The sequence below is a fragment of the Brachybacterium sp. AOP3-A1-3 genome (genome assembly GCF_052378285.1).
Taxonomy (GTDB): Bacteria; Actinomycetota; Actinomycetes; order Actinomycetales; family Dermabacteraceae; genus Brachybacterium.
Genome location: NZ_JBQSXM010000003.1, coordinates 56,493 through 111,843, shown reverse-complemented (window position 1 = coordinate 111,843; position 55,351 = coordinate 56,493). Strand labels below are relative to the sequence as shown.

At 70.8% G+C, this 55,351-nt stretch carries 53 protein-coding genes (2 of these 53 only partly in view); 24 read left to right on the top strand and 29 right to left on the bottom strand.

The window, feature by feature from the left end; all coding sequences use genetic code 11:
• The 3 genes from ACT3T5_RS05845 to ACT3T5_RS05835 form a co-directional block, all read left to right on the top strand.
• Nucleotides 1-492, top strand: partial view of an NUDIX hydrolase gene (locus tag ACT3T5_RS05845; protein ID WP_444593835.1) — the 3' portion only. Its footprint begins 207 nt before the window's first position; 492 of the gene's 699 nt are visible here — the last part of the coding sequence; its start codon lies off the left edge, out of view; its stop codon occupies nt 490-492.
• Nucleotides 493-763: 271 nt separating this feature from the next.
• A complete protein-coding gene (locus ACT3T5_RS05840; RefSeq protein WP_193118235.1) occupies nt 764-1,150 on the top strand; it encodes a cold-shock protein in 387 nt (128 codons plus the stop codon).
• A 4-nt stretch (nt 1,151-1,154) separates the two neighbouring features.
• Nucleotides 1,155-2,336, top strand: coding sequence for a DUF3027 domain-containing protein (locus ACT3T5_RS05835; protein WP_444593834.1), 1,182 nt, complete (start codon nt 1,155-1,157; stop codon nt 2,334-2,336).
• A 266-nt stretch (nt 2,337-2,602) separates the two neighbouring features.
• Here ACT3T5_RS05835 and ACT3T5_RS05830 read toward each other — a convergent pair whose 3' ends face one another.
• The 9 genes from ACT3T5_RS05830 to ACT3T5_RS05790 form a co-directional block, all read right to left on the bottom strand.
• The gene (locus ACT3T5_RS05830; protein ID WP_444593833.1) at nt 2,603-3,844 is read right to left on the bottom strand and encodes a DNA polymerase III subunit delta'; all 1,242 of its coding nucleotides are present in this window, start codon (nt 3,842-3,844) and stop codon (nt 2,603-2,605) included.
• Entirely contained in the window at nt 3,841-4,557 is a 717-nt protein-coding gene (gene tmk, locus ACT3T5_RS05825; protein ID WP_444594014.1) for a dTMP kinase, read from the bottom strand. The genes ACT3T5_RS05830 and tmk overlap by 4 nt, the downstream gene beginning before the upstream one ends.
• An 11-nt stretch (nt 4,558-4,568) precedes the next feature.
• Complete coding sequence (locus tag ACT3T5_RS05820) at nt 4,569-5,645, bottom strand: Gfo/Idh/MocA family protein (protein ID WP_444593832.1); 1,077 nt, start codon at nt 5,643-5,645, stop codon at nt 4,569-4,571.
• 139 nt (nt 5,646-5,784) lie between these two features.
• The gene (locus ACT3T5_RS05815; RefSeq protein WP_444578196.1) at nt 5,785-6,639 is read right to left on the bottom strand and encodes a carbohydrate ABC transporter permease; all 855 of its coding nucleotides are present in this window, start codon (nt 6,637-6,639) and stop codon (nt 5,785-5,787) included.
• A complete protein-coding gene (locus ACT3T5_RS05810) occupies nt 6,636-7,799 on the bottom strand; it encodes a carbohydrate ABC transporter permease (protein ID WP_444593831.1) in 1,164 nt (387 codons plus the stop codon). Before ACT3T5_RS05810 ends, ACT3T5_RS05815 begins: the two co-directional genes overlap by 4 nt.
• Nucleotides 7,796-9,142, bottom strand: a complete 1,347-nt coding sequence (locus ACT3T5_RS05805; RefSeq protein ID WP_444593830.1) for an ABC transporter substrate-binding protein — start codon at nt 9,140-9,142, stop codon at nt 7,796-7,798. The genes ACT3T5_RS05810 and ACT3T5_RS05805 overlap by 4 nt, the downstream gene beginning before the upstream one ends.
• Before the next feature lie 411 nt (nt 9,143-9,553).
• A complete protein-coding gene (topA, locus tag ACT3T5_RS05800) occupies nt 9,554-12,274 on the bottom strand; it encodes a type I DNA topoisomerase (protein ID WP_444578199.1) in 2,721 nt (906 codons plus the stop codon).
• A 103-nt stretch (nt 12,275-12,377) separates the two neighbouring features.
• Nucleotides 12,378-13,448 carry a phosphatase PAP2 family protein gene (locus ACT3T5_RS05795; protein WP_444593829.1) on the bottom strand — a complete coding sequence of 357 codons (1,071 nt, stop codon included), beginning with the start codon at nt 13,446-13,448 and terminating at the stop codon, nt 12,378-12,380.
• The gene (locus ACT3T5_RS05790; RefSeq protein ID WP_444593828.1) at nt 13,445-15,190 is read right to left on the bottom strand and encodes a DUF7059 domain-containing protein; all 1,746 of its coding nucleotides are present in this window, start codon (nt 15,188-15,190) and stop codon (nt 13,445-13,447) included. Before ACT3T5_RS05790 ends, ACT3T5_RS05795 begins: the two co-directional genes overlap by 4 nt.
• A 76-nt stretch (nt 15,191-15,266) precedes the next feature.
• On the opposite strand from ACT3T5_RS05790, the gene ACT3T5_RS05785 reads away from it, so the two are divergent.
• Nucleotides 15,267-17,777, top strand: coding sequence for a DEAD/DEAH box helicase (locus tag ACT3T5_RS05785; protein WP_444593827.1), 2,511 nt, complete (start codon nt 15,267-15,269; stop codon nt 17,775-17,777).
• A gap of 11 nt (nt 17,778-17,788) precedes the next feature.
• Here the strand turns inward: ACT3T5_RS05785 and ACT3T5_RS05780 are convergent, their stop codons facing one another.
• The 7 genes from ACT3T5_RS05780 to ACT3T5_RS05750 all read right to left on the bottom strand — a co-directional run bounded on the left by ACT3T5_RS05780 (nt 17,789) and on the right by ACT3T5_RS05750 (nt 23,607).
• On the bottom strand, nt 17,789-18,157 hold the full coding sequence (locus ACT3T5_RS05780) for an Rv3654c family TadE-like protein (RefSeq protein ID WP_444578203.1): 369 nt from the start codon (nt 18,155-18,157) through the stop codon (nt 17,789-17,791).
• The gene (locus tag ACT3T5_RS05775; RefSeq protein WP_444578204.1) at nt 18,154-18,549 is read right to left on the bottom strand and encodes a TadE family type IV pilus minor pilin; all 396 of its coding nucleotides are present in this window, start codon (nt 18,547-18,549) and stop codon (nt 18,154-18,156) included. The genes ACT3T5_RS05780 and ACT3T5_RS05775 overlap by 4 nt, the downstream gene beginning before the upstream one ends.
• Complete coding sequence (locus ACT3T5_RS05770; RefSeq protein ID WP_444578205.1) at nt 18,549-18,749, bottom strand: DUF4244 domain-containing protein; 201 nt, start codon at nt 18,747-18,749, stop codon at nt 18,549-18,551. The genes ACT3T5_RS05775 and ACT3T5_RS05770 overlap by 1 nt, the downstream gene beginning before the upstream one ends.
• A gap of 202 nt (nt 18,750-18,951) precedes the next feature.
• On the bottom strand, nt 18,952-20,064 hold the full coding sequence (locus ACT3T5_RS05765) for a type II secretion system F family protein (RefSeq protein ID WP_444593826.1): 1,113 nt from the start codon (nt 20,062-20,064) through the stop codon (nt 18,952-18,954).
• Nucleotides 20,061-21,278, bottom strand: coding sequence for a TadA family conjugal transfer-associated ATPase (locus tag ACT3T5_RS05760; protein WP_444593825.1), 1,218 nt, complete (start codon nt 21,276-21,278; stop codon nt 20,061-20,063). The genes ACT3T5_RS05765 and ACT3T5_RS05760 overlap by 4 nt, the downstream gene beginning before the upstream one ends.
• Nucleotides 21,275-22,435, bottom strand: coding sequence for a hypothetical protein (locus tag ACT3T5_RS05755; RefSeq protein ID WP_444578208.1), 1,161 nt, complete (start codon nt 22,433-22,435; stop codon nt 21,275-21,277). Before ACT3T5_RS05755 ends, ACT3T5_RS05760 begins: the two co-directional genes overlap by 4 nt.
• A 371-nt stretch (nt 22,436-22,806) precedes the next feature.
• A complete protein-coding gene (locus ACT3T5_RS05750; RefSeq protein WP_444578209.1) occupies nt 22,807-23,607 on the bottom strand; it encodes an exodeoxyribonuclease III in 801 nt (266 codons plus the stop codon).
• A gap of 83 nt (nt 23,608-23,690) precedes the next feature.
• Between ACT3T5_RS05750 and ACT3T5_RS05745 the strand changes: the two genes are divergently transcribed.
• Together ACT3T5_RS05745 and ACT3T5_RS05740 are read left to right on the top strand one after the other, a co-directional pair.
• Entirely contained in the window at nt 23,691-24,539 is an 849-nt protein-coding gene (locus ACT3T5_RS05745; RefSeq protein ID WP_444578210.1) for an SDR family NAD(P)-dependent oxidoreductase, read from the top strand.
• A 73-nt stretch (nt 24,540-24,612) separates the two neighbouring features.
• On the top strand, nt 24,613-25,224 hold the full coding sequence (locus tag ACT3T5_RS05740) for an orotate phosphoribosyltransferase (RefSeq protein WP_444578211.1): 612 nt from the start codon (nt 24,613-24,615) through the stop codon (nt 25,222-25,224).
• 56 nt (nt 25,225-25,280) lie between these two features.
• On the opposite strand, the gene ypfJ is transcribed toward ACT3T5_RS05740, so the two are convergent.
• The gene (ypfJ, locus tag ACT3T5_RS05735; RefSeq protein ID WP_444578212.1) at nt 25,281-26,231 is read right to left on the bottom strand and encodes a KPN_02809 family neutral zinc metallopeptidase; all 951 of its coding nucleotides are present in this window, start codon (nt 26,229-26,231) and stop codon (nt 25,281-25,283) included.
• Nucleotides 26,232-26,503: 272 nt separating this feature from the next.
• On the opposite strand from ypfJ, the gene ACT3T5_RS05730 reads away from it, so the two are divergent.
• The 3 genes from ACT3T5_RS05730 (at nt 26,504) to fbaA (ending at nt 29,068) form a co-directional block, all read left to right on the top strand.
• Nucleotides 26,504-27,226 (top strand): DedA family protein, encoded by a 723-nt coding sequence (locus ACT3T5_RS05730; protein WP_444593824.1) that lies wholly within the window; start codon nt 26,504-26,506, stop codon nt 27,224-27,226.
• Nucleotides 27,226-27,906: a TrmH family RNA methyltransferase gene (locus tag ACT3T5_RS05725; protein ID WP_444594013.1), complete on the top strand. Its 681-nt coding sequence runs from the start codon at nt 27,226-27,228 to the stop codon at nt 27,904-27,906. The genes ACT3T5_RS05730 and ACT3T5_RS05725 overlap by 1 nt, the downstream gene beginning before the upstream one ends.
• A gap of 136 nt (nt 27,907-28,042) precedes the next feature.
• Entirely contained in the window at nt 28,043-29,068 is a 1,026-nt protein-coding gene (fbaA, locus tag ACT3T5_RS05720; RefSeq protein WP_096165264.1) for a class II fructose-bisphosphate aldolase, read from the top strand.
• A 202-nt stretch (nt 29,069-29,270) separates the two neighbouring features.
• On the opposite strand, the gene ACT3T5_RS05715 is transcribed toward fbaA, so the two are convergent.
• The 6 genes from ACT3T5_RS05715 to ACT3T5_RS05690 form a co-directional block, all read right to left on the bottom strand.
• Nucleotides 29,271-29,591, bottom strand: a complete 321-nt coding sequence (locus tag ACT3T5_RS05715) for a DUF2516 family protein (protein ID WP_444578214.1) — start codon at nt 29,589-29,591, stop codon at nt 29,271-29,273.
• 91 nt (nt 29,592-29,682) lie between these two features.
• On the bottom strand, nt 29,683-30,972 hold the full coding sequence (locus ACT3T5_RS05710; RefSeq protein ID WP_444578215.1) for an FUSC family protein: 1,290 nt from the start codon (nt 30,970-30,972) through the stop codon (nt 29,683-29,685).
• Entirely contained in the window at nt 30,969-31,403 is a 435-nt protein-coding gene (locus tag ACT3T5_RS05705; RefSeq protein WP_444593823.1) for a hypothetical protein, read from the bottom strand. Before ACT3T5_RS05705 ends, ACT3T5_RS05710 begins: the two co-directional genes overlap by 4 nt.
• 97 nt (nt 31,404-31,500) lie before the next feature.
• Nucleotides 31,501-32,640: a CAF17-like 4Fe-4S cluster assembly/insertion protein YgfZ gene (gene ygfZ, locus ACT3T5_RS05700; RefSeq protein WP_444578217.1), complete on the bottom strand. Its 1,140-nt coding sequence runs from the start codon at nt 32,638-32,640 to the stop codon at nt 31,501-31,503.
• A complete protein-coding gene (locus ACT3T5_RS05695; protein ID WP_444593822.1) occupies nt 32,633-33,265 on the bottom strand; it encodes an FABP family protein in 633 nt (210 codons plus the stop codon). The genes ygfZ and ACT3T5_RS05695 overlap by 8 nt, the downstream gene beginning before the upstream one ends.
• Before the next feature lie 185 nt (nt 33,266-33,450).
• Nucleotides 33,451-34,200 (bottom strand): hypothetical protein, encoded by a 750-nt coding sequence (locus tag ACT3T5_RS05690; protein WP_444593821.1) that lies wholly within the window; start codon nt 34,198-34,200, stop codon nt 33,451-33,453.
• A 138-nt stretch (nt 34,201-34,338) separates the two neighbouring features.
• Between ACT3T5_RS05690 and mshD the strand changes: the two genes are divergently transcribed.
• The 10 genes from mshD to ACT3T5_RS05640 all read left to right on the top strand — a co-directional run bounded on the left by mshD (nt 34,339) and on the right by ACT3T5_RS05640 (nt 44,354).
• A complete protein-coding gene (gene mshD / locus ACT3T5_RS05685) occupies nt 34,339-35,268 on the top strand; it encodes a mycothiol synthase (protein WP_444593820.1) in 930 nt (309 codons plus the stop codon).
• A gap of 3 nt (nt 35,269-35,271) precedes the next feature.
• Nucleotides 35,272-36,216 carry an NUDIX hydrolase gene (locus tag ACT3T5_RS05680; RefSeq protein ID WP_444593819.1) on the top strand — a complete coding sequence of 315 codons (945 nt, stop codon included), beginning with the start codon at nt 35,272-35,274 and terminating at the stop codon, nt 36,214-36,216.
• 43 nt (nt 36,217-36,259) lie between these two features.
• Entirely contained in the window at nt 36,260-36,904 is a 645-nt protein-coding gene (locus ACT3T5_RS05675; protein WP_444593818.1) for a DUF4190 domain-containing protein, read from the top strand.
• Nucleotides 36,905-37,130: 226 nt separating this feature from the next.
• Nucleotides 37,131-38,267 carry a phosphate ABC transporter substrate-binding protein PstS gene (gene pstS / locus ACT3T5_RS05670; protein WP_444578223.1) on the top strand — a complete coding sequence of 379 codons (1,137 nt, stop codon included), beginning with the start codon at nt 37,131-37,133 and terminating at the stop codon, nt 38,265-38,267.
• A 98-nt stretch (nt 38,268-38,365) separates the two neighbouring features.
• Complete coding sequence (gene pstC, locus ACT3T5_RS05665) at nt 38,366-39,379, top strand: phosphate ABC transporter permease subunit PstC (protein WP_444578224.1); 1,014 nt, start codon at nt 38,366-38,368, stop codon at nt 39,377-39,379.
• Nucleotides 39,380-39,386: 7 nt separating this feature from the next.
• Nucleotides 39,387-40,577 (top strand): phosphate ABC transporter permease PstA, encoded by a 1,191-nt coding sequence (pstA, locus tag ACT3T5_RS05660; RefSeq protein WP_444578225.1) that lies wholly within the window; start codon nt 39,387-39,389, stop codon nt 40,575-40,577.
• A gap of 28 nt (nt 40,578-40,605) precedes the next feature.
• Nucleotides 40,606-41,391, top strand: a complete 786-nt coding sequence (pstB, locus tag ACT3T5_RS05655; RefSeq protein WP_444578226.1) for a phosphate ABC transporter ATP-binding protein PstB — start codon at nt 40,606-40,608, stop codon at nt 41,389-41,391.
• A 128-nt stretch (nt 41,392-41,519) separates the two neighbouring features.
• Complete coding sequence (locus ACT3T5_RS05650; protein WP_444593817.1) at nt 41,520-42,446, top strand: ABC transporter ATP-binding protein; 927 nt, start codon at nt 41,520-41,522, stop codon at nt 42,444-42,446.
• Nucleotides 42,446-43,795, top strand: a complete 1,350-nt coding sequence (locus ACT3T5_RS05645; RefSeq protein WP_444578227.1) for an FtsX-like permease family protein — start codon at nt 42,446-42,448, stop codon at nt 43,793-43,795. Before ACT3T5_RS05650 ends, ACT3T5_RS05645 begins: the two co-directional genes overlap by 1 nt.
• A 232-nt stretch (nt 43,796-44,027) precedes the next feature.
• Complete coding sequence (locus tag ACT3T5_RS05640; RefSeq protein ID WP_443335986.1) at nt 44,028-44,354, top strand: rhodanese-like domain-containing protein; 327 nt, start codon at nt 44,028-44,030, stop codon at nt 44,352-44,354.
• A 276-nt stretch (nt 44,355-44,630) separates the two neighbouring features.
• On the opposite strand, the gene ACT3T5_RS05635 is transcribed toward ACT3T5_RS05640, so the two are convergent.
• Complete coding sequence (locus ACT3T5_RS05635; protein ID WP_444593816.1) at nt 44,631-45,401, bottom strand: CPBP family intramembrane glutamic endopeptidase; 771 nt, start codon at nt 45,399-45,401, stop codon at nt 44,631-44,633.
• 144 nt (nt 45,402-45,545) lie between these two features.
• Between ACT3T5_RS05635 and ACT3T5_RS05630 the strand changes: the two genes are divergently transcribed.
• The gene (locus ACT3T5_RS05630; protein WP_444578229.1) at nt 45,546-46,271 is read left to right on the top strand and encodes an SDR family oxidoreductase; all 726 of its coding nucleotides are present in this window, start codon (nt 45,546-45,548) and stop codon (nt 46,269-46,271) included.
• A gap of 44 nt (nt 46,272-46,315) precedes the next feature.
• Here the strand turns inward: ACT3T5_RS05630 and ACT3T5_RS05625 are convergent, their stop codons facing one another.
• The 4 genes from ACT3T5_RS05625 to ACT3T5_RS05610 form a co-directional block, all read right to left on the bottom strand.
• Entirely contained in the window at nt 46,316-47,089 is a 774-nt protein-coding gene (locus tag ACT3T5_RS05625) for a DNA-3-methyladenine glycosylase (RefSeq protein WP_444593815.1), read from the bottom strand.
• 20 nt (nt 47,090-47,109) lie between these two features.
• Nucleotides 47,110-47,526 (bottom strand): metal-sensitive transcriptional regulator, encoded by a 417-nt coding sequence (locus ACT3T5_RS05620; RefSeq protein ID WP_444578231.1) that lies wholly within the window; start codon nt 47,524-47,526, stop codon nt 47,110-47,112.
• On the bottom strand, nt 47,526-48,950 hold the full coding sequence (gene purB / locus ACT3T5_RS05615; RefSeq protein WP_444578232.1) for an adenylosuccinate lyase: 1,425 nt from the start codon (nt 48,948-48,950) through the stop codon (nt 47,526-47,528). The genes ACT3T5_RS05620 and purB overlap by 1 nt, the downstream gene beginning before the upstream one ends.
• Nucleotides 48,951-49,168: 218 nt before the next feature.
• The gene (locus ACT3T5_RS05610) at nt 49,169-49,576 is read right to left on the bottom strand and encodes a phage holin family protein (RefSeq protein ID WP_444578233.1); all 408 of its coding nucleotides are present in this window, start codon (nt 49,574-49,576) and stop codon (nt 49,169-49,171) included.
• 170 nt (nt 49,577-49,746) lie between these two features.
• Here ACT3T5_RS05610 and ACT3T5_RS05605 point away from each other — a divergent pair, with 170 nt between their 5' ends.
• A complete protein-coding gene (locus tag ACT3T5_RS05605; protein WP_444578234.1) occupies nt 49,747-50,619 on the top strand; it encodes an alpha/beta fold hydrolase in 873 nt (290 codons plus the stop codon).
• Between the two features lie 62 nt (nt 50,620-50,681).
• A complete protein-coding gene (locus ACT3T5_RS05600; protein ID WP_444578235.1) occupies nt 50,682-51,797 on the top strand; it encodes a histidinol-phosphate transaminase in 1,116 nt (371 codons plus the stop codon).
• Here the strand turns inward: ACT3T5_RS05600 and ACT3T5_RS05595 are convergent.
• Nucleotides 51,763-52,371 (bottom strand): RDD family protein, encoded by a 609-nt coding sequence (locus ACT3T5_RS05595; RefSeq protein ID WP_444593814.1) that lies wholly within the window; start codon nt 52,369-52,371, stop codon nt 51,763-51,765. The genes ACT3T5_RS05600 and ACT3T5_RS05595 overlap by 35 nt on opposite strands.
• Nucleotides 52,372-52,935: 564 nt before the next feature.
• Here ACT3T5_RS05595 and ACT3T5_RS05590 point away from each other — a divergent pair.
• The gene (locus ACT3T5_RS05590) at nt 52,936-54,288 is read left to right on the top strand and encodes an MFS transporter (protein WP_444593813.1); all 1,353 of its coding nucleotides are present in this window, start codon (nt 52,936-52,938) and stop codon (nt 54,286-54,288) included.
• A gap of 104 nt (nt 54,289-54,392) precedes the next feature.
• Nucleotides 54,393-55,351, top strand: the 5' portion of a protein-coding gene (locus ACT3T5_RS05585) for a Gfo/Idh/MocA family protein (RefSeq protein WP_444593812.1). The gene runs 334 nt beyond the window's last position; the window shows 959 of its 1,293 coding nt (coding positions 1-959); its start codon is at nt 54,393-54,395; the stop codon falls past the right edge of the window.

Below are 55,351 nucleotides of genomic sequence, written 5' to 3'. Positions count from 1 at the left end.
GAGGAGCGGGGTCATGTCCTGCGCTCCCAGCCCGGCCAGTTCTCCCTCCCCGGAGGCGGCGCCGATCCCGGCGACCTGGACGACGTGCACACGGCCCTGCGCGAGGCGCAGGAGGAGACGGGGCTGGCCCCTCGGGACGTCGAGGTGCTCGGCGCGTTCGCCCCGATCCCGATGCCGTGGCGCGCTCAGCGGGTCACGCCCGTCCTGGGTTGGTCCCCGACGCTCCCCGAGCTCGGGGTGCAGGACCCGGTCGAGGTCGAGCGCGTGGTGTGGGCGCCCCTGACGGGGGCAGGGTCTCTCGCCGACCCTGCCCACAGGTGGCGCGGACTGCTGCACGGCCAGGGCGTCGGCCCCGTGTTCGATCTGCCCGGGGACGCCTTCGTGTGGGGGTTCACCGCGACGATCCTCGAGCAGATGCTGGTGGGTCTCGGCCTGGACCCGGTGCCGCCGGATTCCGCGACCCGCGACATCCCGCCCGAGCGGCGGCGCTGAACGCGCACTCGCGATAGACGGGTCGCGGGGTCGATGGGTCGAGTGGTTGAGGGCCGAGCGCTCACCAGGAGGCCCCGCCCGTGGCCACGGTCACGTGCCCGGGAAACGTGCTCGCCCCGGGCCGAGCTGCGCACGCTAGACTGGATCGTTGCCGGACGGTCTCCGGCACGCCCGGGGAACGGACGGATTCCGTCGGATCCCCATCGGGTCCGTGATCGCCCGGGCACCTGAACCAGCAGACCGACATCAGCAGACAAGGAATGGGATCCACGTGCCACGCGGCAAGGTGAAGTTCTACGACGCCGAGAAGGGTTTCGGCTTCATCCTCGATGACGAGGATGGTCAGAGCGTGTACGTGCACGCCTCGAACCTGCCCGAGGGAGCCACCGCGCTCCGTCCCGGAGCCAGGGTCGAGTTCGATATGGTCGACGGCCGCCGTGGCCCGCAGGTGCTCTCGCTGCAGCTGATGGAGCCCGCTCCCTCGGTCAGCCGTGCGCGCCGGCTCAAGCCCGACGAGATGGCGGGGATGGTCGAGGACCTCATCCGTCTGCTGGACGATGCATCCAACGGCCTCCGTCAGGGCCGCTACCCCGATCGCGGGCATTCGCAGAAGATCTCCACCGTGCTCCGCGCCGTCGCCGATAATTTCGAGGCCTGAACCTATGACCCAGCCGACCACCGCCCCCCGTCGCCCCCGCACCGTCCGGCCCCGGCTGGACGCGGTGGCGGCTGACGCCGTCGAGCTCGCCCGCGAGGCGCTGCTCGAGGTCACCGAGCCCGGCCAGGTCGGCGAGCACCTGCGTGCCGAGGCCAGCGGGGACCGCATCGTCACGCATGTCTTCGAGTGCACGATGCCCGGATATCGCGGATGGTCCTGGGTCGTGGTGGTCACCCGTGCAGCACGGGCCAAGGCCGCCACGGTGGCGGAGACCGCGCTGCTCCCGGGCGAGGACGCCATCCTGGCTCCCGAGTGGGAGCCCTGGTCGGAGCGTCTGAAGCCCGAGGACATCGGCACCGACGACCTGCTGCCGTACCGCGACGAGGACCCCCGGCTCGAGCAGGGCTACGAGGCCACCGGCGATGACGACGCCGACAACGTCGCACTGTGGGAGCTCGGTCTGGGCCGCCCGCGCGTGCTGTCCCCGCAGGGACGCGCCGAAGCTGCTGAGCGGTGGATCGAGGGCGACTTCGGCCCGCGGGAGACCTCGGGCCGCGGCCGTCGCGGAACGATCTCGGCGAACTGCTCCAGCTGCGGGTTCCTCTCGAAGCTCTCCGGTTCGCTGCGCGGCGAGTTCGGCGTGTGCACCAACGAGTGGTCCCCGGCCGACGGCAAGGTCGTGCACCTGGGCTTCGGCTGCGGGTCGCACTCCGAGACCGGCCAGGAGGACGCCGATCGCGAGATCCCGCGTGCCAGCGGCGTCGTGGTCGATGAGCTCGACGTCGAGCTCCAGACGAGCTCCTCCGACGAAGCACCGGAGACGACCTCGGATGCGGCGCCGGACGCAGCGTCCGTGGATGCTGCCGAGAAGCCTGTCGACGCTGTCGTGACCGTCGGGCCCGCGACGGGTGAGGCCACGCCGGAGGTCCCTGCGACCGACGTGCCTGCGACCGACGTACCTGCGACGGACGCTCCGGCGAGCGTCGCCCCCGTGGCCGACGTGCCGGCTGCAGAGGTGCCCGAGGCGGATTCCGCCGAGGACGTGCAGGCCGCGGCGCCCGAGGTCCAGCAGACCGCGGCGGACGCTCCCTCCGTGGACGTCGCTCCGGTGGCAGAAGACGTCCCGGCGGCGGACGCTGCTCCCGCTGCCCCCGAGGACGACGACGCGGCTCCGACCGGAGCCTGACCCACCCCTCGACGCCTCTGTGCGCTGTGCTTCCGCGACGGGAAGCACAGCGCACAGTGGCGTGTCTGGGACATGTCGACGTCCGGAGCGGGATCAGGGCCTGGTTCGGGTTCACGGTCTGGGACGCGGTCAGGACCAAGGCTGCTTCAAGACCAGTGATGCTTCAGGGCCTGGGGATGCGTCCAGAGCCTGGGGCGGTGGCGGCACCGCGGTCGTGCGGGATGAGCTCGAGACGAGCTCGAGGTGAGCTCAGGGAGGAGCAGTCCTCAGCGCTGTGAGACCGCCAGGCGGGCGAGCAGCGCCTCGATCGCGAGCAGAGGGGGAACATTCCCGCTGATGCGCGCCCTGGCCTCCTGCACGGCCTCGAGCAGCCCGAGCGTGGTCTTCGCCGAGCCAGCGCCCGCGGACCGCTCGATCTCGTCGGCGACCTCGATGTTCACCAGCTCGCTGCCGCTGCCGAGCTGACGGCTGAGCACGTCGCGCAGCACCGAATGGACATCGAGCAGGTAGCGGTCCAGCACGTCGCGCACGAGGCGGGTCTGGCGACGTTTGGCGTCCTCCTCGAGCTGGCGCACCTGAGAGCGCAGCGAGGGCGGGACCTTGCCGTCGTCGATGCCGGCGGAGCGCAGGAAACGCTCCTTCTCCTCGATGGCGACCGTGTCGGCATGGGCCTTGGCCTCCGCCGTGGCACGGTCCACGAGCGCCTGGGCCGCGAGCACGGCCTCACCCGCCCCGCGCAGCCCCAGCAGCGCTCGCGCGGACTCCTCACGCGCGGCGAGCGCACCCTCCTGGGTGGCGTAGCGCAGCGCGAGGCCGATGTGCCCCTGGGCGGCGCGCGCCGACCGCATCGCGAGGTTCTCGTCCACCCCGTCCCGCCGCCGCAGCAGCTCGGCGACCACGTCGGAGGGCGGCACGGAGAGGGCCACCAGGCGGCACCGGGACTTGATGGTGGGCGCGAGATCCTCGGCCGACGGGGCGCAGAGCATCCACACGGTCGACGGGGGAGGCTCCTCGATGGACTTCAGCAGCACGTTGAAGGTGCCCGCGCTCATGCGGTCGGCGTCCTCGACGATCAGCACCCGGTAGCGTCCCGTCGCCGGGGCGCGCTGGGCGGTCATCACCAGCCCGCGCACCTCCTCCTTCGCGATGGAGAGCTTGTCGGTCGCGACCACCGTGACGTCCGGGTGGGTGTTCGCCAGCACCGTGCGGCAGCTGCGGCACTGCCCGCAGCCGGTGCCCGTCTCGCACTGCAGGGTCGCCGCGAAGGCGCGCGCCGCCGTGGACCGGCCGGAGCCCGGCGGTCCCGTGATCAGCCAGGCCTGCGCGAGGGAGCCCTGCGGGGAGGCCGCGCGCCGGAACTGGGCGACCGCGGCGTCCTGGCCGACCACGTCGGCCCACACCCCGGGCGCGGATCCCTCAGGAGCCGCTGGGCCGCCCGCACCGGGGGCGAGCGTCGTCGCAGTGTTCCCGGCCGTCCCGGCCGTCCCGGTCGTGCTGGGGTCGGTCACATCTCGTCCCGGTGCTTCGTGGGCGGTGCCGGCTCGAACGTCGGGTCGAAGATGCCCAGCACCTCGTTGACGGCCTCGAGCACCTGGGCGTGGACCTCTTCGCGCGCAAGGGTGCCGTCGATGACGGCGAAGCGCTCGGGATCAGCGGCGGCGAGATCCAGGAACTCCTGGCGCACGGTGGTATGGAAGTCCTGGCCCGCCTTCTCTAGACGGTCGTGGTTGGCGGACAGCCGGCGCTCGTCGAGGGCATCGGTGGGAACGTCCAGCAGGATCGTGCGGTGGGGCAGGAGCCCGTCGGCCGCCCACAGGGAAAGGGAACCGATCTCGTCGGGCTCGAGCGAACGACCCGCGCCCTGATAGGCGATCGACGAATCGAGATAGCGGTCGCCGAGCACCAGGCCGCCGCGCGCCAGATGGGGGCGCACGAGGGTGGCGATGTGGTGCGCACGGTCGGCGGCGTACAGGAGCGCTTCGGCGCGGGGGTCGACGTGCTCGCCGTGCAGCAGGAGCTCGCGAATGCTCTCGCCGAGCGTGGTGCCGCCGGGCTCGCGGGTGGTGAGGATGAGGTCCTCGGCGACGGAGCGCTGGGTGACCAGGTGGTCCCACAGCATCTGCATCTGCGTGGTCTTGCCGGCGGCCTCACCGCCCTCGAAGGAGATGAACACCCCCCGCTTGGGCGGATGCGGCGAGGGGATGCGCAGGCCACGGGACATCTCGAGGATGCTCACGGGTGCGCCTCCGAGGGGTAGACCACGCCGAGCTCGGCGCGTACGGCGTCCATCGTGTCCATGACACTGAGGGTATCCGCCCAGCTCATCAGGGGCGACTCGAGATCCCCGGCGGAGATCCGCCGAGCGCCCTCAGCGATCTCGTACGCCATGCCGTCGCCGGGCGCGCCGGGATGGGAGAAGGACGCGGACCGTCCGTCATGCAGGGTCACCGTGAGGGTTCCCGGGGCGAAGAAGGCCCCGGACAGTCGCGCCGATCCGGCGGTACCGCTGACCACGCCCTCGGTCGGGGTGCGGGCGAGCAAGGTGGCGGAGAGCCGGGCACGACCACCCTCGGACCCCGTCGCGAGCACGCCGAAGTAGGCGTCCACGGCGGTGTCCGTCAGGTCCCCGCGCACGGCGAGGTCGGAGAGGTCGCCCAGCACCATCTGTGCGAAGGAGACCGGGTACACCCCGAGGTCGAGCAGCGCGCCGCCGCCGAGATCGGGGTTGAACATGCGGTGGGACGGATCTGCCGGGAAGGTCTGCCCGTGGTCCGCCGCGACCTCGATGACGTCGCCGAGAACGCCGGAGGCGATCACCTGGCGAAGCACGTCGTACTGCGGCAGGAACCGTGCCCACATCGCCTCCATGGCGAACACACCGCGCTCACTCGCGAGGTCCAGCAGGTCACGGGCCTGGCCCGCGTTCAGCGTGAACGCCTTCTCGACGAGCACCGGGATGCCGGCCTCGAGAACAGGGCGCGCCAGCTCATGATGCTGAGCGTGCGGGGAGGCGATGTAGACGGCGTCGAGCCCGCCCGCGGCGAGCATCTCTGCGACGGAGTCGAAAGCGCTCTCGATGCCATGCTTCGCGGCGAAGTCCTCGGCGCGCTGCCGGGACCGGGAGACGACGGAGACCACGCGCGAGGCTGTCGCCCGGTGCGCCGTCGCCGTGAACTGGTCGCCGATGTGCCCCGGGGAGATCACGCCCCAGCGCAGGCCAGGTGCGGCGGCCGGATCGGGGACGGTGGAGGCAGGGAGGGCCAGGGTGGGCGCTGCGTCGCTGCCTCGGGATGCGTCGGACTCGCTCATGGGTCCAATCTACCCAGCGACCCCGACACCGCGGTGGTGTCGGGGTCGCTGTGGAGAAAGGTCCGCCGTCGGCGCAATACGTCGGTCAGCCCTTGACTTCCGGCTGATCTCCTATCGCTCGTTCCTCGCGATACGTCGGTCAGCCCTTGACAGAGCCTGCTGTCATGCCGCGCACCAGGAACCGCTGGAGCCCGAAGAAGACGAGCATCGGGATCACCATGGAGACGAAGGCACCGGCGGTCAGGAGCTCGGCGCCCTGGCCCTGGGTGCCCAGCATCTGCTGCAGGCTCACGATGACCGTCTTGTTCTCCCCGCCGCCCAGGAACAGCTTGGCGATGAGCAGGTCGTTCCACACCCACAGGAACTGCAGGGTGGCGAAGGCGGCGATCGCCGGGGAGGACATCGGAGCGACCAGACGCCAGAACGTCTGGAAGTGCGAGGCCCCGTCGATCTTGGCGCTCTCCACCACCGAGTTGGGGAGAGTGGCCATGTAGTTGCGCAGGATGTACACGGCCAGCGGCATGCCGAAGCCGGTGTGCAGCATCCACACCGCCACGAACTGTCCGTTGATCCCGAGACCCCGCGGGCCCAGCAGGTCCAGCATCGGCTGGAACGCCACCTGGATCGGGACCACCATCAGCGCGACGATCACGATGAACAGCACGTCCTTGGCGGGGAAGTTGATGAACGTGAACGCGTACGCGGCGAAGGCCGCGAACATGATCGGCAGCACCGTGGCGGGAACCGCGACCACGATGGAGTTGATCAGGGAACCGGAGATCGAGGGGTCGCCGAGCACCTGGGCATAGTTGTCCAGCGTCCAGCCGCCCTCCCATAGACTCGTCCACCAGCCGGTCGACGCCGCGGCCTCCCGCGAGCGGAAGCTCGTCACGAGCAGCCCGACCGTGGGGATCGTCCACAGCAGTGCCAGGAGCGGCATCGCGATGGTGGCAAAGATCGAACGCTTGCGTCCGTCCTTCATCGTCATGCTCATCGGTTCGCCTCCTGGTCCCTGAAGCTCTTGACCTGGTAGATGAGGATCGGGATCACCAGGATCAGCAGCACGACCACGATGGCCGAGGCCTGCCCTGCCTGCTGATCGGTGAACAGCTTCCGGAAGAAGAGGTTCGCGATCACATCGGAGTTGTACAGACCGTTGGTGGTGACGTAGATGAGGTCGAAGACCTTCAGCACCAGGATCAGCACCGTGATCAGCACGGCGAGCAGCGTGGCCCGTACCTGGGGGAACACGATCTGCCAGAAGATCCGGATCTCGCCGGCACCGTCCATGCGGCCCGCTTCGATGGTGTCCTCGGGGACGCCCTTGATGGCGGAGCTGATCAGGACCATCGCGAAGCCCGTCTGCAGCCAGATCAGGATCACCATGAGCGCGAGCGAGTTCAGACGTGCGGTGTCGATCTGGTACCAGGGCTGCGGATCGCCGCCGAGGGCGGTGACGATCGCGTTGAGCAGGCCCGTCTGGGCCTCGCCGGGGGAGTTGAAGGCGTACACCAGCCCCCAGATCGTCGCCGCACCGACGAAGCTGATCGCCATGGGGAGGAAGATCATCGACTTCGCGGCGTTCTCCCCGACCGGAGAGAGCTTGTCCGCGAGCACCGCGACGGCGAGACCGAAGGCCACGCTGAGGACCGGGACGATGAGGATCCACAGGAAGTTGTTCAGCAGGGTGGACCAGAAGTGCCCGGTGCTGAAGATCGCCTTGTAGTTGTCCAGCCCCACCCACCCGGTCGAGTCGTCGTTCGCGAACGAGTAGACGATGGTCTGGACCGTCGGGTAGAGCAGGAAGAGGCCGATGAGGCTGAATCCCGGCAGCAGGAACGCATAGGGGATGAGTCCCTCGGCGAACCTCGTCGGGAAGCCCTCGATGCACAGGTTCAGGAAGTAGAAGAACAGCACCGAGCCGCCGATGCCGACCACCAGGCCGAGGACCCCGATGAGGATCCCGGAGTTCGCGAAGTACTGCGGGTAGTACGCGAAGGCGAGGAACACGTTGCACACGAACCAGGCCGTCACGGCCATGCCGACCGCTCCGATGATCACGCGCACGGGGCGGGCCGGGGAGCTCGTGTGCTCGTTGAGCTCCATCGGCGAAGACCCGCCGGGCCCCTGTCGGGTGGGCGTCGCGGTGGTCACTTGGGCCACCCGGACTCGATCTCGTCGCAGACCACCTGTGAGGTCTTCGCGCCCTGCAGCCACTCGACCATGCCCGTCCAGAAGGATCCGCCGCCGACGGACGTGGGCATCAGATCCGAACCGTCGTAGCGGAACACCTGGGCGTTCGAGGCGATCTCCGCGACCTGCTGGGTGATCGAGTCGGAGTACAGGGACTGGTCGAAGGTGCGGTGGGGGCTCAGCCAGCCGCCGGCCTTCGCCCACTCGCCGCCGAAGGCATCGGAGGTCAGGAACTCCATGACCTTCACGGTGTCGTCGTTGAGGGTGAACAGCGAGGCGAGGTCACCGCCGCCGAGGATCGGCTGGCCGTCGAACCCGCCCTCCCAGGTGGGCATCGCGTACACCCCGACCTCCTCGTCCATGTTCGCCTGGACGTCCTCGGGGAAGAAGCCCGTGACGAAGTTGCCCTGGCGCACGAGCATCGCCTTGGGCGGGTCGTCGAACAGGGGCAGCGGAGCTTCGGAGAACGGCGTGTTGATGATCGCGTCCGTTCCGCCCAGCACGTTGCCCTTGCCCTTGAGCAGGTCGCCCACGATGTCGAAGACCTCGACGACCTCCTTGGCGTTGAAGGGGATCCGGTGCTTGGTCCAGTCGTCGTAGACGACGGGACCGTGCACGCGCAGCATGAACTCCTCGATCCAGTCGGTGCCCACCCAGCCGGTCGCCTGGCCGTCGTCCCATCCGTCGGACCACGGGGCGATGCCGTCGGCCTTGATCTGATCGGTGATCTTCGTGAGCTCCTGCATGGTGGCGGGCTTGTCGGAGTAGCCCCCCTTCTCGTACGCCTTCTTCGGGTACCAGATCAGCGATTTGCAGGCCATGCGCATCGGGGCACCGTAGACGCGCCCCTCGAACCGTGCGGAGTCCAGGAAGCCGGGGATCAGGGTCGAGTTCAGCTCGTCGTAGTCCAGGAACGCGTCGATCGGGGTGATCAGCCCCTTCCCCGCGAGGTCGAACATGCCGCCCGGCTGGGGGAACAGGGCGATGTCCGGAGCGTCGCCGGCACCGGCACGCTGCTGGATGGTGTTGGTGAAGTCCTTGTCCGGCGTGTAGTTGATGGTGATCTTCGAGTCGGACTCGAACTTCTCCAGGGAGGCCATGAAGGCTTCCTGCTCCTGGCCGCCGAAGGCCCCCAGGATGCTCACCGACCCGGAACCGGGGGTGTCGCCGGGCTTGTACTTCTCGCCGCCGCCACCACCTCCGCCGCCGCTGGGGTCAGGGTTCTGCAGGCATCCGGTCATCCCCAGTGCCGCGGTGGCCGCGGCGCCGGTCATGATCGTGCGCCGGCTGAGACGTCGATCCATGATCACTCCTTCGTGAGTCAACAACGAGCTCTTGGTCACACTGTAGGCCGCTTCCGCAGGTTATCGGGCCATCGCGACCCGGTGAAGGCGATTCGCGACAGCCCCGTGACCACCTCGTGACCCCCGGTGAGCGGCTGTGACCACAAAGGGGATGATTCCTGACATTCCGGTCATGGGACGTCAGGCGCTGGCCGTCGGGCGTGGGGTGCCGGGTGCCGGGTGCCGGGCGTCGGGCGCAGACGGCGACAGGATCGGCGGTGGCAGGACGGATAGCGACAGGACGGACAGGAACAGGGGCACGGACCTCATGGTCCGTGCCCCTGTTCCGGCAGGCACCTGCTCCGAAGCCTCCGTTCGGGCCCCGTGCTCGGGTCCCGTGTCCGGGCCCCGTGGCTCAGCGGCCGAGCGGTCTCACTTCTTCGCGGTGGTGCTCTTCTTCGTCGTCGTGCTCTTCTTGGCGGGAGCCTTGCGCTTGGCGGCCGGCTTCTTCGCGGGGCCCTTCGCCCGCTTCTCCGCGAGCTTCTCGATGGCGATCTTCTCGGTGATCTCCTCGACGGTCTCCGACGCGCGCAGCGAGACGTTCGTGGTGCCGTCGGTGATGTAGGCGCCGAAGCGGCCGTCCTTGATCACGATCGGCTTCTCGCTGGTGGGATCGGTGCCGAGCTCCTTGAGCGGGGGCTTCGCGGCGGCGCGCCCCCGGGTCTTGGGCTGCGCGTAGAGCTTCTCCGCCTCCTCCATGGTGACGGTGAACAGCTGTTCCTCCGACTCCAGCGACCGTGAGTCCGTGCCCTTCTTGAGGTACGGGCCGTAGCGGCCGTTCTGCGCGGTGACCTCGGTGCCGTCCTCCGTCGTGCCGACCACCCGGGGGAGGCTCAGCAGCTTCAGGGCGTCCTCGAGGGTGATGGTCGCGAGGTCCATGGACTTCAGCAGCGAGCCCGTGCGCGGCTTGGGCTGCTTGGCCTTGGCGACCTTCTTGCCGCCGGTCTCCTCCGGATCGGGCAGGATCTCGGTGACGTACGGGCCGAACCGGCCGTCCTTCGCGACGACCTCGTGGCCGGTCTCGGGATCGGTGCCCAGCACCTTGCCGTCGTCCTTGGCGCGCTCGAGCATCTCGGTGGCGAGCGCGACGGTCAGCTCGTCGGGGGCGACATCGTCGGAGACCGAGGACCGCTGCGGATCCGCCCCCTCGATGAGCTCGCCGTTCTCGTCCCGGGCGGCACGCTCGACGTAGGCGCCGTAGCGGCCCACGCGCAACGTGATGCCCTCACCGATGTCGATGCTGTTGATGGCGCGGGCATCGATGTCGCCCAGGTCGTCGACCATGGGCTTGAGGCCGATCGGGCCGTCGGTGCCATCGGAGTGGTAGAAGTTCTTGAGGTACTCCGACCGGCTCAGCTCGCCCTGGGCCATGCGGTCCAGCTGCTGCTCCATCTGCGCGGTGAAGTCGTAGTCGATGAATGCCCCGAAGTGCTCTTCGAGCAGGCGCACCACGGCGAAGGCCACCCAGCTGGGCACGAGGGCGGTGCCGCGGCGCAGCACATAGCCGCGGTCCTGCACGGTGGCGACGGTGGAGGCGTAGGTCGAGGGGCGGCCGATGCCGCGCTCCTCGAGGGCCCGCACCAGCGAGGCCTCGGTGTACCGCGGGGGAGGCGTGGTGGAGTGGCCGTCCGGGGTCAGCTCGCGGGTGTCGAGCTTCTGGCCCTCCTCCATCTGCGGCAGGCGCTTGTCGCCCTTGCCCTCGGCCTCGTCGGAACCGTAGCGGCTCGCGTCGCGACCCTCCTCGTAGGCGGCGAGGAAGCCGCGGAAGGTGATCACGGTGCCGGCGGCGCGGAACGTCGCGGTGCGGTCCTTCTGCTCCAGCTGCAGCTCGACCGTCGAGGTGGTGCCCTTCGCGTCGGCCATCTGCGAGGCGACGGTGCGCTTCCAGATCAGCTCGTAGAGACGGAACTCGTCTCCCGAGAGGGAACCGGACACGTCGGCCGGGGTGCGGAAGCGGTCGCCCGCGGGGCGGATCGCCTCGTGCGCCTCCTGGGCGCTCTGCGACTTGGTCTGGTAGTAGCGCGGCTTGTCCGGCACGTACTGGGAGCCGTAGAGCTCCGCAGCCTGTGCGCGGGAGGCCTTGATGGCCTCGCCGGAGAGCGTCACCGAGTCGGTACGCATGTAGGTGATGTAGCCGTTCTCGTACAGCGACTGCGCGACCCGCATCGCCTGGCGGGCGCCGAGACGCAGCTTGCGCGAGGCCTCCTGCTGCAGCGAGGAGGTGGTGAACGGTGCCGCCGGGCGGCGGGTGTACGGCTTGGACTCGAGCGAGGAGACCGTGGCCGGGGCATCGGTCAGCGCCTCGATGAGGGTCCGCGTGGACTCCTCGGTGAGCACGGTCGCCGAGGCGGCCCTGGGCTTTAGGGTGCCGTCGTCGGCGAAGTCGCTGCCGGAGGCGACACGGGCGCCGTCGACGGTCGCGATCTTCGCGGTGAACTGCTCGGACTCGGCCCCGAAGGTGCCGGTCACGTCCCAGTAGTCGGCAGCGACGAACGCCATGCGCTCGCGCTCCCGCTCGACCACGAGGCGCGTCGCGACGGACTGCACACGACCTGCCGACAGGGACGGCTTGATCTTGCGCCACAGCACGGGCGAGAGCTCGAAGCCGACCAGGCGGTCCAGGATGCGGCGGGTCTCCTGCGCATCGACCAGGTGGGTGTCGATCTCGCGGGTGTTCTCCAGCGCGGCGAGGATCGCGTCCTTCGTGATCTCGTGGAAGACCATGCGCTTGACGGGCAGGGACTTCTTGGGCTTGAGGGTCTCCAGGAGGTGCCAGGCGATCGCCTCGCCCTCCCGGTCCTCATCCGTGGCGAGGTAGAGGGTGTCGGCGTCCTTGAGGGCCTTCTTCAGGTCCGCGACGGTCTTCTTCTTGTCGGGGCTGACGATGTAGTACGGATCGAACCCGCCATCGACGTCGACCCCGAACTTGCCGTACGGGCCCTTCTTCATCTCCGCAGGAAGGTCGCGCGGCACCGGGATGTCACGAATGTGCCCCACCGATGCCTGGACGATGTAGTCGTCCCCCAGGTATCGGCTGATGGTCCGCGCCTTCGCAGGGGACTCGACGATCACCAGATGCCGTCCGCCAGTCACGTTGATATGTCCTTCCTCGCCGCGAGTCGTCGCGGCCCGTCCGCCGTGGCCGAATGCCGTGGTCCGGGATCAACCGGACGCATGATCTGCGCTCGGCGATTGTTCACGGTACACGGTCGCCGGGGCTGCTCCTGTGTGACGTCGGCGTGCGCAGAACGAGCACCAGCGCCATCCAGGAGCCTGTGCCACCGGCGATCAGGGCGGCCGTGGCGATGAAGGAGGAGGTCTGCTGCGCGGTATCCTGGAGATCCAGGGGAAGACTCAGGCCGGCCAGGGCGATCGCGCCGTAGACCAGTCCGACCAGCGAGGCCAGGCCCAGCAGCACGGCGACGACCCGATCGACGACCCCGATGCGCAGATCCAGCAGGGCGGCGGACCGCGCGGCGGGCTGCGGGAAAGAGTCCGGGACGTCTCGGGATGCGTCCCCGCGCCGTCGCCGCCGTCCTGGGCGGTCCGTATCCCGCGCCAGCCGGTGGCGCGTGTGCAGGCCGTCGATCGCGAGGACCAGGAAGGTCCAGGCGGCGACGATGATGATCGCCCCGACGACGTCGCTGGACCGGTGCCAGCCCAGCACCAGGGTGCCGATGCCTGCGGCAGCGGTCCAGACGACTCCCAGCGGTGCGATGACTGCGCGAGCACGGCCGGAGGCGAGCACGACGGCGATCATCGCGGTGGCCGCGAGAGTCGTGTGCCCGGAGGGGAACGAGTTCGGGGTGACGTCGATGCCCGGGCCCAGCGCATCGCGGGTGACGACCAGATGCTTGACCACCTGGGTGGTGATGTTCGCGCCGAGCACCAGGAGCACCAGCGGGACGAGCAGGGAGAGCCGACGACGGATCAGCACCAGGACCAGCGCGAGGGCGAGCAGACCCGCCATGATCGGCACGCTCACCGTCCCGACCGCGAGCTCGGCGTAGTGGGACAGACGTCCCTGGTGATCCTGCGCACCGGAGAGGATCAGCTGGTCCAGGCGCTGCCCGCGCGTGGTGCCCACCGAGGTCCGGGCCAGGAGCACGGCCAGGCCGGTGCCGATCGCGGCGCACAGCAGAGCCAGCAGCGGGCGGGCGAGCGCCCCGGTGCGGCGGCGCCGCGTGCGGGCACCCGGCTCCGGGGGAGGGGCCATGGCGTCGTGCTCCGGGGGAGTGGCCCCGGTGTGGTCATCGGGCGCTTTCACAGGTGGACCATCCCCGTGCGGACGAGATCGCGCACGACGGGGAGCACCCGCCCGCGCGCCTCGTCGGGGTCCGCGTCGGTGAGGGCGCACACCGCGGCGAGCACCTGACCGAGGGTGAGGGTCCCGTCCAGGGCGCCGACGGTCGCGGCGAGCACCTGGTCGGCCTGGACGCTGCGGGCGAAGCCTGCGCCCTGGATCAGCTCGATGAGCGTCGGATCCCACTGGCCGGGGGTGAGGTGACGGCGTTCGACCACGTCGGCGGCGCGGACCAGCCGGCTCGCGGCGAGGGCGTCGTCATCCGTCCCGGCGAGCAGATCGAGAGCGCGCAGGCTCTCGGCCAGGTGCACGCCGAGCGTCCCGGTCCCCGTGCCGGTGGCCTCCTCGGTGCACAGCGCACCCGGGCGCGGTGCCGGGACACCAGAGCCCGTGGCATCAGAGCCCGCCGGCCGGCGCAGCAGGAGGTAGCCGAAGCCGATGCCCTCGACGTCGCGGCTGGCGAAGTCGTCGAGCCAGGCCGCCTGGAGGTCGGACCAGCGCGGATCGCGGTCGGTGACGCCGCCGTCGCGGACCCAGGTCTCCGCGTACTGCGCGGGGTCCTCCTGCTCGCGCTGGATGACCCACGAGTCCACGCCGTCTTCCGAGGCGGCGGCGAGCCAGGCACGGGGATGCTCGTCCCAGTCGCCTCCGCGGGGGATCTCCCAGTTGCCGAGCATCATGGCGCTGCCGCCCGGTGCCAGGTGGGCGGGCAGGCCGGTGAGCAGCTCGGCGAGCAGGGTGTCGCCGGCGCGTCCCCCGTCCCGGTACGTCCAGGTCGTCTCGGGGTCTGCTGGCTCGTGCTCGTGCTCGTGCTCGTGCTCGTGCTCGTGCCGGTGCTCGTGCTGCTCCGGCGGCACCGTCGGCGCTGCCGCTGCGCGCCGCGGGGTGATCACGAAGGGCGGATTGGAGACGATGAGGTCGAAGGTCTCGTCCGCCACGGGATCCAGCAGGGAGCCCTGGCGCAGCTCGAGGTCCACCTCGTTGAGGGCCGCGTTGAAGGCGGCGAAGGCGAGCGCGCGCTCGGAGAGGTCGGTCGCGACCACATGCTCGGCGTGACGCGAGGCGTGCAGCGCCTGGATGCCGCCGCCGCAGCCGAGGTCCAGCACGCGGCCCACCGGGGCACGCGAGGTGATCCGTGCGAGAGTCAGCGAGGCGCCGCCGACCCCCAGCACGTGCTCCGGCCCCAGCGCGCGGCCGGTCGCGAGCTCGGAGAGGTCCGAGGCGATCCACCAGGAGATCTCGCCGGCATCGTCGCTCGCGGAGTACGGCGCGAGATCGAGCAGAGCGCGCAGCGGGCGGTCGGGGTCGACGGCCTCGTGATCGCCCTCGCCCCGATGCGCGGGGGGCGCCGCAGGGCCGACGAGCTCCAGCTGCAGCGCACCGTCCGCCCCGAGGGTGGGCAGGACGGCGTGCACGAGGGAGTACGGGAGGGTGTCTCCGAGGACGAACAGACGGAACAGCACGGCGGCCGGATCCGAGAGCGCCGGATCCGAGTGCGCCGAATCCGCCGACGCCGGATCCGACTGCGGGGCGAGCGCACGCCGCGCGGGGATCGGGTTCTCGCGCCGCAGCGCGGCGAGCGCGACGGGGCCCAGGAGGGACTCGGTGGTCTCGACCGTGTAGCGGGCCGCACGGAGGTCGGCGCGCAGGGCGGCGACCTGGTCGGGCAGCACCTGCGGGGGTGCGCTGGAGATGTCGGTGGACATGGCTACGATTGTGCCCCAGCCGCCTGCCCCGGGAACGGAGCGCAGGTGTGGGAAATGCACAGGGAATGAGGAGTCGATGCGGGCAGGCAGAGCGTCCGAGCTCCTGACCGATCTCACCGGCCCCCTGACCCGTCGCAGCTGCCTCACCCACGTCGAGCAGCGCCCTGCGAGGCCCGGCCGGCAGGGCAGCTTCCCCGACTGGGTCGACCCTCGCCTGCTCGAGCACCTGGCCGAGCGCGGGATCACCGCCCCCTGGATCCATCAGGAGCAGGCAGCGCAGCTCGCCCATGACGGCACGAACGTGGTCCTCGCCACGGCGACCGCCTCGGGCAAGTCCCTCGCCTATCTGCTGCCCGCGCTCACCGCGGTCGGGGCGCGGGAGGTGGACCCGACGGCGCGCCGCGCGACCGTGCTCTACCTCTCGCCCACGAAGGCGCTCGCCGCCGACCAGCTCACCAACATCACCGCGATGGCCGACGGGGCGGGCATCCGCGACGCCCGCGTCGCGGTGTACGACGGCGACACCCCGACCGAGCAGCGGCGGTGGGTGCGCCGGCACGGCACCGTGGTGCTGACGAACCCGGACATGCTGCATTTCGGCATCCTCCCCGGCCATGAGCAGTGGGCGAGCTTCTTCCGTGCGCTGCGCTATGTGGTCATCGACGAGTGCCACAGCTATCGCGGTGTCTTCGGCAGCCACGTGTCGATGGTGATCAGGCGCCTGCGGCGGATCGCCGCCCACTACCGGGCCGAGCCCACGTTCATCCTCGCCTCTGCGACGACCGCGACCCCGGAGCTGTCCGCGAGCCGACTGATCGGCCAGGACGTCACCGCGGTGACCGAGGACGGCTCGCCACGGGCCGGGTTGACGATCGGCCTCTGGGAACCGGGGACGATCGCCCGCGTCGACGGGCGGGGTCCGATGACCACCGGACGTGCGGGCGACGGGGGCACGGAGCTGCACGACGGCACAGACCTCCACGCGCGAGCAGACGCGGACGCGGGGATGGGCGCAGACGGGGACACGGACCCGGAGGAGGCGACGGCAGGCGGCACGCGACGGGGATCCTCCGAGGAGCCGTTGCGGCGCTCGGCCACGAGCGAGGCCGGTGCACTGCTGGCCGACCTCGTCGAACGGGACGTCCAGACCCTGGTCTTCGCGCGCTCCCGCCGCGGGGCGGAGCTGGTCTCCAGCGGTGCGCGGCGCCTGCTCGAGCAGAAGGCCGAGCACACCTTCTCCCCGCAGCTGGCGGACAGCGCACGGCGGGTGGCCGCATACCGCGGCGGGTACCTGGCCCGTGAGCGCCGGGAGCTCGAGGACTCCCTGCGCTCCGGCGAGCTGAAGGCACTGGCCTCGACGAATGCGCTCGAGCTGGGGATCGACATCGCCGGCCTGGATGCGGTGGTGATCGCCGGCTGGCCCGGGACCCGCGCCTCCCTGTGGCAGCAGTTCGGCCGCGCCGGCAGGCGACAGGACCGAGACGGCGGCGCCCTGGCGCTGTTCGTGGCGCGAGAGGATCCCCTGGACACCTACGTCGTCCACCATCCCGAGACCATCTTCGGGGCGGAGGTCGAGGCGGCGGTGTTCGATCCGGGCAATCCCTATGTGATGACGCCCCATCTGTGCGCGGCCGCCTCCGAGCTCGCCATCCGGGACGGCGAGGAGGTCATCTTCGGCCCGAGCGCACGCGAGCTGCTGACCACGCTGGCGGCTCGGGGCGTGCTGCGGGCGCGGCCCACCGGCTGGTTCTGGACGATGACCGAATCCGCCCACGAGCTCACCGATCTGCGGGGCAGCGGCGGGGAGCCGGTGCGGATCGTCGAAGAGTCCAGCGGCACCCTGCTCGGCACCGTCGATGCCGCGAGCGCCCACTCCCAGGTCCACGACGGCGCGGTCTATCTCCACCAGCGCACGAGCTATGTGGTCAACCATCTCGATGTGGAGCGGGCGGTCGCCTTCGTGCATCGCGAGGACCCGCTGCACTCCACGCACCCGCAGTCGACGTCGACCGTCCGCATCCGGCAGACGGACCGTGAGGTCGCGTGGTCCGGCGGGGTGCAGCTGTGCTTCGGCACGGTGGACGTCACCGATCAGGTCACCGGATACCAGGTGCGGGACGTGTTCACCCAGGCGGTGCTCGCCCAGCACCCGCTGGACCTCCCACCGCGCACCCTCACCACGAAGGCGGTGTGGTGGGTGATCCCGCGATCGACCACCGACGGCGCGGAGATCCCGGGGGAGGAGCTGCCCGGTGCTCTGCACGCCGCCGAGCATGCGGCGATCTCGATGCTCCCGCTGCTGGCGACCTGTGACCGCTGGGACATCGGCGGGCTCTCCGCCGCACTGCACGAGGACACCGGGGAGCCGACGATCTTCGTCTACGACGGTGCCCCCGGTGGGGCAGGTTTCGCCGAGCGGGGGGCCGACGACGCCGACGCCTGGTTGCGGGCGACGGCCGACATGATCTCCGACTGCGGATGCGAGGCAGGCTGCCCTGCCTGCGTGGTCTCGCCGAAGTGCGGCAACGGGAACGAGCCGTTGTCCAAGCGTGAGGCCGAACGGCTGCTGGGTCTGCTCCACCCCTGAGATCCTCGGGCTCATGGCCGGTCCTGTGCCCCGGGCTGGTCCTGTGACCCAGGCAGGTCTGCGGGGCCTGGACCGGCACGGGCGCGGGCGGTCGCGGGTGGCAGCGGGGATGCCTCGACCTGGACCTGGACGAGCACGTCCCATTCGCGCAGTTCGCACTGCAGCAGCTGGGCATCGTTGCGGGAGGCGGCCTCGGCGGCGATCGCGCACGGCTCCCCGCCGGCGGCGGCCAGGGAGTCCGCCCCTGCCAGCGCGGCGAGGTCCGCGGCAGTGGCGGCGCGTGAGTGCGCCATGGTTCCGGTGCCCAGGAGGGACAGCCCCGCCACCACCGCCGTGGCGGCTCCCGTCCAGGCGAGCACTCCTGCCGCGCCCGTGCTCATCCGTCACCGCCGGTGATCAGATGCGGCTCGCGCCGCGCCTCGGCGTCGGCGCTCAGCTCCCAGCGGGCCCCGCCGAGGACGCCGTTCGGGGCCTCGAGCGCACGGGAGGTGTCCACCCGCACCCACACCCCGGCCCCGGAGACCTGCACCTGCGTGCCGGGCCCGCCTATCCGTTGCGCCGTGGCGATCGCCGCCGCGGGTTCCTCCCCGCGGGCCATCTCGCGCGCAGCTCCTCGGGCGGCGCTCTCGAGACGGAGCTGTGCTCCCAGCCCGGCACCGGCGAGGAGGATGACGACGACCATCATCACTACGACGGGCAGCACGATCGCCGTCTCCGCCGTGGCGGACCCCCGGTCGTCCCGGAAACGGGACGACCGGGCGGACCGCGGCATCACGACCCCATCGACAGCGCAGAGGTGATGATGCCCATCAGGAGCTCGCGCACCTCTCCGGAGGCCAGCAGGGCGACCAGGACGGCGGCGAACCCGCAGGCGGCGAGCACCGTGATGGCGTACTCCGCGGTGGACGCGCCGGTCTCGTCGCGCAGCACGCGATCGAGGGATCGGCGCATCCGGTTCTTCGTGGCGGACATGGTGTCTCCTCCTCTTCGTGGGCGGTGGGCACCGCCCAGTGGCGAGCGGCAGGTGCCGCTCGACCCGGACCGGCAGGTGCCGGTCCGGAAGGGCAGCCGTGGCTGCCCGGCGTCGACCCGGGAAGGGACCGACGCACAGTGGGAGCCCTGCGAGCGTCGCCGCGCTCGCCGGAACAGGGCAGGTGACGGGTGGGCGTACGGCTCATAGCGGCGTGGCCCCTGCGGTGGTGAGGGCGATAGTGCCTCCGAGCAGGGAGATCACCGTGGGGATGATCCCGAGGACCACGAAGGCGGGAAGCAGCGCCACCCCGGTGGGCAGGACGAGGCGCACCGCGAGCTGTGCCGCGCGCACCTCGGAGTCCCGGGCGCGTCCGCGGCGGGCATCCCGGCCGGCGGAGCGCAGCACCCGGGAGAGATCCGCCCCGGCCGATTCCGCGAGGATCGCGGATTCTCGGAGCGCCGCGAACTCGGCGGGCAGGCCCGCTGTGGCGAGTTCCGGGGCGAGGCCGGCCTCGAGAGCCGTCGCCGCACGGGTGAGCGCCTCGGTGTCGGGACCGGGTGCGAGGGCCTCGGCGACCGAGCGGACGGACCTCCCCAGGGGCAGCCCGGATTCCAGCGCCCCGGCGATCAGCTCGAGCACCACCGAGGGATCCACCCGACCCGTCGATGGAGGATCGGCCCGGTGGATCAGGCGTTGCATCCACCACCACCCCAGGCCCGTCAGTGCGATGCCCAGAGCGCCCAGCAGGTTCCCGGCGGGCGAGCCGATCAGCAGGCGCAGCGGATCGCCCCCGAGCAACATGCCCAGTCCGAGACCGGCCAGCGGCAGGACGAGCAGGATGCGGGCCGTGGAGCGCGGGCCGGTGAAGGCGCTGCGGCGCGCCAGGGCGGCGTCGTGCAGGTCCCGCAGGGCCTCCGCCAGGCTCTGCAGCATGCCGGAGGTCGGAGCGCCGGTGCGCTCGGCCACCACGAGCGCAGCGCCCAAGGAACTGATCGTCTCGGAGGAGGCAAGAGCGCCCGTGGCGGCGCGTCGAGGATCAGCGCCGGCGGCCGCCGCGCGGGCCAGGTCGGTCAGCTCGCCCGCGGGGAGCGAGAGGGCGACGGCGCTCCACGCCTGCCGGAGCCCGGCGCCGGAGTTGATCACCGTGGCCAGCTGCTCCACCATCCGGGCGACCTCGAGACGGCCGGCGGCTGCCCGGCGGGCTCGCCTCGGACGGGAGCGAGGGACGACGGCCAGGCGTGGCGGAGCTGCCACCCAGGCCACCGCGAGCGTGGTGGCGACAGCGGCCGCGGTGAGGGAGACGAGGAGGGTCATGCTGCTCTCCTGCCCGCCCGGTGGGGTCCTGGAGGGTGTTCTCGGGAGATGCGGCCGAGCCGGGCCGCGAGTGCCGGGGCGGCAGGACCGTCCTGGAGCTCCTCGCCGTCCATGTGCCACGCGGTGGTGGCCCGGAGCATGCCGTCGTCCTCACGATGCAGCAGGGCGATCTCCTCCAGGACCCGCAGCCCGTTGCGGCGCCCGAGGTGGATCACCACCTCGAGGGCGCTGGCGACCTGCGCGGCGAGGGCGCTCCGGCCCAGGCCTCCCAGAGCGCCGAGGGCCTCGAGGCGGGCCGGGACGTCGTGGGCAGTATTGGCGTGCACCGTGCCGCAGCCTCCTTCATGGCCGGTGTTCAGGGCCTGCAGCAGCTCCTGGATCTCCGCCCCTCGGCACTCGCCGATCACGATCCGATCCGGTCGCATGCGCAGGCTCTGCCGGACCAGAGCGATGAGGTCCACGGCTCCCGCCCCTTCGCTGTTCGCGTGACGGGACTGCAGGTGCACGACGTGCGGGTGGTCGACGGTCAGCTCCAGCACGTCCTCGACCACGACGATCCGTTCGCCCGGCGGAACCTCCTTCAGCATGGCGGCCAGCAGAGTGGACTTCCCGGTCCCAGTTCCTCCGGTGACCAGGAACGGAAGACGAGAGGCGACGATCGCCAGCAGCACGTCCCGGCCGTGCTTCCCGAAGGCGCCGAGCGCTTCGAGCGCGTCGAGATCCAGCGCGTCTCCGCCGGGCAGGCGCAGCGACACGATCGCGCCCCCGGGGGAGAGCGGCGGGAGCACGGCGTGGAGGCGGATCCCCGAGGGCAGATGCGCATCCACCCAGGGCACGGCGTCGTCCAGGCGGCGACCTCCCGACGTCGCGAGGCGTACTGCGAGATCGCGAGCCTGCTGAGGGCCCAGATGCAGGTCGGCGGCGCGCAGACCGTCCATGTCGTCGATCCAGACCGAGCCGTCGTCGTTGACCAGCAGATCGGTGACGCCGGCGGAGACCAGGGGCTGCAACGGGCCGAGCCCGTCGATGTGGTCGCGGAGGCGGGCGGTGAGGTCGAGGGTCGCGGCCGCGCCGAGGACCCTGCCCTGGCGGCGCAGAGCTCGGGCGACACGCGGGACGTCGACGATCCCAGGGCTGCGGACCAGGTCCTCGCGGACGAGATCTATGAGCGGTGCGAGCGCCTGCTCCGGACCGCGACTCGTCACCGGGGTCATGACCGGCTCTCCTCGAGCAGGCGCTGCAGCAGGCGACGGGCGGCCCGGTCGGCACCTCGGCGGCGCACGTCGAGCAGCGGCACGGCACCTCGAGGACCGTCCCGGTAGGAGGTGGCCAGCGGCAGCGCGAGGTCGTCGGCGACCTCGGTGGGCGTCAGCGGCCCTCGTCGGCGCACGACGATCTCGGTGATGGCGTCCGGGAGGTGCCAGGTCCGCAGCCTGCGCGCGGCGGCTCGTACCGCGTGATCGGAGGCGGGGACGACCAGGAGGACGTGATCGGCATGCTCCGCCGCGACCGGCACCAGGTCGTCGGCCAGGTCGACGACGACCGTCCCTCCGAGCGGGGCGAGCGCGGAGAGGACACGGGAGAGCGCGTTCGGCTCCGGCCCGAGCTGAGCCCGGGATCCCAGGAGGCCGATCTCGTCGATCCGCGGGAGTCCGTCCCGCAGGGCGATGCCGTCGTCCGGACCGAGACCGGCCACGTCCTCCCAGGAGATGCCGACCGCGTCGGTGCCCTCGACCAGGAGATCGAGGCCCCCTCCCAGGGGGTCCGCATCGATCAGGACGACGGGACCGCAAGGCCGCGCCGCAGCCGCCAGCCGGGCGGCGAAGCTTGACGTGCCGGCGCCGCCACAGCCACCCGCCACGGCGATCACCGTGGTGGCCGCGCGGGGGCGGGCGAGCTCGGTCAGCTGGGACAGCAGCTCCTCGGAGCTGCCGGGAAGGGGGAGCACGGCACGAGCGCCCGCGGCCAGCGCTCGCTCCCACAGCGCGCGGGCCACCTCGGTCTGCGAGGTCACCACCAGCAGGGGGAGCCGCCCCGGGGAGGGAGGTGCCCCGGGCCCGCCGAGCTCGACGTCGTCGATCACCAGACACCTCGGCGCAGCGTCCCCGGGAGCGTCGAGGAGGTCGATGCCGACGGCGGTGGCGTGGTCGCGGACGAGCTCGTGCAATGCCGGATCCGCGCCGATCCAGAGCGCTCGCGGGGGAGCCCCGTCGGCCGAGGTGGGAGAGGGCGATGACGCTCCGGGGAAGCGTGCGGGCCGGCGACCCGGACTGCCGGGCGCTGAGCCCGTCGGGAGGGCCCTCGCGCCGCTGTCGAGCACCCCGGGAGCGGGGGTGATGGCTCGTCGAGCTGGTGCTGAGGTGCTGGTCATGCCGTCATCGTGGACGCCACGGAGCGTTCGGTGCAGGGCCGACCCGGCGGCGGTGGACAACCACCCTCTGGGGAGGAAAGGACCGCGACGCCGAGGGCTTGCATGCCTCTCGGGTCCGGCGTAGTGTGACCTGCATAACACGAATACCAGCACCGGAACCCACGTGCGACTGGTCCCCGCAACGGACCGGCTGTGAGGCGTCGAAAGCGCCACCGCAGCCAAAAAATGTGCACGCCTGATACCGATGCCAACGGTTCGTGCGGAGCGGTGTCGCGAGTGATCGCGGCACCGCTCCACTACGTGCAGAGGGCCTCTGCCCTTCCCTCAGGGCCGCGGAAGCCGATCCGAGGTCAGAGCCTGGCCCCGCGGGGTCAGAACTCCAGATCGACCACGACGGGCGCGTGGTCCGAGGCGCCCTTGCCCTTGCGCTCCTCGCGGTCGATGAAGGAACCGGTGACCGCCGACTGCACCGCTGGGGAGCCGAGCACGAAATCGATGCGCATCCCTTCCTTCTTCGGGAACCGCAGCGCCTGGTAATCCCAGTACGTGTAGACGCCGGGGCCCTCATGGTCAGGTCGCACCACGTCGGCATAGCCGGCGTCGACGATCGCGCGGAACGCCGACCGCTCGGGCTCGGTGACGTGCGTCTTCCCCTCGAAAGCGGCCATGTCCCACACGTCCTCGTCGAGCGGGGCGACGTTGAAGTCGCCGACCAGGACGGTGCGGGAGTCCTTGTCCGCGGTGAGCTCGCGCTCGCCCTCGGCGCGCAGCGCCTCGAGCCATCGCAGCTTGTACGCGTAGTGGGGGTGGTCCACCTCGCGCCCGTTGGGCACGTACAGCGACCAGATCCGCAGCTCGTCGCCGACGACCCCGCTGATCGCGCGGGCCTCGACCACGCCGGTCTCGTCCTCGGGATAGGCAGGGACGGCCGGCAGCTGGGTCTGCACGTCGCTCAGGCCGACGCGGGAGATCAGGGCGACCCCGTTCCACTGGTTCAGGCCGTGGGTGCTGACCTCGTACCCGGCCTCCTGCAGTGCCGTGAGATCCAGCTGCTCGGGCTTGGCCTTGGTCTCCTGCAATGCCAGGACGTCGACCTCGTGACGCTCCAGGAAGGCGAGCACACGGTCCATCCGTGCCCGCAGCGAGTTGATGTTCCAGGTGGCGATGCGCATGCCCGTGATCCTACGGGGCATGACGGGCGCGGCGCGGGGCGCCGCGGGCCACGGCAGGCTCCGTGCAGTCGTAAGCTGTGGCCATGGCGCGCGCACTCGTCACCGGTTCGACATCAGGACTGGGTCTGGAATTCGCCTGGCAGCTGGCAGGCACAGGTCATGATCTCGTGCTGGTCTCACGGGACGAGGACCGGCTCCATGCTGTGTCCGAGCAGATCCGCGACGTCCACGACGTCCGCGTCGAGATACTCCCCGCGGACCTCTCCGACCGGGAGCGGCTGGAGCGGGTCGCGGTCCGTCTCACCGACCCCGTCGATCGGATCGACCTGCTCATCAACAACGCCGGCTACGGATTGCGCGGCGGCTTCCTCGACATCGGCGTCGAGGACCACGAGAAGCAGATGGACACCCTCATGAAGGCTGTCCTGGTGCTCTCCCATGCCGCGGCCCGCACCATGGTGCAGCGGCGGCGCGGCGCGATCCTCAACGTGAGCTCGCTGGCGGGCTATACGACGGCTGGCCCGTACGCCGCGTCCAAGAGCTGGGTCACCGTCTTCACCGAGTCGCTCGCGATGGAGCTCAAGGGCACGGGCGTCAGCGCCACCGCGCTGCTGCCCGGGTTCGTGCAGACCGAGTTCCATGAGCGCGCCTCGATGTCCATGGACGGCATGCCTCGTGTCACCTGGCTGAAGGCGCCGTTCGTGGTCGAGCAGGCGCTCAAGGACACCGCCAAGGGCACTGTGCTGTCGATCCCCTCGGTCAAGTACCGCACCGCCGGCGAGTTCTCCCGCATCGCGCCCAGGCCGCTCATCCGGGCGATGACCTCTCCGAACTGGTACCGCCGGTTCCAGCAGCGGGCGGTCCTCCAGTCCCAGCGGAAGGCATCGCGTCGTGCGCTCCGGGCGCCGTGGCAGCGGGACGAAGAGGCGTAGTGCGCAGCGGCGGCTGCGCTGAGCTCCTGCGGCGATGAGCTGTCCCTTGTGCACGGTCCCTTATCCTGTCCGCATGCCTCAGACCCCCTCTGCTCCTGACCCGTCCGCCCCGATCGATGTCGCGCGCGAGCGTCTGCGCGAGCTGATCCGCGACATCGCCGTGGTGCGTGGTCACGTCATCCTCTCCTCGGGCGCCGAGGCCGACCACTACGTCGATCTGCGCCGGATCACGCTGCACCACGAGGCGGCTCCGCTCGTCGGCCGCGTGATGCTGGACCTGTTGCGCCGCGAGGGCCTCGTGCCCGGCGTCGAGGCCGTCGGCGGGCTCACCCTGGGCGCGGATCCTGTCGCCACCTCGATCATGCATGCTTCCGCCTACGAAGCCGCAGCGGGCAGCCCGGCCGCTCCGCTGGACGCCTTCGTGGTGCGCAAGGCCAACAAGGCCCACGGCCTGCAGCGTCGTATCGAGGGCCCCGAGGTCTCCGGGCGCCGGGTCATCGCCGTCGAGGACACCTCCACCACCGGTGGCAGCGTCCTGACCGCCTGCGAGGCGCTCACCGAGGCTGGTGCGGACATCGCCGCGGTCGCGGTGATCGTGCACCGTTCCGAGGCCTCCCGTGAGGCCGTCGAGGCCGCCGGGTACCGCTACCTCGCGGCCTACGACATCTCCGAGCTGGAGATCTGACAGCACCTGGCCAGTAGTCAGGGCTTCCCGGTAGGTCGCGTCCGCCCCGCAGGTCCTCAGACCTGATCGGCGGAGAAGGTGTCGCAGGATGCCACGGTGCCCTCCTGGTAGCCGGTGGTGAACCATGCCCGTCGCTGCTGCGAGGAGCCGTGGGTCCAGGTCTCCGGACGCACCTCGCCGCCGGCGACGTCACCTTGGATGTGGTCATCGCCCACCGCGCTCGCCGCGGACAGCGCCGAGCTGATGTCGTCCTCGGTGAGCGGGGACAGCATCGTCTGGCCGTTGTCGTCGGTGGAGGTCGAGGCGTGGTGCGCCCAGACCCCTGCGTAGCAGTCGGCCTGGAGCTCGAGCCGCACCCCGTCGGACTGCGTCCCCGTGTGCTCACGGTCCAGGCCCTGCATCGTGCCGGAGAGGTACTGGATGTGGTGGCCGTACTCGTGGGCGACCACGTACATCTTCGCCAGCTGGCCGCCGTCGGCCCCGTACTGCGAGCTCAGGGAGTCGAAGAAGGAGACGTCGACGTACAGGGTCGAGTCGGCGGGGCAGTAGAAAGGGCCGACGTCCGCGGTGGCCGCGCCGCATCCGGTCTGGACCGTGCTGGTGAAGACCTTTCCGGTGGGCTCGACGAAGTCGATGCCGGAGTCCGGGGCGAGCTGCGCCCACAGGGAGTCCGCGGATTCGACGGTCGCCTGCACCAGGCAGTCGTCGCGCCGGTTGGCGTCCTCGCCGGTCTGGCATTCCTCCAGGGCGCCGCCCTCGGCGACAGGGCCCTGCTGGGTGCTCGAGGGGTCGGATCCGCCGAGCAGTTCGAGCGGGTTGCCGCCCAGGACGATGTAGATCACCAGGATCACGACCAGCACGCAGCCGCTGCCACCGCCGATCTTCAGCCCGCCGCGCCCGCGGCCTCCAGGGCGGAACCCACCGGGGCGGAAACCTCCGCCGCCCCCGCCGCCACCTGCACGGGAGACGTTGTCGGAGCGGATCTCCGCATTCGGATTGAAGGTCATGGCGACAGAGTAGACCGCGGCGGTGCCGTGGTCAGGCGGAACAGTGTTCGTGAAGGTCCTGCGCAACCGGGCGCGCGGTGCCGCGTCGGGCGAATCCCTGCACCTACCATGGACGGTGGGTCGGCATGCTGCTCCGGGCGAGGCGACGTGACGTCCGTCGGAGAACCTGACCGGGCGGACGACGACAGCAGGCATCCGGTACGCCCACAACCATTGCGCCCATCGCGCCCCTTGCGCCGTTGACGGCCGGACCGCACACGGAGGAGATCCGCATGAACATCGTCGACTGGGCCGTGAGCACCATGGACAGCCTCGGCGCCCTGGGCGTGGGCCTGCTGATCTTCCTCGAGAACGTGTTCCCCCCGATCCCGTCCGAGGTGATCCTGCCCCTGGCCGGTGTGGCCGCGGCCGGTCCGAACCAGAACTACTGGGCGATGCTGTTCGCCTCCCTCGTCGGATCCCTGACCGGGGCGTGGCTGCTGTACGGGCTGGGCCGGCTGCTGGGTCCGGAGCGCCTGCGCACGCTCTTCCTCAAGCTTCCCCTCCTGCACGTGAAGGACTACGACAAGACTGTCGACTTCATGGACCGGCATGGGCACAAGGCGATCTTCTTCGGCCGCATGGTCCCCGGGGTGCGCTCCCTGATCTCGATCCCGGCTGGTCTGTACGCGATGCCGCTGTGGACCTTCAGCCTGCTCACCCTCGCCGGCAGCGCCATCTGGAACACGGTGTTCGTGACCATTGGGTACTTCCTGGGCAGCAACTGGACCGTGATCGAGCCGTACACCGACATCTTCTCCAACGTGGTCTACGTGATCGTGGCCCTGGTCATCGTGGTGTTCGCGGTCCAGATCATCCGTCGTGAGGTCCGACGCCGCAAGCTCGGGCTCCCGGACCCCGACGACGAGATCCTCGAGCAGGAGCAGGAGCAGGAGCAGGAGCAGGAGCAGGAGCAGGCCGTCGAGGGCGATCCTGGCGCCGGAGCCGGCCGATGATGGCGGAGTCCGAGCCCACTCCTGAGCCGCAGCCGACTCCCGAGCCGCAGCCGACTCCCGAGCGGGTGGTCGGCGTCGGCCCGCACCCGAGCCCGTGGCCCGAGGGCGACCACCTCGACCCCGAGCTCCTGGCCGACGGGGACCGGCGCAACGTCGAGGACCGGTTCCGGTACTGGCGGCGCGAGGCGATCATCGCCGAGCTCGACACCCATCGCCACGAGCTGCATGTCGCGATCGAGAACCTCGAGCACGACGCCAACATCGGCTCGGTGGTGCGCACGGCGAACGCCTTCGCGGTGGGGGCGTTCCACATCGTCGGCCGACGCCGCTGGAACCGCCGCGGCGCGATGGTCACCGACCGCTACCAGCACGAGATCCACCATCCCGACGCAGCGCACCTCATCGCGTGGGCCCGGGAGCAGGGGCGTCCCCTCGTGGCGATCGACCTGGTCCCCGGCGCGATGCCGCTGGAGCACACGGCGCTGCCCCGCAACGCCGTGCTGGTGGTGGGCCAGGAAGGGCCAGGGGTCAGCGCCGAGCTCCTGGACGCGGCGGACCTCGTCGTCGGCATCACCCAGTTCGGATCCACGCGCTCGATCAACGTGGGCGCCGCGGCGGCGATCGCGATGCACAGCTGGATCCTGCAGCACGCGGAGATCCCCGACCGACCCCTGCGCTGAGGGCGGTGTCCGCGAGGGACCTCCGACCAGAGGCCGCCCAGCGCACTGTGGAACAATGGGCACGATCGAACGACCCTGAGCGGCGACTCCATGCCGCCGGTCGTCGCAGACCCTCTTCAGTGAAGGAGAATGCCCCATGGCAGTCGCAACCCCGGATCAGTACGCAGAGATGATCGACCGCGCGAAGGCGGGCAAGTTCGCCTACCCGGCCGTGAACGTCTCGAGCTCCCAGACCGCCATCGCCGCCCTGCAGGGCTTCAGCGATGCGAACACCGACGGCATCATCCAGGTGTCCTTCGGTGGTGCCGAGTACCTCTCAGGCTCCACCGTCAAGGACCGCGTCGCCGGTTCGCTCGCGCTCGCCGAGTTCGTGCACGCGGTGGCCAAGAACTACCCGATCAACGTCGCGCTCCACACCGACCACTGCGCCAAGGAGGTTCTGCCCACCTGGGTCGAGCCCCTGATCGAGTGGGACCTCGAGAACCGTGTGAAGAAGGGCCTGAACCCGCTCTTCCAGTCGCACATGTGGGACGGCTCCGCCGTGCCGGTCGACGAGAACCTCGAGATCGCCGAGCGTCTGCTCGAGAAGTCCGTCGAGGCCAAGAAGATCCTCGAGATCGAGGTCGGCGTCGTCGGCGGCGAAGAGGACGGCGTGCAGGCCGACGTCTCCAACGACAAGCTCTTCTCCACCCCCGAGGACGGCCTGAAGACGGCCGCGAAGCTCGGCCTGGGCGAGCGCGGTCGCTACCTGACCGCACTGACCTTCGGCAACGTGCACGGCGTCTACAAGCCGGGCAACGTCAAGCTGACCCCGTCGATCCTCCTGGACATCCAGAAGGCCGTCGGCGCCGAGTACGGCAAGGACATGCCGTTCGACCTCGTCATGCACGGCGGCTCGGGCTCCTCCATCGAGGAGATCCAGACCGCTGTCGACAACGGTGTCATCAAGATGAACATCGACACCGACACCCAGTACGCCTTCACCCGCCCGGTGGTCTCGCACATGTTCGAGAACTACGACGGCGTCATGAAGATCGACGGCGAGGTCGGCAACAAGAAGGCCTACGACCCCCGCGCCTGGGGCAAGAAGGCGGAGGCCGGACTGGCCGCACGCCTGGTCGAGGCGGCGGAGAACCTCCGCTCGGCCGGCACCCACGTCTGAGCAGCCATGAGCTGAGCTGTCGATAGGCAGGTCTCGTACGACGACGGAACCCCGGAGCTTCGGCTCCGGGGTTCCGTCGTTCCTGGGGACGAGGTGATCATTCCTCGACGCCACACCGGTCCCTGGGAAGCAGCAATGCAGTGGATCGCCGTTCTACGGCACGCATGCAGTGCTGAGGGGGTGAGGCGATGCTGGGGTCAGCTCACCAGCGGTTGCCGGCGGCGCGCCCCATGACCCGCTTCAGGGCGGGCAGCACATCCGCGAGGAAGATGCCGGCGATGATGACGCCGCCCAGCATGAACAGCATCGAGGGGCCGCCGCGGCCGATCGGGTAGGGCAGCGAGAGGAAGCCCAGCAGCATCGCGACACCGGTGAGGATGCACCAGAACACCTTCGTGCGCTTGCTCGCCGCGACATAGGCGTCGGCGCGGAAGCGCAGGGCATTGACGAAGGCCCAGATCTCGACGGCCAGCAGGGCCAGGGCGAGCACGAGGAAGATCCACATCTGGATGGCAGCGATCATGCGCCCAGGATACGGGGGCCGTCTGGACGCCGCCAGGAGACCTCGGGGGCGGCCGCGGGGAACGGCTCATGCCCCCGGGTGACGGCTCCCCTCAGCGTCGACGGTCCGGATCCGAGCGGTCCGAGATCAGCAGCTCGATCGCCTCGGTGGTGGCCGGCGGCTCCAGGGCGCGCATCTCCTGCGTCATCGGCCGAGGACCGATCGCATCGCCGTCGGCGGCGACGACCAGGCTCGGCAGGAACTGCTTGGCCTCGGCGGATGTCAGCCCCGTCGCCTGGAGCAGATCGATCGCGAGGGAGCGCAGCTGGATCGCCAGGGTCACGCCCTCGAAGTGCCCGGCGCGGCCGGGACGCACCCCCTCGTCGTTGCGCAGGAGCATCTCCGGCGTGAGGTACGAGCAGAACAGGCGCAGCTTCCGGCGTGCCTCGGTGAAGTCGACCTCCTTGTGCGCGACCGCGGCGGCCAGCTCGGTGACGGCGTCGCGTGCGGCCAGCAGGGAGTCGGCCAGCGTGGAGTGCGCGTCGCCGTGCACGGCGTCGAGGAACTCCGTCTCCCGCCGGGCGATCACCCGCATGTTGCGCATCGCCCGATCGGAGCCGATCAGCAGGTGCTCGAGGCGTCCGACGTCGTCCGCGTGGCGCAGCCCGGTGGGGGAGAAGGTCGCCATCTCGTTGGCGACGTCGTTGGCGAGCTTCCACTCGTCGGTGTACTTCTGGGAGGTGTCGCGGATCGTCACCAGTGCTGCCTGTGCGACGCCCCGGTCGCCGCTGCGTGCGGCCAGGGCCAGCGACACCAGGGTGTCCTCCAGCTCCTGGTAGAAGGAGATCGCGGCGCGGCTCTGCAGGCGCCGAGGGTCCCCGGAGAGCAGCAGATGGATGATGATCGCGACCACCACACCGGTCACGGCATCCAGCACGCGACCGCCCGGGGTCATCCCGGGCGTGATCGGCATGATCATGACCAGCAGCGACTGGATGGCGGTCTGGAAGCCGAAGAGGTTCGACTTGTCGATGAAGCGCGCCGTCATGCCGGCGCAGAACACGACCACGAGGATCTGCCAGGTGCCGGATCCGATCAGGGAGCGCGCGACCTCGCCCAGCAGCACCCCGAACATCACTCCCGAGGCCATCTCGACGATCTTGCGCATCTTCTTCTCGATGCCGAAGCCGATGATGATGAAGGCGACGATCGAGGAGAAGAAGGGGTGCTCGTGGTTCCACAGCAGGCCGCTGACGGCATAGGCGATCGCCGCGGCGACGGCGGCGCGGCCGACGGTCAGGACGTCGTTGCGGCCGCGGGACAGACCGGTGGTGAACCAGGCGATCAGCGCGACGCGTGCACGCTCGAGCCAAGAGCTGTGGGAGGTGCTGGTCGGGCTCATGGGCGCACCGGGTCCTCGAGCCGCATCCGCAGCAGCTCCTCGAGGTTGAAGGTGTCGCCGTCGCGCGCACCACGGCCCACCACGAGCGGAGCGAGGGTCGGCTCGGGGGAGGATCCCTGCAGGCGTGCCCGCAGCCCGCCCTCGGCCCTCATCACGTAGTACCTGCCCTCGGTGTCCACGGCCAGCAGCCTGTCCTGTTTGAGGTACCAGCCCTCGAGCGCGGTGCGGATGCTGCCGGAGCCGGTGTACGGCTTCGCGCGCAGGGGGATCGGGCCGATGCCGGCCGCACGGAACTGCTCGATCGCCTGACGGATGATCGCGGTGGCCTTCTCGTGCTCGGCCTGCCTGGCATCGTGCAGCGCCTGCTCCTTGACCGCGAACACCTCCTGCCGGTGTCGGGTCCAGTCCTGCTGGTCGCCCTGTGCATTCATGCGGTCCATTCTTCCAGGTCCGCGTGATGAACGCTCGGGGAAGCCGTGGCCGGCCCGTGCGAATCCTGTGGTGGGGACGTGCACGCGGCGAGAAGCGTCAGCGTCCCGGCGTGGCTCCGAGCTTGGCGGTGGCCGGGCGCTCGCCGTGGTCGCGCTGGACCACGATCAGCTCCTGGGAGGCGTCGAGCCAGATCGATGCCGTCTCCTCGTCGGACCCGCCGATCACGACCTGCACCGACAGGGCCGCATCCAGCGGGACCGCACGACGCACGACGGCGAGGGCGATCGGGCCGAGATCCGCATGCAGCGCCGCGGAGGTGACGGTCCCGACGAGCTTGCCGTCGGACCCTCCCAGGCGCACCTCCCCGCCCGGGGCGGCGGGCACGTCCCGGGAGCCGTCGAGGTGCAGCATCACCAGGCGGCGCGGCGGCTGCCCGAGGTTCAGGACCTTCGCGACGGTCTCCTGCCCCCGGTAGCAGCCCTTGGTGGTGTGCACGGTGGTGCGCAGCAGATCCAGTTCGTGGGGGATGGTGCGCTCGTCGACCTCACGGGTCGCGCGGGCGCGATGGTCGGCGATCCGCAGCGCCTCCCAGGAGCTCATCCCGGCCAGATGCTCCGCGCGCCACGGCAGAGCGGTCAGGGGATCGGCCTCGAGGACGGTCAGCACGGCGCCGACGGGATCCTCCGGATCGGGGCCGTAGGCCACGCCGCCCGGGGCGACCTCGGGCCAGGGCTCGGACCAGACGGCGACGGGATCGGGGAGGCCGAGCTCGGGAAGCACCTCGGCGGCCGGTGCCAGGGCACCCAGCACCCGCAGGTCATCACGGTCGATCAGGTCGACGCGTGCCGCGAAGCGCATCATCTCCAGGTAGCTGCGCAGGCCGGCACGACGCCCGGCGTCCAGCACCAGCAGCAGGGCGTCCTCGTCGAGGACGACCGCCGAGGCGAGGTGCTCGACGCGGCCCTGCGGGCTGAGCACGGCCAGGCTCGAGGCGGAGCCGACGGGGGTCCCGGCCAGCACCTGCGTGGTGATCGTGGTCATCCAGGAGCGGGCATCCGCGCCGCGGACCTCGAGCACCTCGAACTGGCCCAGGTCGACGACCGACCGGTGATCCAGCAGGCGGCGCTGCTCTCGCAGCGGGGCGCCGTAATGGACGGGGACAGCCGCATCGGGGCCATCGCCGAGCACGGCCCCCGTGCGCAGCAGGAGGGGGAGGGGCGAGGACGGATCAGGCACGGTTCAGCTCCACGGAGAGGTAGGGGGCCATGGTCGACCCCTCGGTGTCGGTGGCGGGGACCCGGTGCTCCCACAGCCACATGAGGCGGCCGCTGATGTAGCCCAGCATCCGGGTGTCGGTGACCTCGGCGCCCTCCGGTGCGGCACGGGCGAGCTGGATGCGCGGCCCGCGGACCTCGCCGGCCCAGCTCTCCTCGGCGCCGTCGCGGCGCTCGAAGCGCGCCTGCAGCGCATGGGACACGAAGGCGGCCGGGTCGCCGGGCCTGGCGGCACGCGCCGCCGCGAGGTCCTGGCCCGGCACGGGACCGCCGACGGTCCAGATGCCGTCCTCGCGCATCAGCAGCGTGCGCTCACCCGATCCCGCGGCGGCGGGGGGCGTCGCGTCGTCCCGGGCGAAGGCGCTGGTCGGGGGCAGCGGCGCCGGATCGTCGATCTCGTGGATCGTGGACCGCCAGGCCAGGGTGCCGTCCTCGCGGGCGGTGCAGATCAGCTGCTGCTCGATGCGACGGTCGGGAACATCCGTGTTCCCGGGCCGATGCACCGCACCCTCACCCGTCCAGGTGCCCACCAGCCAGGCCAGCGGGTACAGCGATTCGGGGAGCGAGGTGTCCAGCGAGATGGGCATGGAGGCAGCTCAGTCGATCCGTCGCTCAGTGGTCGAACAGGCGGGTGAGCACCAGGACGGCGAAGGCCAGGGTTCCGAGGCCCACCAGGACCACCAGCGCGATGAAGAACAAGGAGAGAACGCTCATGCCCTGGAGTCTATCGCTCCGGATCGACCCGTGCGGCATGGGTGGGCAGCGGCGACGATCAGGGGATGAGGGTCACGGCGAGCTGGGCGACCACGCCGATCGTCGCCACGGGGACGGCACCCACCGCGAGGGACGGGAGGGGTTCCTTCGAGACGAGCGAGGAGCCGACGAGGAGCTGGGTGCAGCCGGCGCCGATCGCGGTCAGGAGCCCCGCCCCGATGGCGAACGGCAGCGCGGTCCCGGCCAGGCTCGTGGCGAGCAGGGCGGTGATCCCGGTCCCGGCGACGAGGGAGATCACGAACCGCAGTGTGGGCGGCAGCGGCGCGAGGTTGAGCAGGAGCGTCGCCGCCAGACCCGCGGTGATCGACGCGACCAGGCCCTCGCGGCCCAGCTGGACGGCCTCCACCTGGGCGATGACCCAGCAGGCCGCGGTGCCGGAGAGGAACACGCCGGCGACGGTCCCGGTGAGGGAGGAGGTGAGCTCGCGACGGTCCGTACGGAGCATCTGCTGGACGAACGCCGCGAACACCCCGGCGGCGCAGATCATCACGATCCCGGAGACCGGTGCGAAGCGCTCGGAGGCGGAGACGGCCACCGCGGCACCCACGATCCCGACCGTCGCGATCACGATCCGGGTCCCGAGGGCGGAGGGCAGCTCCAGGAGGTTGGGCCAGCCGATGCCCGCCAGCAGGGCGAGCGCCCCGATGATGACCGCCATCAGGACGGGTGAGGCGGGACCGGTGAGGGAGACCAGGGTCAGCAGCATCGCCAGGGCGGCGCCGAGCGGGGCGCGCTCGGGAGCGGTCATGGTGCCTCCCTCGCACTCGATTCCGGTCTCTTCGCCCGCACCGACGAGCGTGGTCGGACGGGCGCTACAGTGGCAGTCTACGAGTGCCCGCAGGCAGGGGCATACTCGGCACCTCGTTCTGATGCACGGAAGGACCCCATGATCACGACGGTTGCCTTGTCGCAGACCCACCGCGACGCGGCCCGTGACCTGCTCGATGCGGTCACCGCCCACGACGGAGTCGCCCCTCTGGACGAAGCGGCGCGTCTCGCCGTCACGGGAGGAGACGCACAGCATCTGCTCCTCGACCGTGAGCCCGCAGGAGCGGCCGACGACGATCGGCTGCTCGGCTATGCGAGCGTGCTGGCCGACGGCACGGTCCAGGGCATGGTCCATCCTGCGCACCGCCGGCACGGGCACGGCACCGCGCTGCTGCAGGCGGCCCTGGGCCTGCACGACGAGCCCGGTGTGTGGGCGCACGGCGCTCTCGAGGGCTCCCTCGCGTTCCTCAGCGCCGCAGGTCTCCAGGAGACCCGTCGGCTGCTGACCCTGCACCGCCGGTTCGACGCCGAGCACCCGACCGCCGCCGTTCCCACGCCGCGGCTGGAGGGACTGCACCTGGATTCCTTCGACGTGGACCGGGACGCCGACCGCTGGGTGCAGGTCAATGCGCTCGCCTTCGCCGATCATCCCGAGCAGGGCGCTCTGACCCGCGCCGATCTGGATCAGCGCATGGCCGAGCCCTGGTTCGACCCCGAGGACATGGTGGTGGCGCGGGACCAGGACGAGCTGGTCGGCTTCGTCTGGATCAAGCGCGAGGCCCCCGACCTCGGCGAGCAGGGCGCGGACCGCGCCGCGGCGCCTGCGGACGCAGAGATCTACGTCGTCGCGACGGACCCCTCGGTGCAGGGGCACGGCGTGGCCGGGTTCCTGCTGGCGGCGGCGCTGGATCGGCTGCAGGCCGCCGGCGTGCCCGGCGTGGAGCTGTACGTCGAGGCCGACAACACCCCGGCACTGCGCCTGTACGAGACCTGGGGCTTCACCGTCTCCGGCCGGGACGTGCAGATGCGTCCGACAGGGAAGGGCTGATCCGTGCGCGTAGCTCCCGGGAAGCCGCCCCCTGTCCTCGCCGCCGGTGCTCTGACCTGGCGTGAGGGCAAGAAGGGCCTCGAGGTGCTGCTGGTGCACCGGCCCCGCTACGACGACTGGTCCATCCCCAAGGGGAAGCTCGACAAGGGGGAGACCTTCCCCGAGGCCGCCGTGCGCGAGGTCGACGAGGAGACGGGGTACCGGGTGCGCCTGCACCGCCCCCTGCCGGCCGCGGTGTACCTGCTGCCCGACGGCCGCACCAAGATCGTCCAGTACTGGTGCGGCACCGTGCGGGCGAAGTCGGCTCCCGGGCCGGTGGATGCCCAGGAGATCGACGAGGTGAAGTGGGTCCGCCTGGAGGCCGCCGAGAAGCTGCTGACCCGTCAGGGGGACCAGGTCTGCTTGGAGACCCTGCGTCGTTTCCTGAAGGAGGACGAGCTCGTGACCGTGCCGATCATCGTGCAGCGGCACGGGGCGGCTCGTTCTCGGGCCAAGTGGCGCAAGGGGGAGGCGAGCCGACCGCTGAACTCGAAAGGCCGCAAGCAGGCCCTCGCCCTGCCGCCGCTGATCGATGCCTTCGATCCCCGCAGCGTGCTGAGCAGCCCGTGGGAACGCTGCGTGTCCACCATCGAGCCGCTGGCGCGGGTGGAGGGCCTGAAGATCCGTACGAAGGACGAGCTCACCGAGCATGCGCACCAGGAGCATCCCTCCCGGACCCGTGCCGTGATCGAGCGGGTCCTGCACGAAGGCCGGGGCATCGTGGTGTGCACCCACCGCCCGGTGCTGCCCACCGTGATCGGTGCCGTGCGGGCCGTCGCCCGGGCGAGCGCGGCCCTCGAGCTCCCGACGTCGAATCCGTTCCTCGCCGCAGGCGAGGCGCTGATGCTGCACACGACGCCGCAGGGAGTGGTCGTCGCGATCGAACGGCACCTGCCGAACATCGAGTGATCGGATCCTGCCGCGGCGACCGACGTGATGAGGGGATGAGGAGATGAGCGGCATGGACCGGTGGGACGAGAACAGCGTATTCCCCGACCATCGCGGATATCCCGAGGACCAGGGGTCGAGCTGGGACAGGTATCCGGCCTCCGAGCCCTACGGGTCCGAGCAGCGAGTCGGGGGACAGCACGAGATGGATCCCTATGGCGTCGGCCCGGGCGGGTCCGATCCCTATGCGGTCGACGGGACGGCGTCGGGCCCGTCGCCGTACGCCCCTGGCCCGGTCGGCCTCGGTGGGCCTGCGCCCTACGGGCCGCCTGCTGGGTTCTCCGGAGCGGACCTCTCCGGCGCCGGGTACCCGGGAAGCGGCTTCCCCGGGGACGGGATCGCCGGAGGTCCCCAGCATCCCGGATACCCCGGCGGGCTGTATGCCCTGATGCCACCGACCTCCGGGATGGCGGTGACCGGATTCATCCTGGGGCTGCTCTCCTTCATCCTCTGCCCGGGCCTGCTGGCTCCTGCGGGGCTGATCTTCTCGATCCTCGGGGTGCGGGAGACCTCTGCCCGGCGCGACATCCCCCGCAGGGGGCGCGGACTCGCGATCGCCGGGCTCGTGCTCTCCATCGTCTGCCTCGTGCTCGCCGTCCTCATGCTGGTGCTGGTGGTCGTCCTCGGGATGTTGTCCGAGCCCTCCTGATCCGGCGCACCGGGCCGACGTGGGCGACGCCCACCGTGCGACAACTGTGACCTGATCGTCCTTACCCCCTGACCTGCGGGTTCATGGGGGTCATCGGGCTGTTCATCTGGAGTTCATGCAAGGACGGGTGCGGTGTCACCTGCGCTCCTTAGCGTCAGCGGCGTCAGACCTCCCCGCACGACGTCCCTACATCTTCTCGGGCCCTCGGCCCCCGAAAGGACCTGCAGTGAACGTTCGCAAGAACAAGTTCGTCTCCCTCGCCGCGCTCGGCCTCATCGGCGGTATCGCCCTCTCCGCATGCGGTGGCTCCTCCGGCTCCGAGAGCGACGGATCCGACGGCGGCGGCGCCGCGGCGGGCGGCGGCTACGCAGAGCTGACCGGAAACCTCGCCGGCTCCGGTGCGTCCTCGCAGCAGAACGCGCAGACGGCGTGGACCGAGTCGTTCATGGGTCTCACCCAGGCCGACGGCGGCGACCTCACCGTCACCTACGACCCCACCGGTTCCGGCACCGGCCGCGAGCAGTTCCTCAGCGGCCAGGTCAAGTTCGCCGGCACCGACGCCGCACTCGAGGAGGAGGAGCTCGCAGCCTCCGCCGAGGTGTGCAACGGCGAGCAGGCCTTCGACCTGCCCGTGTACATCTCCCCGATCGCCGTGGTCTTCAACATCGAGGGCGTCGACTCGCTGAACCTGTCGCCCGAGGTCATCGGCGCGATCTTCGCCGGCGACATCACGAACTGGAACGATCCGAAGATCGCCGCGGACAACCCCGACGCCACGCTTCCCGACCTCGCGGTCGTCCCGGTGCACCGCTCCGACGACTCGGGCACCACCGAGAACTTCACCGAGTACCTCTCCGAGACGGCTCCCGATGCCTGGACCCACGGTCCGATCGAGACCTGGCCGATCAAGGGCGGCCAGTCCGGTGACGGCACCTCGGGCCTGATCTCCACCGTCGAGGGCGGCAACGGCACCATCGGCTACGCCGACGCCTCGCAGGCCGGGAATCTCGGCACCGCCGCCATCAAGGTGGGCGACGAGTTCGTCGAGTACAGCGCCGATGCCGCGGCCAAGGCCGTCGACGTCTCCCCGCGCGCCGAGGGACGCGAGGAGCACGACATCGTCGTGGACCTCGACCGCACGACCGAGGAGGCCGGCACCTACCCGATCGTCCTGGTCTCCTACCTCGCGGTGTGCGGGTCCTACGCCGACTCCGCCGAGGGCAACGCCGTGAAGTCCTACGCCTCCTACCTCGTCTCCGAGGAGGGCCAGAAGGTCGCCGCCGAGAACGCGGGCTCCGCGCCGCTGTCCTCCGAGATGTCGGCCGAGGCACAGAAGGCGATCGACGCGATCTCCGTCGGCTGATCACTCCTCCCGCACGCGGGTGCGCTGCCCGGCCGGTCCTGGCCCGGCGGCGCACCCGCGCCACCGCCCCTACTCCGTGAGCTCCGAGGAAGGCCCCTGTGAGCACCACTGACGCCGCGCCCGAGACACCGGGCGCCCCCGCCCTCTCCATGGCGAGCAGCCGCCGCCGTCTCGGCGACTCGGTCTTCTCCGCCCTGAGCATCGGCTCGGGCGTCCTCATCTTCGTGACCCTCGCCCTCGTGGCCATCTTCCTCACCACCGAGTCGATGCCCGCCGTGAGGGAGAGCAAGGAGGTCATCGGGAACGCTTCGGCGTTCTCCCTCCTGGAGACCACGCTCCCGCTGATCTTCGGCACGATCCTCGCCGCGGCGCTCGCCCTGGCCGTCGCGATCCCCGTCTCGATCGGCATCGCGCTGTTCATCTCGCACTATGCCCCGCGGCGGCTGGCCTCCGGCCTGGGCTACATGATCGATCTGCTCGCGGCGGTGCCGTCGGTGGTCTACGGCCTCTGGGGCGGCATCTGGCTGGTCCCCAAGCTCGAACCGCTCTACCTCTTCCTGAACTCCACCCTCGGCACCTGGCCCTCCTGGCCGGGATTCGTGCCCCTCGTCGGCGGGAAGCCGGTCGTGGCGCTGTTCGCCGGCGACCCCACCGCCCCCATGCGCAACCTCGCCTCCGCCGCGATCGTGCTCGCCGTGATGATCCTGCCGATCATCACGGCCGTGGCCCGGGAGATCTTCCTGCAGACCCCGCGCCTGCAGGAGGAGGCGGCCCTCGCCCTCGGCGCCACCCGCTGGGAGACCATCCGCACCGTGGTCCTGCCCTTCGGCAAGTCCGGCGTGGTCGCCGCCTCGATGCTGGGGCTGGGTCGCGCGCTCGGCGAGACGATGGCCGTGCTGATGATCCTCGCGCCCGGCGCGACGTTCTCGTTCCACATCCTCGAGGTCGGGATGCACCAGTCGATCGCGGCGAACATCGCCTCCAAGCAGGCGGAGGCGTCGGGCACCGAGATGTCGCTGCTCATCTTCACCGGCCTGGTCCTGTTCGTCCTGACCTTCATCATCAACGCCCTTGCCCGCTGGATCGTCGCCCGCAGCGGCGTCAAGAGCTGAGGTCCCCATGACAACCACGAGCACCAAGGGCCCTGCGGCCCCACCTGAGCACTCCGGGTCGCCGGTCATGCGGCGTCCTCACGACGAGCGCCGCCTGCCCTGGTTCCACCTGGTCCTCACGGGCCTGGCCGGACTGCTCGTCGCGATCGCGCTGCTGGCGATCTTCGACGCCCTCTCGATCCCCGCGGCGGTCCTGCTGGGCTTCGTCCTCCACCTGGCGTTCGGGTACCTGTACTCCAGGATCCGTGAGGGCCGCCGCTGGGCGATGGAACGGCTGATGACCCTGGTGGTCATCGGCGCCTTCGCGATCGCGATGTTCCCGCTGGTCTCGCTGCTCTGGGCTGTCATCGGCCGGGGCCTGACCCGCGTCCTCGCCGCGGCCCCCTCGCCCTTCGCCTTCTGGACCACCGACATGTCCGGGATCATCGGCGGGGCCGAGGCCGGAGGCGTGGTCCACGCCACCATCGGCACCCTCCTGATCACCCTGTGGGCCTCGATCATCTCGATCCCGATCGGCCTGTTCACCGCGATCTTCCTGGTCGAATACGCAGATCAGGGCTGGCGCCGCGTGCTGGGGCAGGGCGTCACCTTCCTCGTCGACGTGATGACGGGCATCCCCTCGATCGTCGCGGGTCTGTTCGGGCTCGCCCTGTTCATCGCGTTCATGCCCGATCAGAGCGTGCGCATGGGCATCATGGGCGCGGTCGCCCTGTCGCTGCTGATGATCCCCACCGTGGTGCGCTCGAGCGAGGAGATGCTGCGCCTGGTCCCGATGGATCTGCGCGAGGCGTCCTATGCGCTCGGCGTGCCGAAGTGGCTCACCATCGTCAAGGTCGTGCTGCGCACCGCGATCGCCGGCCTCACCACCGGCATCACCCTCGCGATCGCCCGGGTGATCGGCGAGACGGCCCCGCTGCTGCTCACCGTGGGCATGGTGACCTCGGTGAACTGGAACATGTTCGACGGCCGCATGGCCACGCTGCCCACGTTCATCAACCAGCAGTACCGGGCCGGCAGCGCCAACTGCATGAACGACACCGTCACCAACCCGGTCACGCAGGAGGTCTACGCCTGCTCGATCACGACCAACATCGATCGCGCCTGGGCCGCGGCCTTCACCCTGATCGTCATCGTGATGGTGCTCAACATCGTCGCCCGACTGGTCAGCTACTACTTCTCCCCGAAGCTCACCCGCTGAGCCGTCGCTCCACCCGAAAGGACCACTGATGGCAGCCCCTCAGCCGATCAACGTCGAGGACCTCAACATCTACTACGGCGACTTCCTGGCCGTGGAGGGCGTCGACGTCCAGATCCGCCCCCGTTCGGTGACCGCCCTGATCGGGCCCTCCGGCTGCGGCAAGTCGACCTTCCTGCGCACGCTGAACCGCATGCACGAGGTGATCCCCGGTGCGTACGCGCAGGGCAAGGTCGAGATCAACGGTGAGAACATCTATGACGCGCGCGTCGACCCGGTCAACGTGCGGCGACGCGTCGGCATGGTCTTCCAGAAGGCGAACCCCTTCCCGACGATGTCGATCCGCGACAACGTGCTGGCCGGCGTGAAGCTCAACAGCCGGCGGATCTCCAAGTCGGCGGCCGACGAGCTGCTGGAATCCTCGCTCAAGGGAGCCAACCTCTGGAACGAGGTGAAGGACCGCCTGGACAAGCCCGGGATGGGGCTCTCCGGCGGTCAGCAGCAGCGCCTGTGCATCGCCCGCACCATCGCGGTCAAGCCCGAGGTGGTCCTCATGGACGAGCCCTGCTCGGCGCTCGACCCGATCTCCACCCTCGCGATCGAGGACCTCATCCATGAGCTGAAGGAGGAGTACACGATCGTGATCGTCACGCACAACATGCAGCAGGCCTCCCGCGTCTCCGACCGCACCGGCTTCTTCAACATCGCGGGCACCGGCAAGCCCGGCCACCTGATCGAGATCGACGACACCCAGCAGATGTTCACCAACCCCTCGAACAAGCAGACCGAGGACTACATCTCCGGCCGCTTCGGCTGATCCACCCGGGAGGTCGGGGGTGTCCACCTGAGTGGCCGCGGCTGTCCACCCACGGTCTGACGTCGCAGGCGGGATATCGATCCGGGGTCCGACGCGGAGCCGCCCCGCCGCGCACGATGCTGGGTGACATGAACACCGCTCCGTTCCCCGCACCCACTGACACCCCCGTCGGCCCGTACCAGTCGGCGCCCGCACCGGTCCCGCACCAGGCCCACCCGGGCTACGGGGCGGCGCACCCCGCCCCGGTGCTCTCCGCCAGGCACCTGGCCATGACCTACGGGACGACGGGAGCCGCGACCCACGCACTGGCCGGCGTCGACCTCGACATCGCCCGCGCCGACTCGCTGGCAGTCATGGGCCCGTCCGGATGCGGCAAGACCACCCTGCTGCACATCCTCGCCGGGATCCTGCGCCCCGCCTCGGGCACCGTCCAGCACGACGGCACCGACCTCGCCTCTCTCGGCGACCGGGCGCGCACCCGGATGCGTCGCAACGACTTCGGCTTCGTCTTCCAGGACGGTCAGCTGCTGCCCGAGCTCACGGCGATCGAGAACGTGATCCTGCCGCGCATGCTCGCGGGCATCTCCCGCCGCACCGCGACCGCCGAGGCCGGCGGCTGGCTGGACCGCCTGGGTCTGCAGGGCATGCACGACCGCAGGCCCACCCAGCTCTCCGGCGGGCAGGCCCAGCGCGTGGCCATCGCCCGCGCCCTCGCCGGACGCCCCTCGGTGGTCTTCGCCGACGAGCCCACCGGCGCCCTCGACCAGACCACCGGCCAGGCCGTGCTCGACATCCTCGTCCAGTCCTGCCGGGACTCCGGCGCGAGCCTGGTCATGGTCACCCACGACGCCAAGGTGGCCGCGGCATGCCGCCGCACGGTCGCCATGCGCGATGGCCGCATCGCCCAGGAATTCGTGCGTCCCGACGCCACGGCGCAGGCCGCGGGCCCCGCCCAGCCGTCCACTTCCGCACCTGCCCGGCCGTCCACCTTCGCGCCCGTCGAGCCGTCGGCGCAGGTCGCGGGCCAGGGCCTCCAGCACGGCGAGGTGGCCTGATGAACGCCCTGCTCAGCGCCGCGCCGCTGCTCCTGCGCCGTCGGGGCGCGCTCGCCGATGTGCTGCCCGTCATCGCCTTCGCCGCGTCGACCGCGATCATCGCGACCGTCGTCGGCGGTGCCGCGGCTTTCGTCGGCCGCCTTCCCGCGGGGGAGACCCCGATGACCGGGGAGGGCTCCGTGATGGGGTTCCTCGTGATGTGCGCGATCATCGCGTCCGTGCTGCTGGTTCCCAGCGCCGTCGGCCTCGGCGGATCCGCCGCCCGGCTGTCCCTCGCCCGCCGGGAGAAGGACCTCGCCACGATGCGCCTCGTCGGTGGCACCAGCGGCCAGGTCGGTTCTGTGGCCGTGCTCGACGTCGCCGCCCAGTCGCTGGTCGGCGCGCTCCTCGGCCTCGGCGCCCACGTCGCGGTGACCCCCGCGCTCACCCGCCTCGATTTCGGGATCGCCCCGTTCACGGTCGGGGACCTCCTGCTGCCCTGGTGGGCCTATCCCGTGCTGGTGGTCGCCCTCGTGCTGATCGCAGCCGGCTCGGCGGCCGTCTCCCTGACCGGCGTAGTGCTGAGCCCGCTGGGCGTGGCCCGAGATTCCCGCGTGGTGCGCATGTCCGTGATCCGCGTGGTCATCTGGGCCGCCCTGATCCTGGGGTTCGTGGTGTTCATGAACATCGGGGGCCAGCTGCTGGGCGGAGTGGCCGACGGGACGGTCGTCATCGCGATCATGGTCCTCTTCGTGGCCGCCATCGTCGCCGGGATCAACGTCGTAGGTCCGTTCATCATCTGGCTCACGGCGCGCGCGCTCGCCAAGATCGCTCCCACGCCGTCCCTGATGGTGGGTGCCCGACGACTCGCCGGAGACCCCCGCGCCGGGTGGCGTGCCGTCTCAGGGATCACCTTCGCCCTGGTCATCGCCGGGTTCCTCACCATGATGGCGACGATGGGAGAGGCGACGAACCCGGAGGAGGCGATGATGTTCACGGCCATGAACACCGGCGGACTGCTCACCCTGGGCATCTCCGCAGTTCTCGCCGCCGTGAGCACCGGCGTCTCGCAGACCGCCCGCGTCATCGACCAGGCCCCGCGCCTGCGCGCCCAGCACATCGCGGGCGCCGAGGTGGGCCAGCTGCACCGGGCCCGGCTCGCCGAGATCGCCGTGCCCGTCGGCCTCAGCTCGATCATCGCCACGGGCACCGCACTCCTGGTGCTGACGACGTTCCTGGGCGGGGCCCCGAACGATCCGATGATGGCCGTGCAGTACCTGGTGTGCGTGCTCGGTGCCTATGCGCTGGTGATCCTGGCCGTGCTGGTGGGCTCCCCGCTCGTGAAGCGGTACGCGATGCGCACTGCCTGACCGGGCTGACCGGGTTGAGTCGGCCGCGCCACGGGTGCCGGCTGAGCCACGTGTGCCGGCTGAAGCCTCGGGGCCGGCTGAACTACTGGGCCGGCTGAACTGCCCTGCAGCGCCGGTGCTCACGACAGCCCCGAGACCGCGAGCGGCCGGCCCCTTCCCGGGCCGGCCGCTCGCTCTCGTCGTCCCCGCCGAGCCGCGCCCGCGCCGTGGCACGGACAACTAGGGTGGAGCCATGAATCTTGAGTCTGTTGCCCCGAACGCCGTCCCTGACGGTGCACCTCTGATCGACGTGCGCGAGCAGTCCGAGTGGGATGCGGGCCATGCCCCCACCGCCCAGCATCTGCCGGCCAGCACGCTGATGGAGAACCTCGACAAGCTTCCCGAGACCGACGATGAGCTGTACATCGTGTGCCGCAGCGGCGGCCGCAGCTCCCAGGTCGCCCAGTGGCTGAACGCCAACGGCTTCGAGGCGATCAACGTCGCCGGCGGGATGGACATCTGGTTCGAGTCCGGGCTGCCGATGGTGTCCGACGGCGAGGGCGACGCCTTCGTCCTCTGACGGACCTCTCCCGGCAGCAGCGACGCCACGCCAGAGCGGCCATTCGCCGAGCCCCGCCCGCGCCCCTGCTCACTCGCCCGGTTTCGCTCGCCCATTCCCTCGATTCGTACCGCCAGCGGGACGTTTCGGTGGAATGAGTGGGCGTGGGCGTGGGCGTGGTTGTGGACCTGGACGTGGCTGAGGACCTGGACCTGGACGTGGCTGAGGACCTGGACCTGGACGTGGCTGAGGACCTGGACCTGGCCGCGTCCGCGGACGCGGCGACTGTGGCGCCGCTCAGGTGCTGATGAGGTTCTTCAGCAGCGCGTAGCCCACGAAGGCAAAGACGTCGATCAGGGTGTGCGCGACCACGAGGGGCATGGTGCGCCGGGTACGACGGTAGAACTCGCCGAACACGAGACCCATCGCGAGGTTCGCGAGGCCCGGACCCACGCCCTGGTACGTGTGGTATGCCCCGCGCAGGATCGCCGAGGCGATGATGATCCTCCGGCCCGACCAGCCCAGCCGCTCCAGGCGCTGGTAGAGGTAACCGACGACGATGACCTCCTCGAGCACCGCATTCTTCATCGCATGCAGCACGAGCACGGGGACCGTCCACCAGTGGGTGTCCAGCGCCGCGGGGATCACCTCGACGGTCGCCCCGATCGCGCGGCCCACGTAGTAGACGGCGAGCCCCGGCAGCCCGATCCCGGCGGTGAGCGCCACACCCCAGGCCAGGTCCTTCCCGGGCCGACCGAGGTCCAGGCCCAGATCCTTCAGGCACTGGGCGAGGGAGCCCGCCGTGAGCGCGAGCAGCAGCACCACGAGCACGACGGGGACCAGCGTGAACGCGATCGAGAGCAGCTGGTAGAAGAGATCCAGCCACGGATTCTCGCGGATCGACGTGTTCAGCGACGTGGACTGCGTGGACAGCGGCCCGGCGGCGAGAGCCTGGACCAGCGCGATCAGCGAGTACACGGCGCTGCGGCCCAGGGAGAGGGCGAGGACCACGGCCACCTCGACCCGCACCCAGGTCCTGCTCGGTGTCACGGTCTGCACGTCGCCCATGATGTCACCGCGGGGGCGAGCTGCGCCTGTCGGACCGCGTCCGGATCGCGTCCGGACGGCACCAGGACCGCGACCGCACCGCGTCCGCACCGCGCCAGGACGGCGCCAGGACCGTGTGAGGTCTTCCCATGACAGACTCGCAGCATGACTGACCACTCGCAGAACCAGGCCGCCACCAGCGACTCCCGCCCCGCCGTGCTGATCACCGGGGCCAACCGGGGGATCGGCCGCGCCGTCGCCGACGAGCTCGCCGCTGACCATCACCTCATCCTCGGCGGACGCGACGAGCAGGCGCTCACCGAGCTCGCCGCGCAGTTCCCGTCGGCCGAGACGTTCGTCGCCGAGCTCTCCGACTACGCCGCTGTCGCCCGCGCCGTGGACGGCCTCGACCTGACCGGCGGCCTCGCCGGCGTGGTCCACTCCGCAGGGATCCTCGCCAACGGCACCGTAGAGGAGTCCGCGCCCGAGCAGTGGACGCAGTCCTTCGAGATCAATGTGGTGGCCGTCGCCGAGCTGACGCGGCTGCTGCTGCCGGCCCTGCGCGCCGCCGCCGGCACCGTCGTGATGATCAACTCCGGCTCTGGGATCAACGCCGTGCGCACCCGCGGCGCGTACAGCGCCTCGAAGTTCGCGATGCGCGGCCTCGCCGACTCGCTGCGCGCCGAGGAGCGGGACAACGGCGTGCGGGTCACCTCGATCCACCCGGGCCGCGTGGCCACGGACATGCAGCGTGAGCTGCGCTCCTACGAGGGTGGCGAGTACCAGGAGGAGAACTACCTCCAGCCCACCTCGGTCGCCTCGACCGTGGGCCTCGCGCTGCGCCTGCCGGCGGACGCCTCGCTCGAATCGGTCTCGATCCGGCCCCGCTGACACCGCCGCGGCTGAGCGGCTGAGCAGCACAGCGGCCGAGCAGTTCAGCGGTTCAGCGCACCGGGCCCGGAGACGGTCCGGTCGCCGGCGATGCGATAGCGCCACGGGAACAGCTCCGGGTGCGAGGCCTCCTCGCGCAGGCCGATCCGGGGGCCGACGGCGAGCGCCGGATGCGGCATGAACGGCTCCTCACCGGGCCGTTCGACGTCGGCCCGGTCCCGCGGGTCGAGCCGTCCGCTGACCCGCATCCCCTCGAGACGGTGCGGATCCCGAGCGCACAGATCCAGCCCGTCGTCGGCGAAGGTGATCCCGCAGGCCACCGTGGCCCGCCCCGGGCCACGGGCGAGGTCCCGCTCGGTGCGGCACACCCCGTTCGCCCGACGCCGCGCGAAGGCCAGTTCGGTCCCGCCGATGATCTCGCCCGCCCGGATCAGGCACCCCGTGCCCGTGCCCTCCGCGTCGGCGACGATGTTCATGCACGAGTGCAGTCCCATGTGCCGGTACACGTACAGATGCCCCGGCTCGCCGAACATGGTGGCGTTGCGGGCCGTGGGTCCGCGGAACGCATGGGAGCCAGGATCCTCCGCGCCGACGTACGCCTCGATCTCGGTGATCCGCAGCGCGGCGCCCCGGCCCACCAGCACGCAGCCCAGCAGCAGCGGGGCCAGCTCGAGCACCGGACGGTCGAAGAACTCCCGCGGCAGGGCAGGGGCCGACTGCAGGTCCGTTGCCTGTCCCTGCCTCTGCTCCTGGCCCGGGCCCGGTTCCTGGCTCGGTTCCTGGCTCTGCCTCTGGCTCTGTACTGGTTCGGAGGTCATCTCGCCCGGCACGTCGCGAGTCACTTCATGAGCCGCTTCACGGCACCCATGATCTCGTCCATCTTGCGGTCCAGCTCCTCCCGGTCGCCGGAGGTCGCGGCGTCGTGCACGCAGTGGTGGATGTGGTCATCGACCAGGCCGAGCGCCACCGACTGCAGCGCCTTGGTGACCGCGGAGATCTGCGTCAGCACATCGATGCAGTAGGTGTCCTCCTCGACCATGCGGTGCAGTCCGCGAACCTGGCCCTCGATGAGCTTGAGGCGCCGCAGGTAGGGCGACTTCGTCCCGTGGTAGCCGGGATCGCCCTGGGTGCCGTGGTCGCCGGGCTGCGGCTGCGGCATCGGGTCCACGGCGTCGGCCCCGTCAGCGGCGATGCCCTCGGCGCTCACGTCGTCCGAGTCGTCGACCGGGTCGACGGCCAGGTCGTCGGCGCTCATCACGCCAGCCCGCCGGAGGCGTCGTCGAGATGGCCCACCAGGGCGGCGGCGTAGCCGACGTAGGTGTGCGGGCTCAGCGCCAGCAGGCGGTCGCGCTCCGTGTCGGGCAGGCCCAGGGAGTCGATGAACTCCCGCATGCCCTCGCCGTTGACGCGGTGGCCGCGGGTGAGGTCCTTCAGCCGCTCGTAGGGGTTGTCCATCCCGGTGGTGCCCTGCACGCCGAGGGTGCGCATCACGGACTGCACGGCCTCGCCGAGCACCTCCCAGTTGCCCTCGAGGTCCGCGGCCATCGCGTCCGCGTCCACGTCCAGGCCCGCCAGGCCGCGGCGCAGGTTCGAGATCGCCAGCAGCGAGTGCCCCAGCGCCGGGCCCACGTTGCGCTGGGTGGTGGAGTCGGTGAGGTCGCGCTGCAGGCGCGAGGTGACCAGGGTCTGGGAGAGCGAGTCCAGCAGCGCCCCGGAGATCTCGAGGTTCGCCTCGGCGTTCTCGAAGCGGATCGGGTTCACCTTGTGCGGCATCGTCGAGGAGCCGGTGCCGCCCTGCGCGGAGAGCCGCTGACGGAAGTAGCCCATCGAGATGTAGGTCCAGATGTCCGTGGCCAGGTTGTGCAGGATCCGGCCGGCGCGGGCGATGTCCGCGTAGATCTCGGCCTGCCAGTCATGGGACTCGATCTGGGTGGTCAGGGGGTTCCAGGTGAGGCCCAGGTGCTCGACGAAGCTGCGGGAGACCTGCTCCCAGTCCGCCGACGGCACCGCGACGGCGTGCGCGGCGTAGGTGCCGGTCGCGCCGTTGATCTTGCCGAGGGTCTGGTTGGCCGGGATGCGGCGCGCCTGACGGCCCAGGCGATGGGCGAACACGGCCATCTCCTTGCCCAGCGTGGTGGGGGTCGCGGGCTGACCGTGGGTGCGCGAGAGCATCGGCACCTCGGCTGTGGCCTGCGCGAGCGCCGTGAGGTCGTCGATGACGCCCTGGAAGGCCGGCAGCCACACCTCGTGCACGGCGCCCTTGATCATCAGGGCGTAGGAGAGGTTGTTGACGTCCTCGCTGGTGCAGTAGATGTGCACCACCTCGGCCAGCGGCTCGAGGCTCGTGCCGGCCAGCCGGCGCTTGATGTAGTACTCGATCGCCTTGACGTCGTGCACCGTCTCGCGCTCGATCTCGGCGTGCTCGGCGATGCCCTCGGCGCCGAAGTCCTCGGGGATGGCGCGCAGCAGGGCGCGCTCGTCGTCCGTGAGGGGGCGCAGACCGGGGATCACCTCGTGATCGAGCAGGTGGATCATCCACTCGGTCTCCACCACGAGGCGCGAGCGGTTCAGCGCGGCCTCGGAGAGATGGTCGACCAGCGGAGCGGCCTGCGCGCGGTAGCGGCCGTCGAGAGGGGTCAGGGCGATCGGCGGCGTGATGTCCGCGAAGGAATGAGCCATGGGGACATTCTCCCAGAGTCTCCGTCGGGGGTGCGCGCCGGATCGCATCGTGGCGTCGGCCGACGCGCTGCGCAGGACCGGCGATGCGCCGCGCGGGACGCACGACGGGCCGCCCACGAGCACGGATGCTCCTGGACGGCCCGGTCGGATTCTGCAGTGGGGCGGACTCGTCGGGCGTCAGCTGCGTGTCGGTCGCGCACCTCTCAGCCATGCTCTTCTCAGTCGCGCACCTCGCGGCGGCCGCGGTCGTCGCCGATGCCGGTGACGGCCTCGACGATCGCGGAGAGGATGCCGATGATCACGCCGGCCAGCAGCGCCCACCAGAAGCTGTCGAAGTCCAGGGTCAGACCCAGCAGGCCCGAGACCCAGCTCGTCAGCAGCAGCATCAGCGTGTTGATGACCAGCTGGAACAGTCCCAGGGTGAGGCAGGTGATGGGGAAGGTGAGGAACGACAGGATCGGCTTCACGATGGTGTTGATCAGCGCCAGGATCAGCGCGATCACGACGATCGTGATGACCTGCGTGAGCAGGGATGCGCTGTTCTCTCCCAGATGCATGCCGGGCAGGATCAGGGCGGTGAGCCACAGCGCGAGGCCGGTGACGATGATGTGTCCGAGGAATCGCATGCCCCCATTGTCCCCGGTGCGCCGACGGAATGCACGGGGGAAAACCGCAGTGCCGGACGGGGGAGGGGGACGCCACGACCTGCCCGGTGGGCCCTCGGGCCCGACGACCTGCCCGGGGAGGTCGACCAACGGCCGATGGGCCGCCGGGCGTGACGTGCCACGATGCCGGCATGCGCTCCTCACCTCCATCTCCCGTCGGCTCCGCCCCTGCTCGCTCGCAGACCGTCTCGACGGCCGACGGGCGCTCGCTGCACGCGATCGTGCACGGACAGGGCCCGGACCTGGTGGTGCTCGAAGCAGGCATGGGCGCCGCGGCGGCGAGCTGGGGCGGAGTGCTCGACGAGCTGGGTCCGGGGGTGCGGGCCGTGGCCTATGACCGTGCCGGCTACGGCAGGAGCGAGACCGCCCCAGGATCCCGGGATCTCGACGCACTGGCCGCCGACCTCGTCGATGTGGTCGCGGCCTTCCCGCACGAGCGGCTGGTCCTGGTCGGCCATAGCTGGGGCGGCCCTGTCGTGCGCCTCGCCGTGGAGAGGCTGCGAGCTCGGGGTGAGGAGGTCTCCGGGGCCGTGCTGGTGGATCCCGCTGAGGAGCTCGCGGACCTGTACTTCACCCGCATCGCCCGGATGATGAACCGGGCGCAGGGGGTGGTGCTGCCTGCGCTCGCCCAGCTGCGGCTGCTCGCCCCGCTGCAGCGCTCGGCCGCCGCGGTCCTGCCCGCGGCGTATCGCGACGAGGCGGCCGAGGCGGTCTCGACCTCGACAGCGGCCCGTGCGATCCGTGCGGAGTCCGCGCACATCACCCGGGGCCTGCAGCTGCTGCGCCTGGATCGTCCGGAGCCGCTGGGCGTGCCGGTCGTGGTGCTCTCCGGCAGGGAGCCGGAGGGCCTGGGCCGACGGATGCGTGACGAGCTGAGCACTGCGCACCGGGCCCGTGCGGCCTTCGAGGCGGGCAGATACATCGCCGCGGAGAAGTCGGGGCACGTGATCGGCGCGAGCGAGCCTCACCTGGTGAGCGTGGAGATCCTCCGGCTGCTGCGCTGAGGCGGCCGCGGGCCCGACGGACGCCCTGAGGCTCGCCCGGCGGATCCGCCTACCCTGGTGGCATGCCCACCACGCCCGACCGGGACGCCGTCCCGGCACCGTCCGAGACCATCCGCCTGCGCTCCACGCTCGAGCAGCTGCCCGCTTACGTGGCCGGCAGACCAGCCGCCGACGACGGGATGCGCCGCTTCAAGGCGTCCTCGAACGAGTCGCCGTTCCCCGCGGTCGAGGCCGTGCGCCACGCCGCCACGGCGGCGCTCGAGGGCACGCACCGCTACCCGGATGCCGCCGCCCGCGAGCTCCGGGAGGCGCTCGGGATCAAGCACGGGGTCGACCCGTCGCAGGTCGCCCTGTCCACCGGCTCGGTCGCGGTGACGGGTGACCTCGTGCGGGCCCTTGTCGACCAGGGGGACGAGGTGGTCTACCCGTGGCGCTCCTTCGAGGCCTACCCGATCCTGGTGGGCTCCCACGGCGGCGTCCCGGTGCAGGTGCCCCTCACCGAGGAGCTCGAGTACGACCTCGACGCGATGGCCGCCGCGATCACCGACCGCACTCGGCTGATCATCCTGTGCACCCCCAACAACCCCACCGGTGCGTCGCTGAGCACCGAGCAGATCGAGGGCTTCCTCAGGCGCGTGCCCGAGGACGTCGTGGTCGCGATCGACGAGGCCTACCGCGAGTTCCATGATCCCGCCACGGTCGCCGGCACCGCCGGGATCTTCCGCCGTCACGGCAACGTGGTGCTGCTGCGCACCTTCTCCAAGCTGCAGGGTCTGGCCGGGCTGCGGATCGGCTACGCGGTCGCCCATCCCCGCCTCGCCGCAGCGCTGGGCCAGGTCACCGTGCCCTTCGGGGCGAGCATCCCCGCCCAGGCCGCTGCGCTCGCGAGTCTGCGCGGCGACGTGCAGGAGGAACTGGGCCGACGGGCCGCCTGGATCCGGGACGAGCGCTCGCGGGTCCTCGCCGCGCTCGCCGAGCAGGGGTGGCAGACGCCCACGTCGCAGGGGAACTTCGTGTACTTCCCGCTGGGGGAGCAGACCGCGCAGTTCGCGGAGTTCGCCGATGCGCGCGGGCTGGTGCTGCGCGCCTATGGCGCCGACGGGGTCCGTGCCACCATCGCCGAGCAGGAGGCGAACGACCTGCTCATCGAGATCGCGGGGCAGTGGCTGCAGAGCTGACCGTGGCTGGAGAGCTGACCGAGGCTGGAGAGCTGACGTCGACCACGACGCTCCTGCCCAGCAGGTCGTGCGGGCCGCGACCGCTGCCGCTGCCACTTCTGCTTCCGTTCCCGCTGCTGCCGCCGCGCAGGCAGGTCACGGCCTCGGCGGCCATCAGCCCGTAGACGAGGACCGTCGCCACGTAGGCGACGCGGTCGCCCTCCTCGAATCCGCCCCAGATCGCGGCGATCGCGGTGATGTGACCGGCCTGCCAGGGCACCAGGATCTTCAGGGCGTTGCGTGCCAGTGCTCGCTCGAGTGTGATCCGGCCGCCGCCGGCCATGTCCTCCACCTGCAGACCGACCCGGCGCTTCCCCCACGTCGCCCGACGGGGCCCGGACTCCGCCCGCGCAGCGATCACCGTGGCGATCGCCGGTGGCACGACGCTCACCGTATAGGCGTAGGTGCGGCTCCGGCCGAGGTCGGTGAGCGCGTTGACGGCGAGGCCGAACGGGACCATCGCCGCGGCGACCCCCAGGTACCCGGCGCAGTCGCACAGGTACCCGGTCGCTCGTCGTCGGGCGAGTCGGTGCATGGGACCCATCCAAGCAGTTCGCGCCGCCGAGGTCCATGGGTCGGGGGAGGGCTGCGGGCCTGGGGAGCGGAAGGGCCCGGTTGACGGACAGGGCCTGGTTGACGGACAGGGCCTGGGTGACGGACAGGACCCGGGTGAGTGGCGAAACCTGCGGAGCGACGTGGGCCTGCCCGATCCCTTCCCGACGTGCCGACGCGCCGACCGAGTCCACGAGAACGTCCCGTCAGCGGCACGTTTCGGTGGAATGGGCGCGGCTTGCGTGGCTCCTCGCCTGACGGGCCGACCGAGTCCACGAGAACGTCCCGTCAGTGGGACGTTTCGGTGGAATGGGCGCGGCCTGCGCGGCTCCCCCTTGGCGAGGCCTGCGCGGCTCCCCTGGGTGCGGCCTGCGCGGTCCCCCTCGGCGCGGCGTGCACGGCACCACATCGGGTGAGGGTGGCAAACACTGGACACCGCTGCACCCTTCGCGGCGTGCCGGGTAGCCTGGTGCGCAGCAGAACGAGGCCGACCTGTGGGCCACTCGCGACCGGAGCGGACGGCTCCGGTGGCCAGGAGAGGACCACGATGCAGGGGCGCAGCAGGGCCACGACGACCGATCCCGAAAGGGGTGGTGTCCGGCTCGGGGGGACTCGCGCCTACGTCGTCTGGGTCGCCGCCGTCCTCGCCTACTCGATGGCCGTCCTGCAGCGCACCACGATGGGAGTCTCCGGTCTGGAGGCCACCGAGCGCTTCGGCACCTCCGCCACCATCGTCTCCACCTTCGTGGTGCTGCAGCTGCTGGTCTACGCCCTCGCCCAGATCCCGGCAGGCCTGCTCCTGGACCGATACGGCTCCCGGGTCACCCTCACCGCCGGCGCGATCCTCATGGCCCTCGGTCAGCTCCTGATCTCCCAGACCGATCTGGTCTCGGTGGCGATCGTCGCCCGCATCGTGGTCGGTGCCGGGGACGCGCTGACCTTCTCCAGCGCCGTGCGCCTGGTCCCGGCCTGGTTCCCGGCGAGCAAGGTCCCCATCCTCACCCAGCTCACCGGCATCCTCGGTCAGGTCGGGCAGATCGCCTCCGCGGTGCCGTTCGTCGCCGTGCTCACCGTCGCCGGCTGGGGAACGGCTTTCTCGGCCGCGGCCGGGGTCAGCGCCTGCGCCGCACTGCTGGCCCTGCTGGTGGTGCGGGCCAGTCCGGCCGGTGTCCCGCGGCCCCGCACGAAGCAGAACCTCACGCGGATCCCTCTGGTGCTGGGACGCATCATCAAGCACCCGGCGACCCAGCTGGGCTTCTTCACGCACTTCACCGCCGGCTTCACGGGCATCGCCTTCTCGATGATGTGGGGCTACCCGTATCTCACCGCGGGGGAGGGGCTCAGCCGCCCTGCCGCCTCGGCGATCATGACCGTGCTGGTGGTGGTCTCGATCATCGCCGGTCCGGCGATCGGGGCCCTGACCACCCGCCATCCGCTGCGTCGTTCGAGCCTCGTGCTGGTCATCCTGGCCACGATCGTGGTCCCGTTGGTGGCTCTCGTGCTGTGGCCCGGACCGGCGCCGATCTGGCTGCTGCTGTTCCTGGTGGCGGGCTTCTCGATCGGCGGACCGGCATCGTCCGTCGGCTTCGACTTCCCCCGCACCGACCTCGCCAAGCATCGCCTCGGCACCGCGACCGGCATGGTCATCATGGGTGGGTTCCTCGGGGGTCTGATCTCGATCCTGCTGATCGGCATGGTGCTGGACCTGATGCGGCCCGACGGGCACTACGACCTCGTCGCCTTCCGCACTGCCTTCGCGGTGCAGATCCCGATGCTGCTGATCGGAACCGCCGGCATGCTCATCACCCGGCGCCGGCTCCGACGCCGGATGGCCGCCACCGGGAAGGTCGTGCCGCCGTGGCGCGACGTGTGGCGCAACGGCCGCTGGCGCCGGATCTGAGCGGACCCTCCCGATCGGATCGGGGTGCCATCCGTCCAGCCCCTTGCTGTGCCGGTCCCCGGTGACGTAGCGTTCCTCCCAACACTTAATTTCAAGGAGGAAGTATGTCGTTCACCCTGGGCATCGTAGGGATCGGTCAGTTCGGATCGCACTTCGCCGAACTGTTCGCCGCCCACCCCGAGATCGATGCGCTCTACGCCGTCGACTCCGTCCCCGAGCGGATCGACGCCGTCGAAGCCCGGGGCGTCACCTTCGACCGACGCTTCGACACGTACGAGGACCTGCTCGCCTCGGACGTCGACGCGATCGCGATCTTCACGCAGCGCTGGACCCACGGCGAGAATGCCCTGGCCGCTCTGCGCGCCGGCAAGCACGTCTACTCCGCGGTGCCGATGGCGATCCATGAGGACGAGATCCGCCAGATCACCGAAGAGGTGCAGCGCACGGGCCTGGTCTACATGATGGGCGAGACCAGCCAGTACAACGCCGCCGTGGTCCTGGCCCGGCGCATCCACCGCTCCGGCGCCTTCGGTGAGGTGTTCTATGCCGAGGGCGACTACGTCCACGACATGGACCTGGGCTTCTACGACGCCTACAAGTACTCCGGCGGCGACGCCTGGAAGTCCACCGCGTCCTACCCGCCGATGCTGTACCCGACCCACTCGATCGGCGGGATCCTCGGGGTGCTGGGGGAGCGGCACGCCGTGTCCGTCTCGGCGCTGGGCCGCCCGGACACCCGCGGCGACGGTGTGTTCGACAAGGACGTCTCGATGTTCGACAACGACGTCTCCAACGCCTTCGCCCTGTTCGGGATGGACAACGGCGGCGCCTTCCGCACCAACGAGCTGCGCCGCGTGGGCTACCCCAGCCACAAGCGCGAGTCCCGGTTCCGCTTCTTCGGCGAGGAGTCCTCCTTCGAGGAGACCGTCGACGTGACCTACTGGCACGACAAGAAGCGCGTGCTCGAGGTGACAGATCTGATCAGCACCGACGCCACCATGAGCCTGGATGATCCGCGGCTCGCGGACGTCTCGCCGACGCTGCGCGACGCCTTCGTGGCCGG

What these genes read in the sequence shown, in the direction of transcription:
- ACT3T5_RS05835 (WP_444593834.1), top strand. Translation starts at nt 1,155, where the DNA reads ATGACCCAGCCGACCACCGCCCCCCGTCGCCCCCGCACCGTCCGGCCC.
- ACT3T5_RS05785 (WP_444593827.1), top strand. Translation starts at nt 15,267, where the DNA reads ATGCGGGCAGGCAGAGCGTCCGAGCTCCTGACCGATCTCACCGGCCCC.
- ACT3T5_RS05630 (WP_444578229.1), top strand. Translation starts at nt 45,546, where the DNA reads ATGACTGACCACTCGCAGAACCAGGCCGCCACCAGCGACTCCCGCCCC.
- ACT3T5_RS05710 (WP_444578215.1), bottom strand. Translation starts at nt 30,972, where the DNA reads ATGAGCCCGACCAGCACCTCCCACAGCTCTTGGCTCGAGCGTGCACGC.
- ACT3T5_RS05590 (WP_444593813.1), top strand. Translation starts at nt 52,936, where the DNA reads ATGCAGGGGCGCAGCAGGGCCACGACGACCGATCCCGAAAGGGGTGGT.
- ACT3T5_RS05780 (WP_444578203.1), bottom strand. Translation starts at nt 18,157, where the DNA reads ATGAGCACGGGCGCGGCAGGAGTGCTCGCCTGGACGGGAGCCGCCACG.
- ACT3T5_RS05725 (WP_444594013.1), top strand. Translation starts at nt 27,226, where the DNA reads ATGGCGGAGTCCGAGCCCACTCCTGAGCCGCAGCCGACTCCCGAGCCG.
- ypfJ (WP_444578212.1), bottom strand. Translation starts at nt 26,231, where the DNA reads ATGACCTTCAATCCGAATGCGGAGATCCGCTCCGACAACGTCTCCCGT.
- mshD (WP_444593820.1), top strand. Translation starts at nt 34,339, where the DNA reads ATGATCACGACGGTTGCCTTGTCGCAGACCCACCGCGACGCGGCCCGT.
- ACT3T5_RS05635 (WP_444593816.1), bottom strand. Translation starts at nt 45,401, where the DNA reads ATGGGCGACGTGCAGACCGTGACACCGAGCAGGACCTGGGTGCGGGTC.
- ACT3T5_RS05775 (WP_444578204.1), bottom strand. Translation starts at nt 18,549, where the DNA reads ATGCCGCGGTCCGCCCGGTCGTCCCGTTTCCGGGACGACCGGGGGTCC.
- ACT3T5_RS05790 (WP_444593828.1), bottom strand. Translation starts at nt 15,190, where the DNA reads ATGTCCACCGACATCTCCAGCGCACCCCCGCAGGTGCTGCCCGACCAG.
- ACT3T5_RS05645 (WP_444578227.1), top strand. Translation starts at nt 42,446, where the DNA reads ATGAACGCCCTGCTCAGCGCCGCGCCGCTGCTCCTGCGCCGTCGGGGC.
- ACT3T5_RS05595 (WP_444593814.1), bottom strand. Translation starts at nt 52,371, where the DNA reads ATGCACCGACTCGCCCGACGACGAGCGACCGGGTACCTGTGCGACTGC.
- ACT3T5_RS05625 (WP_444593815.1), bottom strand. Translation starts at nt 47,089, where the DNA reads ATGACCTCCGAACCAGTACAGAGCCAGAGGCAGAGCCAGGAACCGAGC.
- ACT3T5_RS05605 (WP_444578234.1), top strand. Translation starts at nt 49,747, where the DNA reads ATGCGCTCCTCACCTCCATCTCCCGTCGGCTCCGCCCCTGCTCGCTCG.
- ACT3T5_RS05705 (WP_444593823.1), bottom strand. Translation starts at nt 31,403, where the DNA reads ATGAATGCACAGGGCGACCAGCAGGACTGGACCCGACACCGGCAGGAG.
- ACT3T5_RS05760 (WP_444593825.1), bottom strand. Translation starts at nt 21,278, where the DNA reads ATGACCCCGGTGACGAGTCGCGGTCCGGAGCAGGCGCTCGCACCGCTC.
- ACT3T5_RS05820 (WP_444593832.1), bottom strand. Translation starts at nt 5,645, where the DNA reads ATGAGCGAGTCCGACGCATCCCGAGGCAGCGACGCAGCGCCCACCCTG.
- pstA (WP_444578225.1), top strand. Translation starts at nt 39,387, where the DNA reads ATGACAACCACGAGCACCAAGGGCCCTGCGGCCCCACCTGAGCACTCC.
- ACT3T5_RS05675 (WP_444593818.1), top strand. Translation starts at nt 36,260, where the DNA reads ATGAGCGGCATGGACCGGTGGGACGAGAACAGCGTATTCCCCGACCAT.
- ACT3T5_RS05805 (WP_444593830.1), bottom strand. Translation starts at nt 9,142, where the DNA reads ATGGATCGACGTCTCAGCCGGCGCACGATCATGACCGGCGCCGCGGCC.
- purB (WP_444578232.1), bottom strand. Translation starts at nt 48,950, where the DNA reads ATGGCTCATTCCTTCGCGGACATCACGCCGCCGATCGCCCTGACCCCT.
- ACT3T5_RS05815 (WP_444578196.1), bottom strand. Translation starts at nt 6,639, where the DNA reads ATGAGCATGACGATGAAGGACGGACGCAAGCGTTCGATCTTTGCCACC.
- ACT3T5_RS05620 (WP_444578231.1), bottom strand. Translation starts at nt 47,526, where the DNA reads ATGAGCGCCGACGACCTGGCCGTCGACCCGGTCGACGACTCGGACGAC.
- ACT3T5_RS05755 (WP_444578208.1), bottom strand. Translation starts at nt 22,435, where the DNA reads ATGACCAGCACCTCAGCACCAGCTCGACGAGCCATCACCCCCGCTCCC.
- ACT3T5_RS05750 (WP_444578209.1), bottom strand. Translation starts at nt 23,607, where the DNA reads ATGCGCATCGCCACCTGGAACATCAACTCGCTGCGGGCACGGATGGAC.
- ACT3T5_RS05740 (WP_444578211.1), top strand. Translation starts at nt 24,613, where the DNA reads ATGCCTCAGACCCCCTCTGCTCCTGACCCGTCCGCCCCGATCGATGTC.
- ACT3T5_RS05715 (WP_444578214.1), bottom strand. Translation starts at nt 29,591, where the DNA reads ATGATCGCTGCCATCCAGATGTGGATCTTCCTCGTGCTCGCCCTGGCC.
- ACT3T5_RS05730 (WP_444593824.1), top strand. Translation starts at nt 26,504, where the DNA reads ATGAACATCGTCGACTGGGCCGTGAGCACCATGGACAGCCTCGGCGCC.
- pstB (WP_444578226.1), top strand. Translation starts at nt 40,606, where the DNA reads ATGGCAGCCCCTCAGCCGATCAACGTCGAGGACCTCAACATCTACTAC.
- ACT3T5_RS05765 (WP_444593826.1), bottom strand. Translation starts at nt 20,064, where the DNA reads ATGACCCTCCTCGTCTCCCTCACCGCGGCCGCTGTCGCCACCACGCTC.
- ACT3T5_RS05640 (WP_443335986.1), top strand. Translation starts at nt 44,028, where the DNA reads ATGAATCTTGAGTCTGTTGCCCCGAACGCCGTCCCTGACGGTGCACCT.
- fbaA (WP_096165264.1), top strand. Translation starts at nt 28,043, where the DNA reads ATGGCAGTCGCAACCCCGGATCAGTACGCAGAGATGATCGACCGCGCG.
- ACT3T5_RS05770 (WP_444578205.1), bottom strand. Translation starts at nt 18,749, where the DNA reads ATGTCCGCCACGAAGAACCGGATGCGCCGATCCCTCGATCGCGTGCTG.
- tmk (WP_444594014.1), bottom strand. Translation starts at nt 4,557, where the DNA reads ATGTCCCGTGGCCTGCGCATCCCCTCGCCGCATCCGCCCAAGCGGGGG.
- ACT3T5_RS05650 (WP_444593817.1), top strand. Translation starts at nt 41,520, where the DNA reads ATGAACACCGCTCCGTTCCCCGCACCCACTGACACCCCCGTCGGCCCG.
- ACT3T5_RS05600 (WP_444578235.1), top strand. Translation starts at nt 50,682, where the DNA reads ATGCCCACCACGCCCGACCGGGACGCCGTCCCGGCACCGTCCGAGACC.
- ACT3T5_RS05690 (WP_444593821.1), bottom strand. Translation starts at nt 34,200, where the DNA reads ATGACCGCTCCCGAGCGCGCCCCGCTCGGCGCCGCCCTGGCGATGCTG.
- ACT3T5_RS05745 (WP_444578210.1), top strand. Translation starts at nt 23,691, where the DNA reads ATGGCGCGCGCACTCGTCACCGGTTCGACATCAGGACTGGGTCTGGAA.
- ACT3T5_RS05695 (WP_444593822.1), bottom strand. Translation starts at nt 33,265, where the DNA reads ATGCCCATCTCGCTGGACACCTCGCTCCCCGAATCGCTGTACCCGCTG.
- ACT3T5_RS05610 (WP_444578233.1), bottom strand. Translation starts at nt 49,576, where the DNA reads ATGCGATTCCTCGGACACATCATCGTCACCGGCCTCGCGCTGTGGCTC.